Origin of the sequence: Comamonas sp. (genome assembly GCF_036643215.1) — a bacterium.
GTDB lineage: Bacteria > Pseudomonadota > Gammaproteobacteria > Burkholderiales > Burkholderiaceae_C > Comamonas.
On the sequence record NZ_JAVXSJ010000005.1, the window covers coordinates 57,672 to 114,491 of the forward strand.

Here is a 56,820-nt window from a genome sequence, read left to right on the forward strand (position 1 = left end):
GCGCGTGGTGGTGTTCCAGGGTGATATCGCCATCTTCAGCGCGGGCAACGATATTGCAGACTTTCTCAAGCAAACATCGACCCCCGGCACCATGGGAGCTGATGCCCCGGTGTGGCGTTTTCTGCAGGAAGTCTCGGCCTTCCCCAAGCCACTGGTTGCCGCAGTTTGTGGCCCGGCAGTAGGCATTGGTACAACGCTGCTGCTGCATTGCGACCTGGTTTATGCGGGCGACAACGCAGCCTTCTCGCTGCCCTTCATCAATTTGGGTGTCTGCCCCGAAGCCGCCTCCAGCCTGCTGCTGCCACAAATGCTGGGCTACCACCGAGCGGCCGAGGCGCTGCTGCTGGGCGAGCCCTTCATGGCTGAAGCCGCACTGGAAGTGGGTCTGGTCAACCGCGTGGTGCCCCCTAACGAATGCAATGGCGTGGCGCAGGCTCAGGCCAAGAAGCTGGCGCGCAAGCCCTTGTCTTCGCTGATCGAAACCAAGCGCCTCATGAAGGGCGGCCAGGCCAAGGCTGTGAGCGAGCGCATTGCGGAAGAAGGCGCAGTCTTCGCCCGCATGCTGCGTGAGCCTGCCGCCAAAGAAGCGCTGACATCTTTTATGGAAAAACGCCACCCGGATTTCAGCAACTGCTGAAATCCACGCCAGCGAAGCGATGGGGAATGCTTTCAACAAAAGCGTCACCCTGACTTCAGCAAGTGCTGATCTGAAAATCGCCCGTTGCTGGGCGATTCTTTCTTCTTTTGTCTGAAAGCGAATCCATGACAACTCAGGTCTCACCCGCCCCCAAGACTCGCAAGAATACTCAGCCAGATCTCGTTCAGTTCGAGCCTGAATTTCTCGCCGGTCTGCACGAGATTTTTGAAAAGCGCGTGGCATTCAATCAGACCATCGGCCTCAAGATCGGCGAGATCTCGCCAGCCTTGGTGCATGGCCATATCGCCATGCGGCCTGAGTTGATAGGGCACGAGGCCTATGAGCGCATTCATGGCGGCGTCATCAGCGCGGGGCTGGATTCGATGGGCGGTCTGGCGGTAATGGCCGCTATTGCCGCCCGCCACATGGATGACACCCCTATGCAGCGGCTGCAGCGCTTTTCCCGGCTGGGCACGATTGATTTGCGTGTCGACTATCTGCGCCCCGGTATTGGTAAGGAATTCTTGCTTACCGCCAAGGTGATTCGCCTGGGTTCACGCGTTGCCAATACCCAGATGGAGTTTCTGTCTGCTGATGGTGAATTGTTGTCCACTGGTACCGCGGCCTATATCGTTTCTTGAGTTTTCTCCTGAAAAGAGAGCGCCTTGCGCTCTCCAGTCTTGGGCTTGAGGTCTGAATTGCCTTAAAAACAGGCAAGTGAACGCTTGCCCGGATGCAGCCAAATATTGCATGGTGTGAGATGAAGCAATGCATGCAAGTAACTGAAACTTGTGAAAGCTTTGCTTACTGTTCTTGCGAGATGACGGCAAATATAGCCATTGATGCTGCGTAGGATCGGCGTTTTCTGACAAGGAGGCTCCTGCCATGGCTGTGCAAAACCCGTTCTTCGGTAAACGCGATAACGATACTTTTTCTTCCCGCAATTCCGCGACTGGGATGCCTTCGGCAGGCACTTTGAATAGCTCTGGACTGGGTGTTCCGCCCTCCAGCAATATGCGCCCGGCAACGCCGCCTGCCGCTCCGGTGACTGAGGAAACGGGTGGCAGTCAGCTCACCGTGGGCCCCAATATCAAGCTCAAGGGCGTGGAAATTACCGACTGCGACACGTTGGTGGTCGAAGGCACGGTTGAGGCGACCATGAACTCCCGCGTCATCAAGATTGCCGCGAACGGCGCCTTTCACGGCACGGCAGAAATTGATATTGCCGAAATTCATGGTCGCTTTGATGGCTCGTTGACTGTGCGTGAGAAGCTGGTGATCTATGGCTCCGGCAAGGTCAGCGGCAAGATTCGTTATGGCAAGGTCGTGATTGAAGAGGGTGGTGAGCTGACGGGCCAGATCGAAGCCGGTACAGGCTTTTCAGCCGCAGTCAGCAGCGCAAGCGCTGCAAGCAGCCGGGGTAAATCCATTAGCACGCTCAGCACCAGCCCCCTGAGCGCGGTCGCCAGCACGGTTGAGACAACAGGCATCGCCGCTGTTGCTTGAGCCTCAGAGCGCACAGCCCATGAAAAAAGCGACTCATTGAGTCGCTTTTTTTGTGCCATGAAGAGAGGGGTCAGCTTTTCTGAGGCGCGCTCTGCTCCTGCGACTGAATAGCTTCGCGCCATGCACGGGTCTGTTCGGTATCGGGCAGGGCCTGTGGTTTGCCGGTGGCATCAATGGCCACATAGGTCAGGCGGGCCTCGGTCACTTTGACGAACTTGCCCTGATCCGAGAAACGCTCGGCAAACACTTCCACATTCACCGTGACCGAAGTACGGCCCACATGCAGCACACCGGCGTAGAAGGACAGAATGTCACCTACGCGCACGGGTTGCTTGAAGATGAATTCGTTGACCGCCACGGTCACCATGCGGGTGTGGCTGATGCGCTGGGGCAGCACCGAACCAGCCAAGTCCACCTGAGCCATGACCCAGCCACCAAAGATGTCGCCATTGGCATTGACATCGGCAGGCATGGGGACGACTTTGAGAACCAGCTCCTTGTCTTCGGGCAAAGGCTGAGGGGGGAGGTTGGGACGAGGTGGCATGGATATCGCGGGCACAGAGGTAAAGGTGGAATTGTGCTTCAACTTCGGGTTTCTACTATGTTGTTGAAAAATACCAATGACGCCGGTTCAGGAAAGTGAGTAGGTGGTAACTATGAATCTGCTTTCGTGGTCGTTGTATGGGGTGTTGTGCCTAGTGCTGGCAGGCTGCGGCATTTCTCCCGTTGTATCCGATCAGAAAAACGATTCTGACTCGCAGCCGTTGCAAGGCTTGAGTGGCACAGCCGAGCAGTCATCCTGCCATCCCGATCGATCGATTGACGGACGCTGAGGCCCAGGCGGGGCCGTTTTCGGCAATCATTCCCATGCAGGCACTGGCTGTCAGCGCAAAGGGGCAGCGCGTTTGCTGGGGAGGTGGTCTGCGCACGATCGAGGCCGTTGAAGGAGGACGTGACTGCGTGGTCATGCTGTATGCAGAACTCAGTCCCAAGGTCTTCTGGGGCTGGCCGCGCGATACATCGTTCTTCATGGCCTGCGGGCCGGGTCACTATGACCGCAAGCTGTTGCAGCCGTTTACCTTAGGCTTGATTGGCGGAAAAGTGACGGGGCAGGCAGAATTCGGAGGCTTTCCCATTCCCGTCATAGAAATTGAAGCCTTTTACCGCGCTTCAGACTGCCTGCAAGGCGATACCTCCCCACAATGCGTTCACGGCCACATACAACCCCAGAAGAAGCCGCAGTAGCGGTGCCCAACCCCGACTCGGCCACGCTGCGCCGCCTCCTCCCCTACATCCTGCAATACAAGTGGCGCGTGCTGGCGGCGCTGCTATTCATGCTGGGCGCCAAACTGGCCAACGTGGGCGTGCCAGTCCTGCTCAAGCATCTGGTCGATGCGCTGGACATAAAGCCCGGTCAAGCGCAGGCAGTGCTGGTCGTGCCCGTGGGGCTGCTGCTGGCCTATGGTCTGCTGCGTTTTTCCACCACCATGTTTACCGAGCTGCGCGACCTGGTCTTTGCCAAGGCTACGCAAGGCACGTCACGTTCGATTGCTCTTTCGACTTTTCAGCATCTCCATGCGTTAAGCCTGCGCTTTCACCTGGAGCGTCAGACCGGCGGCATGACGCGAGATATCGAGCGCGGCGTGCGCAGCACGGAATCGCTGATCTCGTACTCGCTGTACTCCATCCTGCCCACGCTGATTGAAATGGGGCTGGTGCTGGGCATTCTGGCTGTGCGTTTTGATGCCTGGTTTGCCATCATTACGCTGGCAGCGCTGGTGTTCTACATCACCTTCACCGTCACGGTGACCGAGTGGCGCACGCGCTTTCGCAAGGAGGCCAATGCGCAGGAGTCTGCCGCCCATACCAAAGCCATTGATTCGCTGCTGAACTACGAGACCGTCAAGTACTTCAACAACGAAGAGTTTGAAGCTGCCCGCTACGATGAAAACCTGGAAAAGCTGCGCCGCGTGCGCCTGAAGAGCCAGACCACGCTGTCCATGCTCAATGCAGGTCAGCAACTCATCATTGGTACTGCGCTGGTCGCCATTTTGTGGCGCGCCACGCAAGGTGTGGTTGATGGCCGCCTGACCTTGGGTGATCTGGTCATGATCAATGCCTTCATGATTCAGCTCTATATTCCGCTCAATTTCCTGGGCGTTATCTACCGCGAAATCAAGCAGAGTCTGACCGATCTGAACCGCATGTTCACGCTGATGGATCAAGATCGCGAAGTGGCTGATGCCCCCAATGCACAGCCGCTGCCGCTGAATGATCAACCGCCTGAAGTGCGATTTGAAAACGTGCAGTTTGCGTACGACCCGGCGCGTCCCATCCTGCACGATCTGAGCTTCACGATTCCGGCAGGAAAAACGGTGGCCGTGGTGGGTCCCTCTGGTTCGGGCAAGAGCACGCTGGCGCGCCTGCTGTTCCGCTTCTATGACGTGCAGGCTGGTCATGTGCGTATTGCTGGCCAAGATATTCGTGATGTGACCCAAACCAGCGTACGCCGTGCGGTAGGCATCGTGCCGCAAGACACTGTGCTGTTCAACGATACGGTGGAATACAACATTGCCTACGGCCAGCCCGGTGCCTCGCACGAGCAGGTCGCCGCCGCTGCCAAAGCCGCGCGTATTCACGACTTTATTGCGGCCACGCCGCAGGGTTATGAAACACGCGTGGGTGAACGCGGCCTCAAACTCTCTGGCGGTGAAAAGCAGCGCGTGGCCATTGCTCGCACGTTGCTGAAAAATCCGCCCATCCTGATTTTTGATGAAGCTACATCGGCCTTGGACAGCGCCAATGAACGCGCCATTCAAAATGAGCTGCGCAGCGCTGCGCAAGGCAAGACATCGCTGGTCATTGCGCACCGTTTATCCACCGTGGTTGAAGCGCATGAAATTTTGGTCATGGACAGCGGCCGCATCATTGAGCGGGGCACGCATGACGAGTTGCTGGCTGCAGGCGGGCGCTACGCCAGCATGTGGAATATGCAGAACGCTGGTGAGGTGACGGACGCCTGAAGGCGTTGCATAAAGTTCAATAAAGAGAGGGAGATGCAGGTATGAACATCAAGGCCATGCAGAAAAGGCTGCGCGACTTTGCTGCTGCCAGAGAATGGCAGTCTTTTCATTCGCCCAAGAATCTGGCGATGGCCTTGATGGTGGAATCTGCCGAGCTGCTGGAGCTTTTTCAGTGGCTGACGACAGAGCAATCTCATACGCTGACCCAAGAGCCTGCAGACCGGGAGAAGGTCTCTGATGAAATTGCGGACGTGTTTCTATACCTGCTGCAAATTGCTGATCGAACAGGAATTGATCTTGAAGAGGCGGTAGAGAAAAAGCTCATCAAGAATGCGCTGAAGCACCCGGCCAAGTTGCCTGAAGTGCTGCCTTCCGGCCCCAAAGTTCACTTACTGGTGGATTGCGAGAATGTGAACCCGGATGCCGAGGCGCTAAGGCAACTGGTGCCTGACGGAACAGATGTCTGGCTGTTTCACGCACCGGCGCAGCGGGTGGATGCGGAAAAGCACAAGCGAGCCTATGGCGCGAATAGCGTGACGCTGGTAGAGCGCACAGGCGCAGGCAAGAATGCGCTGGATTTTCAGCTGAGCTATTACGCGGGCTATTTGATGGCAAGGCAGCCTGATGCGCGCTTTGTGGTGGTGTCCAACGACAAGGGCTACGAGCCCATGCTGGAGCATGCGCGCAAGCTGGAGTTTCAGGCCACGCGTAGCGAGTACCGAAAACCACCCACGCTGGCTGCTCCTGCAGCGCCTGCCGTGCAAGTGGTGAAGCCTGCTTCGGCTCAGAAAAAACCGGCTCCGGTAGATAAAAAATTACTTCCAACGCTTTCCAGGCCCAAGCTTGTGCCGCTTGCGAAACCGTTGGTTGCTGAACCCACTTCTGCACGCATTGCATTCCGTGCCAAAGATGCATTGAGCCTGCTGGTGGCGAATCAGCGCCCTGCGAGCAGGGAGGCATTGCTGACGCTGACGGAGGGGCTGATTACAGAGCCTGTAGCAGACAGGCAAGACTTGGCGCGCAAGGCTTGCCGGGTGCTGCAGCTTTACGGAACGGTGATGCTTGATGTGGATGGCGGTAACCTGCGTTACCGTTGTCCTGATCCCGTGCAACGGGCAGCTTCTGCAGAGCTTGTTGTCAATGCGGTGCAAGCACCAGTACTGCCAGTGGTTGCCGTAGAAAAGGCGGCAATCCAGCCCAAGGCGGTGACCAAACCCAAGGTGGTGAAGCCGCTGGCCGCGAAGCCTAAACAAGGCGTTAGTCATGTTGCCAAGCGGGTCGAGCTGTCGTTGAAAAAAATGACCAGCAATCGCCCCGTTCGCCGCGATGGGCTGATGAAGGTCATCGCCACTCATATTGGGACAGTACTTTCTCCTGTAATGACGCCGGAGCAGGTGTGCATTGTGTTGCAGTCACGGCAGGTGGTGCGGATTTCGCCGAAGGGCGAAGTGGCTTATTTCAGCAAAGCAAAGACCGTCAAGCCGCCTGAAACCAAAGTTCAGCAGCAGACTTCGGGGTGAATGCTGGTGTGAACGATATGGCTTGCTTAGGCGCTCCACAATGCAGCTTCTACCGTTCTTCGGATTGCGAATGCTTGGCGCTTCGCAATCGCTTTGCCTGCCATGAAGCCAGTCCTGCTCGTTCTGAATTTGCAAGTCCCTGCCCATCTTGAACAGATGGTGCAGACCTTCCCCGACTTTGACGTGATCTACGCGCCCGAGGCCGATCAGGCCGAAGCAGCGATTGCCGCCCATGGCGCGCGCGTGCAATGCGTGTGCACCATTGGAGCAACAGGCCTGTCGGCTGCGCAGATGCAGCGCATGCCCAAGCTTTCGCTGGTCTGCGCCATGGGCGCGGGCTACGAGAACATCGACGTGGCCTATGCCAAGGCGCATGGCATTGCCGTGGGCAACGGCGTGGGCACGAATGACGAGTGCGTGGCCGATCACGCCATGGGCCTGCTGATTGCGGCTGTGCGCGGCATCGTCAAGCTGGACAAGGCCACGCGCGCAGGCATCTGGCGCTCGGCCATGCCGCTGCCGGCCAATGTCTCTGGCAAGCGCCTGGGGATCGTGGGTCTGGGCACCATTGGCGCAAAAATCGCCAAGCGTGCGGCCGCGTTTGACATGCCCATCGGCTATCACAACCGCCAGTCACGCGAAGGTGTCAGCCATCAGTACTTCGGCGATCTGCTGGCGCTGGCTGCCTGGGCTGATGTGCTGCTGGTGGCCACGCCCGGCGGTGCCGGTACCAAGCACTTGATCAATGCCGAGGTGTTGAGTGCGTTGGGCGAAAAGGGTGTTTTGGTGAACATTGCACGCGGCTCGGTCGTCGATACCCTAGCGCTGGCTGAAGCCGTGCGCATGGGCCGTGTGGCCGGTGCCGGCCTTGATGTGTACGAAAGCGAGCCGTTGCCGCCGCAGGAGCTGATCGAGCTGGACTCCGTGGTGCTGACGCCCCATGTGGGAGGCTGGTCGCCCGAGGCGGTGCAGAACTCTGTGGACCGATTTATCGCCAATATGCGCAGCCATCTGGATGGCAAGCCGCTGGTGTCGCCCATTTAAGTGCTATTGAATTGAAAGCTGCTTGCGCATGATAAATAAAGAGATTGAAGTGTTTTAATTTTGAAATCTTTTCATATCAAGCGCTGACAGCTTTGATATTCATAGCAATAAAAATCCCCGCGCAGATCGCTCTGGCGGGGATTTTGACTATCTGCGGCGGGATGAAACTGGCGCGGACCAAACCAGTGACACCAAGCAAAGGCCGCCCCGCAGCAATGGTGTCGCCCCCCCTCAGGGGGAAGCCGCGCAGCGGCTCAGGGGGATTTATTTCTGGCTGGCGGCAATGGCTTTTTCAGCCTTTTCCACCAGAGGTGCTCCGATCTGGCTCTTCCACTTGTCGAACACGGGGCGGGTGGCCTTGACAAAGGCTTCGCGCTCGGCGGCGTTAGGCGTGGTCACGGTCACGCCCAGACCGGCCAGGTCTTTGAGCAAGGGCTTGTCGGCTTCAACCAGACCCTTGCGGGCGATGGCGATTTCTTCCTTGGCTGCGTCCAGCGCGGCTTGCTTGACGATGGCCTGGTCAGCAGGCGTCCAGCTGGCCCATACATCTTTGTTGACGACGAAGATCAGCGGGTCGTTCATGTAGCCCCACATGGTCAGGTGCTTCTGGCCCACGGACTGCAGCTTGGCGGCCATATACACGCCGATGGGGTTCTCCTGACCATCCACAGCGCCGCTGGCCATGGCGGGCTGGGCATCGGCCCAGCTCATTTGCGTGGGGTTGGCGCCCAGTGCGGTGAAAGTGTCCAGGAACAGGGGCGAGCCGACGACGCGGATCTTCATGCCCTTCAAGTCAGCAGGCGTCTTGATGGCGTGTTTGGAGTTGGAGATTTCACGGTAGCCGTTCTCACCCCATGCCAGTGGCACGACGCCGCTTTTTTCCAGCGTCTTGAAGATTTCCTGGCCGACTTCACCTTGCACCACGGCATCAACCGCCTTGAAGTTGGGGAAGAGGAAGGGCATGGAGAACAGGTTCAGCGACTTGACCTGGGGCGACCAGTTGATGGTGGAGCCCACTGCCATGTCGATCACGCCCTGGCGCAGCGCGGAGAACTCACGCGTCTGATCGCCTTGTACCAGCGAGGTGCCGGGGTAGAGCTTGATGTTGATACGGCCCTGAGTGCGCTCGCGCACCTTGTCGGCCCACAGCTCGCCGCCCTTGCCCCATGGGAAGGCGGTGCCCAGTACCAGCGACATGCGGTATTCGCTCTTGTACTTGGTCTGTGCCATGGCCATGGGCGATGCGAAAGCCAGAGCTGCAGCCGTAGCCACGGCGGAAGCGAGGAATGTACGCAGTTTCATTGGTTTGTCTCCCTAAAGAAAAAGATTCAGTGCTTGGTGCACTGATGTTTTAAACAATCACGGCCTGTTTCTGCAGACACCGCGCAAGGGCCGCCCCGCCGCGCTGGTGTCGTCCCCTTCCCGCGATGCGAGAGAGGGGAGGCGGCAGGTCAATAGCCAAGTCTTGCGGGCAACCACAAGGCAAGCTGCGGGAAGGCGATGACCAGAATCATCACCATGAACATGGACAGCAGCATCCAGCCCACCCAGCGCACGGTGGATTCCATGCGCACGCCAGCAATACGGCAGCTGACCATCAGATTCACTGCCAACGGGGGGGTGAACTGGCCCAGTGCGACCTTGAGCGTCAGAATCACGCCGAACCAGACGGGGTCCCACTGGTAGTGATTCATGATGGGCAGCAGCAGCGGCACAAAGATCAGGAAGATCGAGATGCCGTCCAGGAACATGCCCACGGTGATCAGCAGCAGGATCAGCAGACCCAGCACGCCGTACTCACCCAGGCCAGAGTTGACGATGGCGTTTGCCACCGGGTCAATCACGCCCAGTGTGGATAGCGAGAAGGCAAAAATTCCGGCCAGCGAGACCACCAGCAAGATGATGGCGGACAGCTCGCCTGCCTCACGCAAGATGGGGAACAGGTCGCGCACGCCGATGGTGCGGTGAATCACCATGCCGACAAACAGACCGTAGAACACGGCGACTACAGCGGCTTCTGTGGGTGTGAACCAGCCCATGCGCATGCCGCCCAGAATCAGCACCGGTGCTGCCAGACCCCAGGCTGCTTCGCGCAGACTTTTCCAGAATTCTGGGCGGGGCATGGACGCTTCGAGTGCGCCCATCTTGTGCTTGCGCGCCATCCACACGGCGGGGATGATGAGTGCCACGCCCGCCAGAATGCCGGGAATCATTCCCGCTGCAAACAGCGCAGGCACCGAGGCACCAGGCACCAGCACGGAGTAGATGATGAAGGCGACCGAGGGCGGAATCAGAATGTCGGTGGCTGCTGCTGCTCCGACCACGCTGGCCGAGAAGCTCTTGGGGTAGCCCGCACGGCTCATGGCCGCAATCATCACGCCGCCCACGGCAGCTGCATTGGCCGGGCCAGAGCCCGAGATACCGCCCAGAAACATGGCCACGGCAATGGCGACCAAGGGCAACATGCCGGGGCCGCGCCCCACGATGGCGACGGCGAAATTCACCAGCCGCAGGGCCACACCGGAGCGGTCAAAGATGGAGCCAACCAGCACAAACATGGGAATGGCCAGCAGCGGATATTTGCCCAGACCGGCATAGAAGTTCTGCGGCACGGCCAGCAGGCCGAACCATTGGGTATCGGCATTGGCCAGAGCAATAGCGGTGGCTCCGGCCAAGCCCAGCGCGGCGCCAATGGGAACGCCAATAAACATCAGGCCAAGGAAGGCCACAAACAGCAAGGTAGCAATCATGCGATCTCCTTGCTGTGGTCTTTTTCAACGGGCTCTTCGCTGAAAGCGCCGGGCTTGCCCTGGCGAATGAACAGACCCAGAGCGCGCAGAGTAATCAGCGCAGAGACGATGGGCAGCCAGATGGAGTACCACCACTGCGGCAAGCCAATGCCGGGCGAGGTTTCTTCGTAGCGGAAGTCGTCCCAGACCACGCGCACGCTGAGCACGGCGATCAGGGCAAACAGCAGCGCCATCATCAGCGAGCCAAAGCGCGCCAGTGCTTTGCGGCGGGCCAGCGAGCCACCTTCGGCAAAGAATTCGATGCGAATGTGCAGGTTGCGCGCCACGGCGGCAGAACCTGCAACCAGAGCCAGCAAGATCATCAGAAAGACGGAGATCTCTTCGGTCCAGGCAAAGGAGGAGTTGGTGAAATAACGCACCAGAACATTGCCAAAGGTGATCAAGGCGAGGGCCGCCATGATGATCACCGTCAGCCAGTCTTCGATGCAAAGGGAGCGAGGCTCATCCGGGCGAGTGCCGGTATCGGCCGCACCATCGGTCTCGGGAGGAGTGGAGGACATGAACGCGGGAAGTCAGAAAAACACACATGGATCAGGGCAGCTCGTATGGATGGCGCGATCTGCGCGCACTCAAACAAGTGCTCTTATGTTGTCCTTGACCTTCGCGGTGTTGTGCACCGGGATGGTATGGAGCGAGTCAACACATCGGATAGATGTGTCTAAATATTATCAAGCTAACTATGTCGCAGGGCTTACATCGGATAGCAGGCATTACCCCTAGATTTTGTTTGAATAACCGGGGCTAGAGGCGCAATTCAGGTCAAAGCGATATTGCTCAGGCGGCTGAACTGCGCTGACTAGCCCATAAGGATTACTTCAGTTGCACGGCCTTGGTGCGGGGCAGCGGATAATGGTGGTCTATGGAAACCAAATGGCTTGAAGATTTTGTCAGCCTTGCTGAAACTCGCAGTTTCAGCCGCTCGGCCCAGTTGCGCCACGTGACGCAGCCCGCTTTCTCGCGCCGCATTCAGGCGCTGGAGGCCTGGGCTGGAACTGATCTGGTCGACCGAAGCTCGTACCCGACGCGTCTGACGCCCGCAGGCAAGACCATGTATGAGCAGGCGCTGGAAATACTGCAGTCCCTGCAAAGCACCCGCACCATGCTGCGCGCCCACGTCAGTGCGGGCAAGGGCATGGTGGGCTTTGCCGTACCGCACACATTGGCGTTCACTTTCTTCCCGAACTGGGTCTCGGCAGTGCACGAGAAGTTTGGTCCGTTCCGCAGTCGCCTGTTCGCACTCAATGTGCACGATGCGGTGATGCGACTGGTGGAGGGTGGTTGCGATCTGCTGATCGCCTACTATCACTCCTCCCAGCCTTTCCAGTTGGACCCTGCACGCTATGAAATGGTGAGCTTGGGACATGAGGTGCTGGCTGCTTATTCCAAGCCTGATGCGGATGGCAATCCCATCTTCATGCTGCCCGGTCAACAAGGGCAGCCGCTGCCCTATCTGGGTTATGCCGCAGGCGCTTATCTGGGCCGTGTGACGGAGCTGATCCTCAAGGAATCCTCCGAAGCCGTGCACCTTGAGCGCGTCTATGAAACCGATATGGCCGAAGGCCTCAAGGCCATGGCGCTGGAAGGCCATGGCGTCGCTTTCCTGCCCTACAGTGCCGTGCGCGGCGATCTGGAGGCGGGCCGCCTGGTGCGCGCTGTGCCAGAAGGCATGAACGGTTTCCAGATGGACATGGAAGTGCGCGCCTATCGTGAAAAACCGCAGGGTGATGCCCCGCAGGGCGGCGCTGCTGCGCTCTGGGCCTTCCTCAAGGAACAAGGCGAAACCGCCAACGGCGAAATCAAGGCTGTGTAGCCTGAGCACGCTGTTGCTTTTCTCCAAAAGGGCCATCTGGCCCTTTTTTGCTTTTCAGATGGGCAAGTAGTGGTTTTAGTGATTTTCTCGGTAAAAACCCTTGGGTTATGTCTCGGGTAAATACCAAGTATGCAAGTAGGACATAAGGATTTTTGCTATCGGCATTGGATTCTGAAATAAGCCTGGCATTAGAGTTTGCACCTTGCACAAAAACGGTACTTCTTTGCAGCAATGGATTTGTGTTGAAAGTGCGTGCTCGCACTTGAAATCTTCCTACGGGAAAAGTCCTAGAAATGTTTGCATTGCAGTGCCCTGCATGGCTGCACAATGAGTGCATAACGTTAATAAATTTCGCTTGTCTACCCCCATAAGGGGCAGAGCGTTAATGAACGGCAAGCATTTTTGGTCCTTACCAATAGGAGATCCATATGAAGAAGCAATTGTTGGCCATCGCCGTAACCGCGCTGGCTGCAGGCACCGTGTTTGCACAAGCCAATGACACATTGGCCAAGATCAAGTCCTCTGGCAGCGTCACACTGGGCGTGCGTGAGTCGTCCGGTCTGGGCTACACGCTGGGCAACGGCAAGTACGTGGGTTTCCATACTGAAATGGGCGAGCGCATTCTGAAAGATATTCAGAAGCAACTGGGTCTGACGGCTCTGGAAGTGAAGTACCAGCCCCTGACTTCTCAAAACCGTATTCCTCTGGTGCAAAACGGCACGGTGGACATCGAGTGCGGCTCGACCACCAACAACACCGCTCGTCAGAAGGATGCAGCCTTCGCTTTCACCACTTACGTGGAAGAAGTGCGCATTGCCACTCGTGGCAACTCCGGCATCCAGAGCATCAAGGATCTGAATGGCAAGACCATCGTGACCACCACGGGCACGACCTCGGTGCAGACCCTGCGCAAGAACAAGCGCGCTGATGGCCTGACCTTCAAGGAAGTCATGGGCAAAGACCATGCGGACAGCTTCCTGATGCTGGAAACCGGCCGTGCCGACGCTTTCATCATGGATGGCTCCATCCTGGCCGCCAACATCTCCAAGTCCAAGACTCCTAACGATTACAAGATCGTTGGCGAAGTGCTGTCGGTGGAACCCATCGCCTGCATGATGCGCAAGGACGACCCCGCCTTCAAGAAGGCTGTGGATGACTCCATTGTTCGCCAGATCAAGGATGGCTCTTTGACCAAGCTGTACGACAAGTGGTTCATGCAACCTATCCCACCTAACAACGTGAAGGTGGGCCTGCCTCTGTCGGCTGCTACCAAGGATGCATGGGCTCACCCCAATGACAAGCCCATGGAAGCTTACGACGCCAAGTAATCTCACCTGACTGGTGTACCGCCCCTTCTGCCACGCGGTTTGAAGGGGCTTTTTTGTTAAGAGGGCCGGTGTGAGTGTTTGCCCTTGTAAACCAAGAATGAAAGAGGTGCTCGTATGAGTTGGGATTGGCAGGTGTTCTGTCAGGACACCATTACCCAAGAGGTCGGGCAGAGCTGTTTTGGCAAAAACGGCGACATCACCTATCTGGACTGGATGCTGTCCGCCTGGGGCTGGACAGTCTCGGTGGCGTTGCTGTCGCTGGTGATTGCATTGGTGCTGGGTGCCGTGATTGGCACTTTGCGTACCTTGCCCGATCGACCGTGGATCGTGCGCCTGGGCAATGCCTGGGTAGAGTTGTTTCGCAATATTCCGCTGCTGGTTCAGGTGTTCATCTGGTATCACGTGATTCCAGCCATGATTCCTGCGATGAAATCGCTGGATAGCTATGTGCTGGTGGTGTTTGCGATTGGCTTTTTTACCTCCGCGCGTATTGCCGAGCAGGTGCGCTCCGGCATTCAGGCTTTGCCACGCGGTCAGCGCTATGCGGGTATGGCGGTGGGCTTCACTACCTTCCAGACCTATCGCTATGTGCTGCTGCCCATGGCGTTTCGTATCATCATTCCGCCGCTGACCAGCGAAGCCATGAACGTGTTCAAGAACTCGTCCGTGGCGTTTGCCGTGTCTGTGGCCGAGTTGACCATGTTCGCCATGCAGGCACAGGAAGAAACCGCACGTGGCGTCGAGATTTATCTGGCTGTCACGGGTCTGTATGTGATTTCCGCCTTCGTCATCAACCGCATCATGGCTTTCATTGAGAAGCGCTCACGCGTTCCCGGCCTGATTGCAGCCAGCGGTGGAGGCCACTGATATGAATCTCAACCTCGACTGGTCGTTTTTCTCCTGGGATCTGTACACCAACTTCGTGGCCAAGGGCCTGGTGTTCAGCTTGACCCTGACGGTGATCGCCACGCTGGGCGGCATCATCTTTGGCACGCTGCTGGCTCTGATGCGTCTGTCTGGCAAGAAGTGGCTGGAAGTTCCGGCCGTTATCTATGTCAACGGCATGCGCTCCATTCCACTGGTGATGGTGATTCTGTGGTTCTTCCTGCTGATGCCCATGATCATCGGCAAGCCTATTGGAGCGGAAACCTCGGCCATCATTACCTTTGTGGCGTTTGAGGCTGCGTACTTCTCTGAAATCATGCGCGCTGGTATCCAGTCCATTCCGCGTGGTCAGGTCCATGCGGGCCAGGCAGTGGGTATGACCTATAGCCAGAACATGCGTCTGGTGGTGCTGCCTCAAGCCTTCCGCAACATGCTGCCAGTGCTGCTGACGCAGACCATCATCTTGTTCCAAGATACTTCGCTGGTCTACGCCATCGGCGCCTATGACATGCTCAAGGGCTTCGAGATTGCGGGCAAGAACTTTGGTCGCCCCATCGAGTCCTATCTGGCTGCCGCCGCGACGTATTTCGTGATCTGCTTTGCACTGTCCTGGGCCGTCAAGCAGTTGCATAAAAAAATCGCGATTATTCGATGATCCCTCCTGAGTCGCTTCGCGTCTTCCCCCGGAGGGGGATGACGGCCATCTCGCACGATGGCTCCGCTGCTTGCGGGCGTTGTGATGGATAACTGACACGAGTCGGAGTTAAAAATGATTGAACTCAAGAACGTTTCCAAGTGGTACGGCAGCTTTCAGGTGCTGTCCGATTGCTCCACCAATATCGACAAAGGTGAAGTGGTGGTCGTGTGCGGGCCTTCGGGCTCGGGCAAGTCCACGCTGATCAAGACCATCAATGCGCTGGAGCCCTTCCAGAAGGGTGAGATCTTTGTGGACGGCACTGCGGTGCACGACCCAAAGACCAATCTGCCAAAGCTGCGCAGCCGCGTGGGCATGGTGTTTCAGCACTTTGAGCTGTTCCCTCACCTGTCCGTGACAGAGAACCTGACCATCGCGCAGATGAAGGTGCTGGGCCGCAGTGCAGACGATGCCAAGACCCGTGGCCTGAAGATGCTGGACCGCGTGGGCCTGACTGCTCACAAGGACAAGTTCCCCGGTCAGCTCTCGGGTGGTCAGCAGCAGCGCGTGGCCATTGCGCGTGCGCTGTCCATGGACCCCATCGTCATGCTGTTTGATGAGCCTACCTCAGCGCTGGACCCTGAAATGGTCGGCGAAGTACTGGACGTGATGATGGGACTGGCCCACGAAGGCATGACCATGATGTGCGTGACCCACGAAATGGGCTTTGCCCGCAAGGTGGCTAGCCGCGTGATCTTTATGGATGTGGGTGGCAAGATTCTGGAAGACTGCAGCAAGGAAGAATTCTTCGGCCACCCCGAAAACCGCCAGCCGCGTACCAAGGAATTCCTCAACAAGATCCTGCAGCACTGATGCAGTAGATCACCCAGAAGGCGCTCGAAAGAGCGCCTTTTTTACGCCCCAAAAATGACGCACTTCAAGTCAGAGATGCCGAGCAAGAGCCGCCTTGTGGCGAAGCGCCTCAGGGAGAGCGTATGAGTACGCTTTGGCCAAACAAGCTTTGCACCAAATCAACGACCAGCTCCGCCGTCTGATTGCGCAAGTCCAGCGCGGGGTTCAACTCCACGATATCCAGCGATGCGAGGCGGCCTGTGTCTGCAATCATCTCCATGCACAGCTGGGCTTCACGGTAGGTGGGGCCACCGCGCACCGGCGTGCCAGTGCCGGGTGCAATATCGGGGTCGAGAAAATCCACATCAAAGCTCAGGTGCAGGTGAGTGTCTTCGCCTTCGGTGCCCAGCAGCCCGTCCAGCGCGCGGCGCATGACTTCACGCATGCCCAGCTCATCGATGGCGCGCATGTCGTAAACCTCCAGTCCCAGCTCGCGAATCATCAGCTTCTCGCTGCTATCCACGCTGCGCAGCCCAATCTGGCAAAAGGCCGAAGCGGGCAGGGCGGGTGTCGTGCCAGACAGCGATGCCAGCTCCGCAGGCCCCAGCCCGCACAGGCTGGAGACCGGCATGCCGTGCAGATTGCCACTGGGCGAGCTTTCGGGGGTGTTGCAGTCTGAATGCGCATCAAGCCATAGCACACGCAGGCGCTTGCCCGTGGCACGGCAATGCCGGGCGATGGCGCTGATGGTGCCGGTTGCTAGCGTGTGGTCGCCTCCCAGCATGATGGGCAGGCGGCTTTGTTGCAGCACCTGGAGCACGGCGTCATGCGTGATTTGGTTCCAGCGCAGGCATTCGACCAGATTGCGCAGCCCCTGCGCATCGCGCCCGCTGCGTGGGTTGGCGGGGCCCGCTAGATTGCCCATGTCATTCACTGCAACGCCAAGCCGCTCAAGTGCCGGGGCCAGTTGCGCAACCCGCAGCGCATCAGGCCCCATGGCCGCTCCCAACCGCGACGCGCCCACATCGGTGGGAATTCCAATCAAGGTGGCTTGCATGGCATGACTTTCGGATATGGGTGAAGGCATGTGTTTCATGGCTACGCCGTTTTGCGTTCAACAAGGCTCATGGCTTGCGCGCTCGTTGCTTGCCGAACCATGGCGAACAGATCTTTGGGATCGGTCAGCGCAGGCACTAGCTCGATCTGGGACAGTAGGCTGAACTGGCGTGCAAGGCTGTGCATGGTGCGCAGGGCTGAGTAGTCTTCCAGTGCAAAGCCCACCGAGTCGAACAGGGTGATCTGCTCTGGGGTGGTGCGACCAGGAGCCTGCGTCTGCAGCACACGCCATAGCTCGGTGACGGCAAAGTCGGATGGCATTTGCTGCAGCTCGCCTTCGATGCGCGTCTGTGGCTCGTATTCGACAAAGACCTGCGCACGCTGCAAGGCCGGGGCATCGAACTCGGTCTTACCCGGGCAGTCTCCGCCCACGGCGTTGATATGCATGCCGGGCTCCAGCAGGTGGCCTGCAATGATGACGGCGCGGGTCTTGTCGGCAGTGACCGTGGTCACGATGTCTGTACCTGCCACGGCATCCGGCACGCTGGTGCAAATGATGGCTGTGGCTGCAAATTGAGGCAAAAACGGCTGCAGATTGCGCAGCAGTTTTTGCGATGCGGCTGGGTCGATGTCAAACAGGCGCAGCTCGCTCACGCCAAGCAGCTCCATGAAGGCCAAGGCCTGAAATTCGCTTTGGGAGCCATTGCCGATCAGTGCCATGCTGCGGCTGTTTCGTCGGGCCAGATGGCGCGCAGCCATGGCGGATGTAGCGGCGGTACGCAGTGCGGTGGTCAGCGTCAGTTCGCTGACAACGCGGGGCATGCCGGTGGCCACATCGGCCAGCGCGCCGAAGGCCATCACCGTAGGCAGGCCGTGGCTAGGGTTCAGCGGGTGGCCGTTGACGTATTTGAAGGCGTAGTCCTGCGCATCGGCCACGGGCATCAGCTCAATCACGCCGCTGGGGGAATGCGCCGCAGTGCGTGCACTTTTGTCAAAGTCTTGCCAGCGACCAAAGTCGGCTTCTATGGCTTCGGTGATGAGGCGCAGCACCTTGGTAATGCCCACGCGAGCGACCACGCGCGCCGCATCGCTGGCGCTGAGAAAGTCGGTCTGAACTTGCCCTGCAGACTGGCGTTGAGGGATAGACATGATGTGTCCTCCTTTGCTCCATTCTTGAGGATTTCTGCCCTGAAAGCCAGAGGCTGTTAACCGAAGTGCCTGTGCAAGGGAAAGGCCGCGGCGGCGGGCAGGGATGATGGGACAATATCGGCATGACTCAGACTCTCACGATCACCCGCCCCGATGACTGGCACCTGCACGTGCGCGATGGCGATGCCATGCGCTGCGTGGTGCCGCACACCGCCCGACAGATGGGCCGCGCCATCATCATGCCTAACCTCAAGCCGCCTGTGACGACGGCTGAGCTGGCTATTGCTTACCGCGATCGCATTCTGTCGGCCGTGCCCGCAGGCAGCAAGTTCCAGCCTTTGATGACGCTGTACCTGACGGATAACCTGGGCCCCGATGAAATCGTGCGTGCCAAGGCTGCGGGTGTGGTGGCCTGCAAGCTCTACCCTGCTGGCGCGACCACCAACAGCGATCACGGCGTGACCGATCTGCGCAAGATTTACCCCACGCTCGAAGCCATGCAGCGCGAAGGCCTGGTGCTGTTGGTGCATGGTGAAGTCACCGATCAGAGCGTTGACCTGTTTGACCGCGAAGCCATGTTTATCGAGCAGCAGCTCAAGCCTCTGCGCAAGGACTTCCCCGAGCTGAAGATCGTCATGGAGCACGTGACGACCAAGGAAGCCGCCGAATATGTGGCCGCTGCCGATGACTTTCTGGCAGCCACCATCACGCCCCAGCATTTGCTGTTTAACCGCAACGCCATCTTCCTGGGCGGCGTGCGCCCGCACTTCTACTGCCTGCCAGTACTGAAGCGCGAAACCCACCGTCTGGCACTGGTGCAGGCTGCTACCAGCGGCAGCAAGAAGTTCTTCCTGGGCACAGATAGCGCTCCCCACGCAGCTCACCTGAAGGAAGCCGCCTCAGGCTGCGCAGGCTGCTACAGCGCCCATGCCGCGATTGAGATGTATGCCGAAGTGTTTGACGGCGTTGGCGCGCTGGACAAGCTCGAAGGCTTTGCCTCCTTCAACGGTGCAGACTTCTACGGCCAGCCCCGCAACACCGACACCATCACGCTGGTCAAGGAAAGCTGGACGCCGCCCGTGAGCTTTGAGTACGGCGAAGGCGCCCAGCTCAAGCCACTGCGCTTTGGCGATGCCTTGCCCTGGAAGATGCTTGATTAAAAAGTGAGCTGCCAGCGCTTGCATTTGCTTGGTTTGCAGATTTATTGAGCTTGAAAGCAAGAAAGGAGTGGCGCAAGCTGCTCCTTTTTTATTGGGTGTTTATTTGGTGTTGTCGAGTGGCTCGGTTAGTCTTGGCTCACAAGATCACTCAGGAGATTGCATGCCTACCGATGTTCAGCCCCGGATTGCCTTGTTGATTGATGCGGACAACGCGCCCGCCGAGATGATTGATGAAATCCTGACCGAGTTGTCCACTTTCGGCCTCATCAACATTCGCCGTGCCTATGGCAACTGGACCAAACCCGGCCTGCATGGCTGGCAGAGCAAGCTGCTGGAAAATGCCGTGCGGCCCATGCAGCAGTTTGATTACTCCAAAGGCAAGAACGCTACCGACATGGCGATGACAGTCGATGCCATGGAGCTGCTCTACACAGAAAAGCCCGACGCCTTTGGCATTGTCTCGTCGGATGCCGACTTCACTCCGCTGGTCATGCACCTGCGCGCCAAGGGCGCTGCGGTCTATGGCTTTGGCGCAGCGCAGACGCCGCGCGCCTTCGTCAACGCCTGCTCGCGCTTTCTGTACTTTGAGGCCCTGCTGGAGCTGGGCGACGGCATCACCAGCCGCAGCGATCGCCGTGAATTGCAGGAAGCCGATGCCGCAGCGCGCCAGCCAGCAGAGCAAGCCACACAGGCTCAACCCACCAGCAATGCGAAGGCTGCTGGCGGTACAGGCATGGCTGCACCGGCCTGTGCCAATTTGCGCGTGCCATCGCATCTGCTGCGTGAAGACAGACCGCTGATCGCCATGCTGCGTGATGCCGTCAAAGCCATGCAGGATGAAACCGGCTGGGCACGCGTCAGCGCCGTGGGCACGCATATCGGCAACAAACTCTCTTTTGATGCGCGCAACTACGGCTATGCCTCGCTGACCAAACTCATGGCTGCGACTCAGGCCTTTGAGCTGCGGGATGAAGGCACGGCCCGCGTGGCGGTGCGCGACAAACGGTCGGCGGGTGATGGGGTGACGCATTGACAGCTGTGGATAATTTACCCGCAGAGCTGGCGACGGATTGGGCTATTGACTGGCAAGCCCCGTGGCTTGCGCAACTGCGAGAGCTGGGCCAGCAGGCGCATGCACTGGTGCAGGGCGGGGCAACGGTGGCCAGTGCGCTGCAGCAGGTGGCGGCGGCACATGGTTTGCTGCAGGGCTGGCAGTTTGTGGATCAGCAGCAGCTGCCCGCCGGGCAGGCGTATGAGGCCTTTATTCGCAACCAGCGCTGTATTCCCACCCGGGATAATTTGCATGACTTCTTCAACGGTCTGATCTGGCTGCACTGGCCCCGGCTTAAGCAGCAGCTCAATGTGCTGCAGGCGGGCGAGATTGAGCGACAAGGCGTGGGTGCGCAGCGTGGACGGTTACGTGATTCAGTCACGGTTCTTGATGAAAACGGTGGCTTGCTGCTGGCACCGCAGGCCTTGTGCGAAGCATTGCGAGAAAAGCGCTGGCAAGACTTGTTTGTGCGCCAGCGTGATCTGTGGGCGCAGGCCCAGTTTTTTCCCATAGGCCACGCCTTGCTGGAAAAGCTGGTGCAGCCGCGCAAGGCGATTACGGCGCATGTGATCTGCGTGCCGCTGGAGCAAGGCTCGTCACCCATCACCTCCATGACGGCAGCCGATGGCTGGTTGAGCGAGCAGTTGCTGAGTGCAGCTTGCAATCTGGCAAACAAACCCTATCTACCTATTCCCATACTAGGAATCCCGGGCTGGTGCCATCAAAACCAGAACTTTTCCTTCTATGATGACTCTCTCGTTTTCCGAGCCCCACGTACCGTACAAACACCACAACAACCGGTACTGCCAGAAAGAGATCTGGCTTGATGAGCATTCGCCGCACACAGGCGGTGCATGAGGGGTTTTGGCCATTTTGTCCCCTGTGTGGAGTACACCCTCGATGAAACGTATTGCCTTATTTTTATTGACCAACATCGCCGTGGTGGCGGTGCTGGGCATTGTCGCCAGCTTGCTGGGCGTTAACCGCTACCTCACCGCCAACGGCCTCAATCTGGGCTCCCTGCTGGGCTTCGCCTTTATCATGGGTTTTGGCGGCGCGATCATTTCGCTGCTGATCTCCAAGCCCATGGCCAAGTGGACCTCGGGCGTGCAGGTCATCAACGAGCCGCGCAACGCTGACGAGGCCTGGATCGTCAACACCGTGCGCGGCTTTGCGGACAAGGCCGGCATTGGCATGCCCGAAGTCGGCATCTACGAAGGCGAGCCCAATGCGTTTGCCACCGGTGCTTTCAAGAATTCTGCCCTGGTCGCCGTGTCCACAGGTCTGCTTGAAGGCATGACCCGCGAAGAAGTCGAAGCCGTGATCGGTCACGAGGTGGCCCACATTGCCAATGGCGACATGGTCACCATGACGCTGATTCAGGGTGTGATGAACACTTTCGTGGTCTTCCTGTCGCGTGTCATCGGCTATGCGGTGGACAGCTTCCTGCGCAAAAACGACGAAAACAGCTCTGGCCCCGGCATTGGTTACTACGTGACCACCATCGTGCTCGATATCTTGCTGGGCTTTGTCGCCGCCATGATCGTCGCCTGGTTCTCGCGTCAGCGTGAATTCCGCGCCGACGCCGGTGCCGCACAGCTCATGGGTAACCGTCAGCCCATGATGAACGCGCTGGCCCGTCTGGGCGGTATGCACCCGGGCGAGCTGCCCAAGAGCGTGGCTGCCATGGGTATTGCCGGTGGTATCGGCAAGCTGTTCTCGACACACCCCCCTATCGAAGAACGCATTGCAGCCCTGCAAAACGCACGCTGAAAGCCTTAAGATGTAAGCGGCAGTAGCCTGTCTTTACCCCCGCTTCACAAGCCCCTGTCAACAACTGGCAGGGGCTTTTGCGTTGTAGAGGCAAGACTTTCAGGAGTAATGATGTCCTTCATCTCTCAAATTTTTGCCCGACGCTTTTTGCCGGCCTTGCTGCTGGGCGGGGCTGGTGCTCTGCTTACGGGCTGCGTGGTGGCACCGGCCTATCCGACCTACCCTGCCTATGGTTCCGACGTGATCGTGGGCGATGTCTATGCCCCCATGGCACCGCCGCCTTTGCGCAATGAAGTGATTCCTGTGGCACCTGCTCCAGGCTATGTCTGGATTGGTGGCAGCTGGGGCTGGGGTGGCGGGCGTTACAACTGGAACCCCGGTCGCTGGTCCATGCCGCCGCGCCCTGGTTATGGCTGGCATGAGGGGGGCTGGAACCATGGCCCAGGCGGCTGGCGTGGACATGGTGGCCACTGGGGGCCGCGCCGTTGATCGCCCTTGAGCGGTCCGGCAGGTGACAGCTGGCCGCGCTATCCCGCTAGGCGGGCTGGGCGGCTGTCGCTAGAGTGGGGTGCAGGAGGTCTGCTATGAATTCTGCACTTGTCACCCGGCGCGAAGGCGCTGTTCTTATCCTCTCTAACAACAACCCGGCAGCGCGCAATGCGCTGTCGCCCGAGTACTACCACGCCGTCATGGATGGCCTGCGTGCTGCGGGTACCGATGCCTCTGTGGCCGCTGTGATCCTGACAGGTGAAGGCGGCCATTTCTGCGCTGGCGGTGATCTGAACCAGCTGGCCACGCGCCGTACCATGCCGCTGGCTGAGCGGCGCATCAAGCTCGAAGACCTCAACCATCTCATTCGCGCCATATGCGACTGCCCCAAGCCGGTGATTGCAGCGGTTGAAGGCGCAGCAGCGGGTGCGGGCCTGTCTCTGGCCATGGCCTGCGATCTGATGGTGGCAGCCAAGTCCGCCGTGTTTTCTGTGGCCTATGTGAAGGTAGGGCTGACGCCGGATGGCGGTGCCACTTCGTTTCTGGCCGAGTTTGTCTCGCGCCAGGTACTGACCGAGCTTTGCCTGACGGGCGAACGCATCAGCGGCGAGCGCATGCATGCTCTGGGTTGTATCAACCGTTTGACGGAAACCGGTGCAGCCTTGCCCGCCGCACTGGCGCTGGCCCAGCAACTGGCGCAGGGGCCGGAAGTGGCTACCGCCCGCATCAAGATGCTGTGCCGCGTGGCGCATCACCACAGTCTGGAAGAGCATCTGGCGCTGGAGGCCGACTATATGGTCGAGGCCCAGGGCAGCGAAGAATCCCGCGAGGGCATTGGCGCATTTCTGGAAAAGCGTGCGCCTGACTTTGCCAGGCTGCGCAGTGCTGAATAAAGCGGCTTAGCGCACCGTGTAATTGAGCTGGAACATCACGCCGGCATTGCCCAGCACATTGACCTGCGCGCCCCAGTTTTGGTTGAAGTCATAGCCCAGGGCCGGAATGGCCGTGATGCCCCAGCCATGCTTGTTGTTGAGCGGGATTTTCTTGTTGAACGGAAATTTGTAGCCGTGAATGATGCCGCCCGTGAGCTTGATGAACAGGCCAGGGGCGCTGTCGAGCGGCCTGAAGCGCCAGCCGTAGTAAGCGTACTGGCTGGGCTGGCCGAATGAGTTCTTGAAATAGGCAAAGCCTGCGATATGGCGTTCGTCCAGTTCTTTCTCGGCCTGAATCAGCCAGACATAGGCATGTTTCTGCTCGTCGGGCTCAAAGTCGTTTTCCTTCCTGGCGTCGGAGAAATGCCAGTCGAAGGGGGCGTAGCCAAACATCCAGCCTGACAGCACCGAGGACTTGCCAGCTTTTTCTGTCGCTGGTGCTGGATCACTGGTTTGTGCGCTGACGGTGGCGCAGGCCATGAGGCTGCTGAGACCAAGGGCGAAGACGGACGGATGAGCGCTGCGCAGATTTTTCATGATGACGCCTAGCGTGCAATGAAGCCTTCAGCGTAACCATGCGTGGGTTTTGGCCTTGTCAGTCAGAGACCACAAAAATGTCAAAACGATGGCGATTGGTATTTCCGACCCATCAAAAGTCGAAATGGCAGCAACAGAAAAATACCCAAAGTCAGTTTGATACCCAGATCACCCAGCGCCCAGGTCACCCAGGGCAGGTCCTCACCGGCAAAGCCAATGCTCCAGAAGACCGCCGTATCCAGACAGGCGGCCAGCACCGTGGCAATCAGCGGCGCACGCCACCAGTGGCTGTGGCGCAGTTTGTCGAACACCGAAATATCCAGCATCTGCGAGCAGGCAAACGCCAGCCCTGAAGCCGCCGCAATGCGCGGCGGAGCCAGCAGGGCCGAAGCGACGACTGCCACTGCAAAACCGACCCATGCCACGCGTTGCGCTTGCGCCGGGCCAAAGCGCCGGTTAACCAGCTCGCTGACCAGAAAGGCAAATGGGTAGGTAATGGCACCCCAGGTCAGCCAGTCGTTGATGGCGTACTGAACGAGGATATTGGAGGCGAGCACCACCACGCCCATGGCCGATACCGCCAGCAGCAGGGCTGGCGTACCGGGGCGTGGATAGGACGCAGCGAAGCTCATGGCTGCGATTTACAGCGCACCGCCAGAACCACGTGAACCGGACGAAGGCACAGGCAGGTTCAAGATAGCGCAGGCCACGGCTTCGCCGACCTTGATGCCATCCACACCGGCCGACAGAATGCCGCCTGCGTAGCTGGCACCTTCACCTGCGGGGTACAGACCGCGCGTGTTGTCGCTCTGAAAATCAGTGCCACGGCCAATTTTGACGGGCGATGAGGTGCGTGTTTCCACCCCAGTCAGCACGGCATCATTCATGTCGTAGCCGCGAATCTTCTTGCCAAAGGCGGGCAGGGCCTCGCGCATTGCTTCAATCGCGTAGGCGGGCAGGGCCTGGTGCAGGTCGCCCAGATGAATGCCTGGCTTGTAGGAGGGCTGAACCGCGCCAAATTCTGACGAAGGCGTGCCCGCCACAAAATCGCCCACCAGCTGGCCGGGCGCGCTGTAGTTCTGGCCGCCCAGCTCATAGGCCTTGGATTCCAGTTGGCGCTGCAGCACAACGCCTGAAAGCGGGTGATGCTCCCCTTTTTGCAGCTTTTCCACGCCCAAGGTCTTGCCGTCAAACGCCCAGGAAAAACTCTCAGCATCTTGCGGATAGTCTTCGGGGCTGATGGCGCAGACCATGCCTGCATTGGCATTGCGCTCGGCGCGCGAGTACTGGCTCATGCCGTTGGTGACGACGCGGCCGGGCTCGCTGGTCGCAGCCACCACGGTGCCGCCGGGGCACATGCAAAAGCTGTAAACGGCGCGGCCGTTCTTGGCGTGGTGCACCAGCTTGTAATCCGCAGCGCCCAGCAGCGGGTGACCCGCATCTTTGCCCCAGCGGGCGCGGTCAATCACGCTTTGCGGGTGCTCGATACGGAAGCCGATGGAGAAGGGCTTGGCCTCCATGGCCACGCCGCGCTCGTAGAAGTTGACAAAGGTATCGCGTGCGCTATGGCCCAGTGCCATCACCGCGTGGTGGGTGGGCAGGTGGTAGCTCTCGCCGGTGACCTGATCGAGTACTTGCAGGCCAGTCAGCTGGCGCTGCTCGCCTTCACCCTCAATCTGTACATCGGTGACGCGCTGCTCAAAACGCACTTCGCCGCCCAGACGCACGATTTCCTCGCGAATGCCTTCAACCAGCTTGACCAGCTTGAAGGTGCCGATGTGGGGGTGGGCGGTATAGAGAATCTCTGGCGGCGCGCCGTAAGTCACAAACTCGGTCAGTACCTTGCGGCCCAGATGGCGTGGGTCTTTGATCTGGCTGTAGAGCTTGCCGTCAGAGAACGTGCCCGCACCGCCTTCGCCGTACTGCACGTTGGATTCGGGCGTCAGCTCGCGCTTGCGCCACAGGCGCCAGGTGTCCTTGGTGCGCTGGCGCACGGTCTTGCCGCGCTCCAGCACGATGGGCTTGAAACCCATCTGGGCCAGCACCAGTCCTGCAAACATGCCGCAGGGGCCAAAGCCCACGACCACGGGGCGCTCATCCATCTCGGCGGGCGCCTGGCCCACCGGCGTCCAGCGCATGTCTGGCGTGGGGTTGACGTGGGAGTGGTCCGCAAAGTGCGCCAGCAGCGCGGCTTCCTGGCTTTCATCGGCCAGTGTGATGTCGACGATATACACCGCCAGCAGCTCGGACTTGCGCGCATCAAAGCTGCGCTTGTGCACCTGCAGGGCGGCAATGGCCTTGGCGGGCAAGCCCAGACGCTCGGCGGCTAAAGCCGTGAGCTTTTCGACGGGCTGAAATTCGGTGTGGTTTTCGGGGTGGTATTCCACCGCCGACAAAGGGAGTTTGAGTTCTGCGATCCGGATCATGGCTTGTACCTATCAAGCAAGGGCTTGGATGGTAAGGCAAAGCCAGCAGGACTGCGCAGCAAGGCAGCGGTGACCTGCGTTTGTGTTGTGCTTATGGCCTTTAAAAAGTGAGCAGCTTGCGCTTGATGAAATTCATTTATTGAGCAATTCCATGTCAAAACGAATACACATCAAGCGCTACCAGCTACTGATTTGATAGTTGCCAGCTTTATTTGTAGAGCAGCTGCGGCAGCCACAGGCCGATCTGAGGCCAGAGGTAAAGCAGCACGATGGCCAGAATCTGTATGCCCATGAAGGGCAGCATGCCCACAAAGATCTGGTTTAACGTGACTGAAGGTGGAGCCACTCCCTTGAGGTAGAAGGCGGACATGGCCACGGGCGGGGAGAGGAAGGCTGTCTGCAGATTCAGCGCCACGAGCAGGCCGAAAAACAGCGGGTCCACGCCAAAGTGGTTGAGCAGCGGGATGAAGATGGGCATGAAGATGACGATGATCTCCGTCCATTCCAGCGGCCAGCCCAGCAGAAAGATCACGACCTGCGACAGGATCATGAATTCGATCTTGCTGAGGTTCATGGACAGCACCCAGCGCTCAATCAGCTCTTGTCCGCCCAGCAGCGCAAAGGCCGCCGAAAAAATGGCGGAGCCCACAAAAAGCCAGCACACCATGGCGGATGTTTTTGCGGTCAGATAGACCGATTCCTTGACCACGTCGAGGTTCAGGCGCTTGTAGGCTGCGGCCAGCAAAAATCCGCCCAATGCGCCCATGGCGGCAGCTTCTGTGGGGGTCGCCAGGCCAAAGACAATGGAGCCCAGCACGGTCAGGATCAGCACCACCAACGGGAAGAAGGAGCTCAGCAGCATCTTGAAGATTTCAAGCCGGGCAAAGCTCAAGAACAGGTAGAACAACGCGATGCATGCCCCCAGCAGCGCAAAGCCAACCCACCACCAGGTGGGCGCGGGTTGCCGGGCTTGAGTGGTTGATGCTTCCGTCTTGGCGGTGGCTGGCTCTTGCAGGGCGTTGGAGGCAGCAGCTGTAGCTGTAGCTGTAGCTGCGTTTGTCGCTGAAGGCTCGGCACCGGGGGGCTCCTGTAGGCCACCCTCGACGGGGGGCTCTTGCAAGCCGCCTTCCATCGGAGGCTCGGCCAGGCCTGAGCTGGAGGAGCTGCTGCTTTCCATACCAATCGGCTGAATGTCATAGTGCTCTTGCACTATGGGTGCGGTGACTGATTGCCAGCTGCTGGCTGCCAGCAGCAAGAACAGCAGGCCGGGCAGGATCACGATGGCCAGCTGGCGCAGTATGTAGCCGGTGGCGACCTGTGCATTGCGCTGGCCTTTGAGTGCTTTCAGCAGGCGTGCGGGGGCGTATTGCTCTGTATTGGCGGGGAGGTCGCGGGTCTGCACAGGCAGACTGACCTGGCGCTCGGCGGCCGACAGCGGCGGCGCCCAGGCCGGCTTGAGCTTGGCCATGATGATCACATAGGCGATATAGAGCCCGGCCAGCATCAGGCCGGGAAATAAGGCGCCGGCATACAGCTGCACCACCGATACCCCGGCCGTTGCTCCATAAAGAATCAGCAGCACCGAGGGCGGGATCAAGATGCCAAGGCAGCCACCCGCCGTGATGGCACCAGCGGCCATGGGTGTGCTGTAGCCGGCACGCATCATGGTGGGCAGGGCCAGCAGGCCCATCAGCGTGACCACGGCACCCACAATGCCAGTGGCTGTGGCAAACACGGCGCAGGTCACCAGCGTGGCAACGGCCAGCGACCCCGGCACACGGGCCATGGCCAGGTGCATGCTTTTGAACAGCTTTTCGATCAGGTTGGCGCGCTCGACCAGATAGCCCATGAAGACGAACAAGGGGATGGCGATCAGCACATCATTGGTCATGCTTTTGTAGGCGGCCTGCACCATCAGATCCAGCGTGCGGGTGGTGTCGCGCTCATAGGCCAGCCAAGTGAAGATCATGCCCATGCCCATCAGCGTGAAGGCGGTAGGAAAGCCCAGCATGATGGCCACCACCACCAGGGACAGCATCAGCAGACCCAGGTGGCCGTTGGTCACGGTTTCTACACTCAGCAGCAAGGCAATGGCCGAGAGTACGACCAGGGCCATGATGGAAAAGCCGAACCACAGTTCCTTGCGCATCTTCATGCTTTGCCCTCCTGAACCATTTCCTTGAGCTTTTCTACGTCCACCTCTTCCACATCACTGCCGCGCTGGGGCCAGTAGCCCTGGTGCAGGCACATCACGCAGCGCGCAATCTCGGCCAGTCCCTGCAGCAGTAGCACGGCACCGGCCAGCGGAATCATGAATTTGAACGGGTACAGCGGCAGTGGATGGGCTGAAAACGTCTGTTCTCGAATCCCCAGGGACTCGTTGGCGTAAGTCCAGCCCGCCCAGGTCAGGGCCAGCACACCGGGCAGAAAGAACAGGATGTACAGACACAGGTCCACGCTGGCCTGCGCGCGCGGGCTGAAGAAGCCATACAGCACATCACCGCGCACATGCCCGTTCTTGGACAGGGTGTAGGCACCGGCCAGCATGAACATGGTGCCGTAGAGCATGATCTGCGCATCCAGCACCCAGGCATGAGGTTTGTTGAGGGCGTAGCGGGAAAAGACCTCCCAGCTGATCAGCGCGGTGAGCAGCACCACGGCCCAGGCCGCCACTTTTCCGATAAAGGTCGAAAAGCCATCGACAGCAAGCAGAATTTTTTGCATGACAGTCTCCGCTGCGGCGCGCAGCGAGGTACGGATGGGGAAGCGGGCCGCCAGCAAGCGGCGGCCCATGAGTCACAAAAAAGCGCAGCTACTGGGGCTGCGCTGTTGGGGCGTTAACCTCGCTTTTGTGCGAAGTAGTGATTCCAGGCCATCTTGAAGTCGAGGTCGGTATCGTTTTTCCAGCGTCCGCTGCGCTGGGCAAAAGTGCGCATCGAATCCATGACCTTTTTGAACATCGGGTTCTCTGCGGACTTCGCGGTTGTGACCTTGTCCCAGGCGGCGAGCTGGGCACGCAAGATGGCATCCGGCGTCTTGTAGAACTTCACTCCCTGCTTGGACTGCATTTCCGCATAGTCCTTGGCATAGCGGTCAGCGGCTTTCCAGCTCATATCGGAGCTGGCCGCCTGCGTGGCGTACTCGATGATGGACTTGATCTCGGCGGGCAGGGCGTTGAACTTGGTCTTGTTGAACAGCACCTCAAACTGCTCGCTGGACTGGTGAAAGCTCTGCAGCATGCAGTTCTTGGCCACATCCGGAAAGCCCAGTACTCGGTCGCTGGAGGCGTTGTTGAACTCAGCCGCATCGAGCAGGCCGCGGTCCAGCGCGGGTACGATTTCTCCCGCAGGCAGAGGGTTCACTGCAACCCCCATCTCGGTGAACACATCCACCGCAAGACCGACGGTGCGGAACTTCAGTCCCTTCAAATCTTCTACCTTGGCTACCGGTTTCTTGAACCAGCCCAGTGGCTGGGTGGGCATGGGTCCATAGAGTTTGGAGACCACATCCATCTTCAGGCCGCTGTAGATTTCGTCGAGCAGCTCCTTGCCGCCGCCATAGTTGTGCCAGGCCAGCACCATATTGGCATCCATGCCGAAGGCCGGGCCAGAACCCCACAGCGCCACGGCCTGGCTCTTGCCATACCAGTACGCAATCACGCCGTGCCCCCCATCAAGCGTGCCTTTTGATACCGCATCCAGCAGCTGGAATGCCGGGACGACGGCGCCTGCGGGCAGCACCTCGATCTTGAGACGGTTGCCCGTCATGTCGTTAACTTTTTTGGCGAAGTCCTGTGCAAATTCGTGAAAGATATCTTTGGCGGGCCAGGTGCTCTGAAAGCGCCACGATGTCGTCTGGGCCGTACTGATCATGGGCACAGACATTGCGGAAGCAGCCACTGCGGCACCTTTGAGTAGGTTGCGGCGGCCGGTTTTCTGGGTCTCCTGTGTCATCTACGTCATCTCCTCTAAGTGGTTGCCTGGCCCTCCGCCAGTGTCTGCATCTTTGAAGCGTCAGGCAGGCGGGTGCAGAGGGTTAACACCAGACGGCATCATGAATTTGTAGTCTGATACCGAATTTTTCTTAAGGAAAATCAAGCGCTTGCCTCCTGTTTGATAAGGAGGGCTGCTATGAATTGATGAGTGTTTGATAGCCGCCTGAATCTGTGAGATTCGGGTAATCAGGGGTGTTGGTGCGAGGCCTGATTGGCATTGCTACGGGTATGCGTGGCTGCAGCAAAGAGGGCGGCGCATTAGATCGAATGCCGCCGCCCTATGCATCACGGTCACATCACGTGGCGCTAGATCACCAGCCTGGAGTAACCAATCCCCGCTGCCTTCTCGACCTTGATCTGCGCCGGAATGCGCTCTTTGAGCGCCTCTACATGGCTGATGACGCCAATCATTTTGCCGCTGGCGTTCAGTGCATCCAGCGCGGAAAGCGCCACTTCCAGCGTGTCGCCGTCGAGCGTGCCAAAGCCTTCGTCGAGGAACAGCGAATCGATAGAGGTCTTGCTGCTGACCAGATCGGACAGTGCAAGCGCCAGTGCCAGGCTGACGAGGAATGCCTCGCCGCCCGACAGCGTGCGCGTGTCGCGCGCCACATCGCCTTGCCAGCTGTCCACAATGTCCAGCTCCAGCTCGCCCGTGGGCTTGCGGCGCAGCAGGTAACGGCCATGCAGCCGCAGCAGGTGCTGGTTGGCCAGATGCAGCAGATGGTCCAGCGTCAGTCCCTGCGCAAACTTGCGGAATTTGTCCCCCTTGGCGGAGCCAATCAGGCCATCCAGCCGCTGCCACAGATCACTGTCTTTTTCTTGCTCGGCAATTTGCTCCAGCAGCGCTTGCTGGCCTGCGCGGCGCTGGTCGTCGTCTGCTAAGCGGGCGCGGTGTGCGCCCAGCTGCTCAGCCTGCTGGGCGCGTTCGGCTTCCAGCTGGGTGATTTGCTGGGTGATGGCCTCTGGCATCTCATCGCTCAAGGCCTGCTCTTGCAGCGCAGCCAGCCGCTGGGTTGCATCGGCCAGCAAGGTGCTGGCGCGCTGCGCTGCGGCGTGCAATTGATCGCTCAGCGCCTGCAAGCGGCCGTGCTCGGCATCGGGCAGCAGGGCTGCGGCGTACTGCACTTCATCGGGAAATGGACTGGTTTGCAGCGCTTGCTGCCATACGGCATGAGCCTTGTCTGCCGATTGCTGCAACTGCGCCAGCGTGCCCTGGGCGTGAGTGATCTGGCCTTGCAGCGATGCTAGTGTCTGCGCAGTGCGCTCTATCTGCGCGATGCAGTCGGTCAGCGTGGCGGCGGGTGTCACGGAATAGGTTGGCGCATCGGCGGGCAGTGCGGGCAAGGCGCTGCTACGCTGCTGCCAGAGCTCGGCATCTTGCGCGGCCTGGGCGTATTGGCCTTGCTGCACTTCGCTCTGGTGCGCCACCTCTTGCAGCAGCGTTTTCTGGCGCTGCCATTGCTGCCATTCTTGCTGGCGGGTGGTCAGCCAAGTGGCGGTGTCCGCCGCCGCAGGCAGTGCATAGCCAGCGGCTTGCATGGTGGCTTGCAAGCTGTTTTGCAGGGCGGTGGATTGCTGCTGCACCGCTTGCAGCATTTGGCTGGTTTGCAGATGTTGCTGCGTGTTGCTTTGCAGTGCTTGCTGGGTGCTGTCCTGTGCGTGGTCTGCCTGCTGCTGGTGGTGCAGCGCGGCCTGACAGGCGTCTTTGGCGGCTTGCAAATCGCGCTCGCCAGCATCGGCTGAGGCTAAGGTTTTCTCCAGCTCGGTGATTTGCTGCTGCGCCTTGTCGCAGGCGGCGCTCAAAGCGTCGGGCTGCTGCCATGCGGTGTCAGTCACGGGCTCAGTTGCTTGCTCACGTAAGGAGTTCCAGCGTGCTTGCCACTGTGCAATTTGTTCGGCGGTGGCATCGCGTTGCGCTTGCTGGTGTTGTTGCTGGCTCTGGGTGGTGGCAAGGGCGGTGTTCAGCTGCTCGCCCTGCTGCTGCAATGCATCGCGCTCTTGTTGCGCCTGCTTGAGGGCCGCTTCAGTGGCCGAAACATCGAGCGCCGCGTATTCGGTGATAGCAGGGTGCTCATGCGATCCGCACAAGGGGCAGGCTTCATCGGGCTGCAGTGCGGCGCGGTGGGCTTGCAGGCTTTGAATGCGCTGCTCCTGGGTCAGAAGGGCTTGCTTGTCGGCGACCTTTTCTTTGATGGCCCGGTATTGCGCGCGCAAAACATCGCGCTGGCTCGTCTGTTGCTGAACACGGGCTTCGCTGGCCGTCAGCGCTTGCGAATTGCCTTGCTGCTGCAGTTCCAGCGGCTGGCGCAGCGCAGCGTGGGTTTGCAGTTGCTGCCCGTGGTGCAGCTGCTGTTGTGCGGTTTGCCAGTTGGCGCGCAGCTGCGGCAGGCTGGCACCATGGGCGGCTAGGCGTTGCTGCTGGGCCTGTTCTGCGGCTTGTTGTTGCTGCAGGGCGTGAGTCACTTGCTCGGCAGCTTGCACGCTGTGCTGGGCTTGGGTGCTGGCTTGTTGCTGCAGTTGCGCGGCAGTGCGTTGCAGCTGCAGCAGCTGGTTTTCAGCCTGCTCAGTTTGCTGCTGCAGTTGCTGGCGTTGCTGCAATTGCTCGCGCCAGCCACTGAGGCTTTCGCCCAGCTGGGCGTGGCTGGCGTGGGTCTGGCTCCAGGCCGTCAAATCAGCCTGCTGCGCTCTTGTGGTTTGCAGTTGCAGCTGTGATTTTTGTAGCGCGTTGGCGCTTAGTTGCTGGGCTTGCTGGTGTTGATGCCACTGGGCCGTTTGAGCTTGCAGCTGGCTGGCGTGCAGGCCTTGCAACTGACGGTCTTCAGCGGCCAGTTGCTGGCTGGATTGCTGCCACTGCATGTGCAATGGGCGAATCGCCAGGGCGGGCGCATGGGCTTGCAGGCGCTGCAAGTCCGGCGCGGCGTCTGCTGCCGTTTGCCGGGCTGTGGCTTCTGCGCTGCGGGCTTGCTCCACCTCGGCGCTGGTGCGGGCCGTTTGCGTTTGCCATTGCTGCACGGCATGTAACTGCGCATGGCGCGTTTGTAGATCGGCCAGCGCGACGCTCAGTTGTTCAGTCTGCGTTTGCAGATCGCTGCGCGTGGCTTCATCCAGTAACTGCATGCCGTTGGCATGAGCTTGCTGCTTTTCCAGCGCCTGTCTGGCGTCGCGGGCGCGTTCGAACACGGTTTGCGAGATCTGGCTGTAGATGTCGGTGCCCGTCAGCTCTTCCAGCAGCTCGGCGCGCTCGTTGGCAGTGGCTTGCAGAAAGGCCGCAAAGCCGCCCTGGGCCAGTAGCATGGATTTGGTAAAGCGCGCAAAGTCCAGCCCGGTGATGTCGGCGATGCGCTTGGTTTTGTCTTTGACATGGGTGGTGAGGATGCTGCCGTCTGCGACCAGTGCCAGTTCCACTCTGGGGGCTTGCAGGGCGGCATCTGGCTTGTTGCGGGCGCGGCGCTGGCTCCAGAAGGAACGGTAGGCCACGCCTTTGACTTCAAACTCCACCTCGGCTTCGCACTCGCCGGTGTGGCGGGTCATGATGTCGTTTTGGCCGCTGATGGTCTCCAGCCGCGGCGTCTGGTGGTACAGCGCCAGGCAAATGGCATCCAGCAGTGTGGACTTGCCCGCGCCCGTGGGGCCGGTGATGGCGAACAAGCCACTGTCGGCAAAGGGTGCGGTGGTGAAGTCGATGTTCCACTCGCCCTTGAGCGAGTTCAGATTTTTGAGGCGCAGTTTCAGAATTCTCATGCGGCACCTCCTGCTGCATCTCCTGCAGTGTCGTTCAGGCTGTGCAGCACTTGCTGGTAGCGCTCGGTCAGGGCCGATTGCAGGGGCGGCTCCAGACTTTCTTGCGCCAGGCGGCGCTCAAATACATCGAGCGGGCTCAGTTCGTCGAGCGACTCGCGCGCATCGCCCGTCAGCTGCGCAGCCGCTGTGCCGCGCTGGCGTTTGATGCGCAGAATGTTCAGTTGCAGGCCTTCGGCCATGGTCTGCACGCGGCTGGCCATGTCAGCCAGGTAGTCGTCTTCCTGCACCGTCACTTCTACCCAGACCGTGGTGTCGCCACTGGCTTTGGCTGCCACTTCTTGCAGCAAGGCGGGCAACTGGGCCAGGCTGCCGCTGAGGGCTAGCATGGGCTGGAACACCGGCACAGGCAATGCGGTAACGGCTTGCAGGCCGCCCGTATCTACATCGACCAGCAGCACTTGCTTGGTTTGCTTGGCTTCGTCAAAACCCAGTGCGATGGGCGAGCCGCTGTAGCGGATATGCTCCAGGCCGCCCACGGTTTGCGGCTTGTGGATATGACCCAGCGCGATATAGCTGGCGGGCGGGAAGGCATTGGTGGGAAAGGCTTCAAGCGCACCCACATAAATCTCGCGCACCGATTCATTGCTGCTGGCGCCCACGGTGGTCAGGTGGCCGGTGGCGATGATGGGCAGTTGCTGGCTCGTGCTGGCCAGCAAATCTGCCTGCTTTTGCTGGGCGGCGGCATACACGCGCTGGTAGGTGGCAGCGATGGCGTTCTGCAGCGCCTGCTGCTTGTCCTGTGCGCTTTGCCCGGCCTGGCTTTGCTGCACATCGCGCGGGCGGATAAAGGGCAGGGCGCAGACGATGCAGCCGGGTGTTTTGTCGGTATTTTTCAGCGGCAGCGTGACGACATGCCGGGCATCGTCGCCGGTGGAGCTGACGACCTGTGTGCCAAGGTGTGAGAGCAGATCGCGGCTTTCATCGAGCACGCTGACCGAGTCATGGTTGCCGGCCAGCAGCAGCAAGGCCACGCCTGTTTCATGCAGGCGAACAATGAGCTGGTTGTACAGCTCGCGCGCATAGCTGGGCGGCGCGCCGGTATCAAAAATATCGCCAGCGATGAGCACGGCATCCACCGCTTGAGTCTGGACCTGCGTGAGAAGCCAGTCGATCAGGGCCTGATGCTCGGCCTGGCGGCTGTAGCCCATGAAATGCTGGCCCAGATGCCAGTCGGAGGTGTGGAGGATGCGCATGTGCCGATGTTACGAGGGGATGCCGGGCAAAGACTCGTAGATCAGAACAAAACAGCCTGACAGGTGGTGTCAGGCTGTTGATAACGCTTTGAAGCTGCTTTTATTTGCGGCCGGGGCGCTTGGCCGTCCAGTAGCTGAACTCTTCCTTGCCCACTTCATAGTCCAGCTCTTGCAGGCGGGCCTGAATGTTCTCCTGAACATCGGCGACAGCCTTGTTGTAGATGGTCGGGCCAATCTCGGCGAGAAAGAAATTGAGCAGCGCGCCGGACTGCATATTGCCGATGGGCTCGTCCATGTTCTCGCGGAAATAGCGCTCGATGGATGTGATGGCCTGTTGCTGTGCGTGCTTGGGGAGTTCGATGCTCATGGTGACCTGTGTTACTGGGTTGTCTGCATTTTTGCAAACCTGCGGCGAGGCCGCTTGGTGCGAGTGGACTAGGTGCAGGCAGGCCACTTGCATCAAACGGCTTTTTGCTCTGATAAAGAGAGCTGCTAGCGCTTATCAATAAAGCACTGCAGCTGTTTTTTCTTGAAATTTCTGCTGATTGATATCAAAGAGCCGAGTTGTCAGCCTCGGCCAGAAAACCGCCGCTCTGGTGGGCCCACAGCTTGGCGTAGATGCCGCCCTTGGCCAGCAGTTGCTGGTGGGTGCCTTCTTCTTCGATATGGCCGTCGTTCATCACAATCAAACGGTCCATGGCGGCGATGGTGGACAGACGGTGGGCAATGGCAATCACGGTCTTGCCCTGCATCAGTCCGTCCAGACTCTGCTGGATGGCGGCTTCGACCTCGCTGTCCAGCGCGCTGGTGGCTTCGTCCAGCAGCAAAATGGGCGCGTCTTTCAGCATCACGCGGGCGATGGCCACGCGCTGGCGCTGGCCGCCAGAAAGCTTGACGCCGCGTTCGCCCACCTGGGCGTCGTAGCCGCTGCGGCCTTTCAGGTCGGTCAGCGTGGCGATGAAGTCGGATGCCTCGGCCTTGTCGGCGGCGGCCAGCATCTGCGCTTCCGTTGCATCGGGGCGGCCGTAGAGGATGTTGTCGCGCATGGACCGGTGCAGCAGCGAGGTGTCTTGCGTCACCATGCCAATCGCGCCGCGCAGGCTGTCCTGGGTGACATGGCGAATGTCCTGGCCGTCAATGGTGATGCGCCCGCCTTGCACTTCATGAAAGCGCAGCAACAGGTTGACCAGCGTGGATTTGCCCGCGCCCGATCGGCCAATCAGGCCGATGCGCTCGCCGGGGCGAATGTGCAGGTTCAGGTGGTTCATCACCTTTTTTCCATCGGCCTTGTAGCCAAAGCTCACGTCCTCAAAGGCAATGCCGCCCTGGGCCACTTGCAGGGGCTTGGCGTCAGCGTCATCCACAATCGTGCGGGGTTTGGTCAGTGTGGTGATGCCATCCTGGATGGTGCCCACGTTCTCAAACAGGCCCGTCATCTGCCACATCACCCAGTGCGAATAGCCCATCAGGCGCAGCGCCATGGCAATGACGGCGGCGACCACACCGGCCGATGCCTGGCCTTGCGTCCACAAATACAGTGCGGTACCGCCGCTGCCCAGCAGCAGCAGAGCAATCATCAGGTGGTTGGTGATCTCGAACAGGCTGACCAGACGCATCTGCGAATAACCGGTGGACTTGAACGACTCCATCGCATTGCGTGCGTATTCGGCTTCGCGGCGTGTGTGGGCGAACAGTTTGACGGTGGCGATGTTGGTGTAAGCATCGGTCACGCGGCCCGTCATCATCGAGCGGGCGTCGGCCTGCTCTTTGCCGATCTTGCCCAGACGCGGCACAAAGTAAAAGCAGGCGGCGGTGTACGCCACAAACCACAGCGCAAATGGAATCATCAGCCGCCACTCAAAGCTGGCCGCCAGAATCAAAATGCCGATCATGTAGACGCCTACGCCCACAAACACATCGACCACCATGAAGACCACTTCGCGCACGGACAGCGCCGTCTGCATGATCTTGGTGGTAATTCGGCCAGCAAATTCGTCCGCATAGAACGACATGCTCTGGCCCAGCATCAGCTTATGGAACACCCAGCGCAGGCGCATGGGAAAGTTGATGGCCAGCACCTGGTGCATGACGGTGGTGTGCAAGGCCAGCAGCGCCACACTGCCCAGCAAGATGGCGGCAATACCGATCAGCGTGCCGCGCTGCTCTGCCAGGAAATCGGCGGGTGCGGCAGCGCCTAGCCAGTCCACCACGCGGCTCATGATGGCGAACAGCACCGCTTCATAGGCGGCCAGCAGGGCAGACGTCAGCGTCATCAACCCAATCCAGCCGCGCATGCCCTGTGTGCAGGCCCAGACAAAGGCAAAGAAGCCCACGGGCGGAACCTTGGGCTCCTGCGCGGGGTAGGGGGGAACCTGTTTTTCAAAAAATCGGAACACGATAGCAATACTCCCGGTGCCAGCTATTGGCACTTTTGTTCGTCATGGTAGGGGAGTGGGCGGCGGCGGTGTGATGATGCGGTCAAGCCCGCCCAGACCATGGGCTCATACCTCTGTCGACCTCAAAGCCATGAAATTTTCTGCTGCATCTTCTTTGATTGGTAACGATTTTGCATCTCGCAGATGGCACTGGCCCGCTGCTATTGCGATGAGTCTGGCCGCGTTGACTGTGGCTATCAGCGGCTGTGTGATTTCTCAGCCGATGACGGGTTTGGCACACACAGCAATCCCTGATCTGCATGCATCGCCAGAGCGGCTGCGTGACCATGTGCGTGTGCTGAGCGAGGATTTTCTGGGGCGAGGTTTTGAGCAGCCGCAGACATTGCAACGCGCTGCTGATTACATCGTGGCGGAGCTGGCCAAGTCAGGTGTGATGGCAGAGCGCCAGCGCTTTGAGGTGGACGGCCAAGGCTATGAAAATTTGATAGCGCGCTTTGGGCTTGCGGAAGGCACTAAGCCGCTGCTGGTGATGGGAGCACATTACGACAGTGCACTCACGCATGAGGGCGTGCCTACCCCCGGTGCAGACGATAACGCCAGCGGCGTGGCAGGTCTGCTGGAATTGGCCCGCTTGCTGAAGCAAACCACGCCCGGCCAGCCGGTGGAGCTGGTGTTCTACACACTGGAGGAACCACCCAACTTTCGCACCAACGATATGGGCAGCTACCGCCATGCGCTTTCGCTGCAGCAGCGCAACCAGCCTGTGCGGCTGATGCTGTCTGTGGAGATGATTGGTTACTACAGCGACGATTCGGGCAGCCAGAGTTATCCACTGGCACCACTGGGCTGGATTTACCCGGACAAGGGCAACTTCATCGCCCTGATCGGCGAGATGAAAAACTTCAGTGAAATGCGCCGCACCAAGGCTGTCATGCGCGCCTCAGGCGGTGGGCCGAATCCATTGGGCGTGCATTCGCTCAATGCACCGCGCTTTGTGCATGGGGTGGATTTTTCGGATCACCTGAATTACTGGCGGCTGGGCTATCCGGCCATCATGGTGACGGACACCTCGTTTATGCGTAACCCGCACTACCACCAGCGCACCGACACATGGGATCGGCTGGACTACAGCCGCATGGCGCAGGTGGTGCGCATGCTGGCTGCGGTGGCTTTAGATACTCCTTGATTGAGAGCTGCTAGCGCTTTTATTCATTAGGGTTAAATCCTATTTAATATAAAGTCGCTGAGCGCTATTTACGCCTCTGTTTTTCCCAGAAACTGGCGGAGGTGGTGCGCCGCGCTGATAGCGCCGGAATCAAAAAAGGCCTGCAATGCAGGCCTTTTTTGGGGCGTCTGAAATCAGGCGTTGGGCAGGAAGCCTTCAACCGACAGGTAACGCTCGCCCGTGTCGTAGGCAAAGCCCAGCACCTTGGCGCCAGCGGGCAGCTCAGGCAGCTTTTGTGCAATGGCGGCCAGTGTGGCCCCGGAGGAAATACCCACCAGCAGGCCTTCTTCAGAAGCCATGCGGCGGGCGAATTCGCGGGCAGGCTCGGCTTCGACCAGAAGCACGCCGTCCAGCAGACTGGTGTCCAGATTCTTGGGGATAAAGCCTGCGCCAATGCCCTGAATGGGGTGGGGTGCAGGCTGGCCGCCAGAGATCACGGGCGATGCAGAAGGCTCCACCGCATAGACCTTGAGGTTGGGCCACTTGGCTTTGAGCACCTTGGCCACGCCAGACAGGTGGCCGCCCGTGCCCACGCCGGTGATAAAGGCATCCAGACCATCGGGGAAGTCACGCAGAATTTCTTGCGCGGTGGTGGTTTCATGCACGGCCACGTTGGCGGGGTTTTCGAACTGCTGGGGAATCCAGGAGCCGGGCGTTTGCGCGGCCAGTTCCTGCGCGCGGGCGATGGCGCCCTTCATGCCTTTTTCCTTGGGGGTCAGATCAAATGCTGCGCCGTAGGCCAGCATCAGGCGGCGGCGCTCGATGCTCATGCTCTCGGGCATGACCAGAATCAGCTTGTAGCCCTTAACGGCGGCTACCAGAGCCAGACCCACGCCGGTGTTGCCGCTGGTGGGCTCAATGATGGTGCCGCCTGGCTTCAAGGCGCCGGATTTTTCCGCATCTTCCACCATGGCCAGTGCAATGCGGTCCTTGATGGAGCCGCCAGGGTTGCCGCGCTCGGACTTGATCCACACGTTGGTGTTGTCACCAAACAGGCGGTTGATGTGAATGACGGGCGTGTTGCCAATGGTTTGCAGAACGTTGTCGAACTTCATGAAGCCTCCGGGTGTGGATAAGAGTGCAGAGGGGCGTGCAAGGCCCGATGCATGCATTGTGGCGCAGTTGTTCTGCCGTACAGGAATATGAATATGCTTGCCGCAGATCAAGCCTAGGCCAGACAGATCACCGCGCTGCCGGATGCATGGCAAGAATGGGATTGAGTTGTTTCTCGGAGGATGCACCCATGCTTTCTTTCAACGCAATCTTGATGGCGCTGGCAGCCAGTTGCACCACGCTGCTAGTGGGCTTTTCATGGCGCGAGCAGCGCTGGGCACCCTGGCTGATGCTGGTGGCCTTGGTGACGCTGCTCTCGCTGATGAGTCACTCTATCGTCAAATTGCTGAGCTAGGCGTGGCCTGATCCGCAGGTTTGCGGGCGCGCAGCGGCGTTTTCCATAGCTCGGCCAGCAGCAGTCCGGCAACCGTCATGACACCGCCCACGGCGTGGTACAGCGCCATTGGTTCATGGAGCGTGGCAAACGCCACGATGGCGGTGAACACCGGAATCAGGTTGAAGAACATGCTGGAGCGGCTGGGGCCCAGCGCGTTGATCGCCTTCATCCACAACAGCGGCGCGGCGATGGAGGCCATGATGCCGGCAAAGGCGACCAGCCCCAAATTGCTGGCGTTTAGCCCCGTTTTGGGTGAAAACAGGTACAGCGGAAACTGCACCACCACCGCCACCAGAATTTGCAGATACAGCAACTGCACCGTTTTGAGCGCAGGCATGGGCCAGCGCTTGAGCAAAATGTTGTAGATGGCATAGGCCAGCATGGCCAGCAGCATCATTGCGTCGCCCAGATTCAGGCCTTCAGATGCCAGATGCGCAAGATTGCCTGACGACACCACCAGCGCGACTCCAAAAATAGCCAGCAGCGAACCCCAGACCCCGCCGCGCGTCAGCGGCTGGCCCAGCAGAAACACGGCCAGAGCCAGCACCAGCATGGGCGTGAGCGAGCCGATGATGCCCATATGCGTGGCGGTGGTGTAGTGGGCCGCGTAGTACGCCAGACTTTGATAAATCACCATGCCCAGCACGCCCAGCACCGTGATGCGGGGCAGCAGCGGCTTGATGACGGCGCGCAGGCGCCAGATGCCTGGCAGCACAAACGGGGTGAAAAGCAGGGCGGCCACCACCCAGCGGAAAAAACCAATCTCAGACGCGCTGATGCTGCCCGCCGCCATTTTGCTGACCACGGTGTTGACCGACCAGATCAGCACCGCACCCAGCGGTAATAGGTATGCACCCATGAAGACTCCTTGAAGGGTCTATCATGCGACTGACGTATTTAAAGTGCATTGCTGATTTCAGACAAAGCATAGCGCAAGCTGGACGAAGCTGATGAAGACCAATCAAGCCGCAGCCCAGCGCCATTCCGTCGCCATTCTGGACACGGATCAGGTGCAGGGCAGTTACTACTTTCGCTACGATGAGTTTGGCGCGCACAGCGAGGCACCGCCGCATTCGCACCGCTGGGGGCATTTGAACTATGCCTCGCATGGCAGCCTGAGCATGGAGGTGCCTGCGGGCCGCATTCTCTGTCCGCCGCAGCATGGGGTGTGGATTCCGCCTGGCGTGGTGCACAGTTGCTATCTGCAGCATGCGGTGCAATACCGCTCCGTCTACCTGGCCCCTGCGCTGTGCGAAGCCTTGCCGCAGGTGGCGGGCTGCATGCGGATGGGCCCCATTGTCAAAGCCATCCTGCTGGACTTTGGCCTGCGCGGTGTGCAGACGCCAGCCGCCGCAGCAGATCTCAGGCTGGCGCAGGTGGTGCATGACCAGTTATGCGCCACGCCGCTGGAGCTGAGTTTTCTGCCCATGGCCCGGCACCCCGCGCTGGTGCAGGTGCTGGACGCGATGCAGGCCGGGCCGGGTGACCACCGCAGTCTGGCCGAGTGGGCCGAGAGCGTGCATATGACCGAGCGCACGCTGGCCCGCCACTGCCAGCGCGAGCTGGGTATGAGCTTGGGAGAGTGGCGCCAGCGCATGCGTTACCTGTGCGCGATTGATGCGCTGGAGGCTGGCCACACCGTGCAACGCATCGCCTACGACCTGGGTTACAGCACGCCTTCGGCCTTTATTGCCATGTTTCAGCGTGAATCAGGCCTGCCGCCCGAGCAGTTTAGACGCGAGTTCAGTGCAAGCTCTTTGTGAACGCGAGATAATGCGACCCGTGAAGTGCGCCAGACCGCCGCTGGTACTAGCCGAAAGGCCAACGCTTGCGTTGGGTCGAAAGATCGTACTGGAGGAACGTCCGGACTGCATAGGGCGGCGTAGCAGCTAACAGCTGTCCACCGTGAGGTGAGGATCAGAGCAACAGAGACGAGTCCCGGGGGCGTACCGCAAGGTAAACCACCGAGGGTGAAACGGGCAATCTCTACGCGCAGCAATACCAAGTAGGCACACGTTGACGGGGCCCCCGGAGTGTGCGGGTAGGTAGCACCGAGCTGTCAGGCGACTGGCAGCCAAGATTAATGGCGGTCACATGGCGGGCAACCGTTGTGCACAGAATCCGGCTTATCGGCGCACTTCACACTTATTCCAAATAAAAAGAGCTGCTAGCGCATATGTATAAAGCGCTAGCAGCTCTTTTTTTGATAGTGGGCTGACTTAGAAGCGTTCCCACGGCATCAGGTAGCGCCACTGGCCTTCAGGCACCTTGCCCAAAGACACGCGGCCAATCCGCAGGCGGCGCATGCTGGTCACGCGCAGGCCGATGGCGCCGCACATCTTTTCGATCTCTTCAGGCGCAATGCCCTTGAGTGCAAAGCGCAGATGGCCTTCGTTCTGCCAGCTCACATGGCAGGGGGGCATACGGCGGTGGCCGTTGCCGCCAGGGATAGGCAGGCCTTCGTAGAGAATTTCAAGACCATCTTCAATGATCTGGCCTTCCACGCCGACGATGATTTCCTGCTCCAGCCATTGGCCTTCTTCAGCCAGCTTGCGGATGATGCGCTTGTCTTGCGTATAGACGATCAGGCCGCTGGCGGGCAGGGGAATCGTCAAAAACGACTCCAGGTTCTTGAAGTGATGGTCTAGCACCAGCTGGGGCATGGGCGTGTCCAGCTGGGCCTTGGTGGCTTCGCTCAGCAGCGAATGCGCGCTGCGTGTGCGGCCATAAGCGGGGCCTTGCGTGTAGCCCGCTGGCTTGTTCATCAGAATGGTGACGGGGGGCAGTGCCTCGGGCTTGGCACCGGCGCGCACGGTCACAACCTGCTCGGGGCTGACCCGAGTTTCGGGCACTTGCACGACTTTGCCATCGACTTGGACATTGCCCGCTTCGATGTGCAACTCGGCCTCGCGGCGCGAGCATTGTTCTTGCTCTGCAACTCGCTTGGACAGGCGGATGCTTTCTTTTTGTTCGGGCTGTGATTCAGACATGGCGATAGCTTAATGCCACGGCCATGTCCTAGTTGTCCACAGGTCTAGCAGGGCAGTGGCTGGCTTATCTGCCCAGACAGAGCTTCTGAATCCGCTCCACATGGGCCAGCAGCGACTGCTGAGCCACGGGCCACAGCGCGGGCGGCGTGTCGGCATAGGCAATGGCCACCCAGTCCTGAATGCTGCCGTCGGGCTTGGTGCGCATGGCGTTGTGCACCTTGGACTCGCGCGCCAGTCGATGGGCCTTGAGCTTGGTGATCTGATGCCGCGCAAAGCCCAGTACATAGCCGTGGGCGGGCAGTATGTAGCGAATGCCCCGCTCAAGGCACAGCGCATGCAGCTTATCCAGCGAAGCCAGGTAATCGATCATGTTGCCGTCTGGCGGGCTGATCACGGTGGTGCTGCCGTTGAGGATGTGGTCGCCGCTGAACAGCAGCGCATCTTCTTCCAGCAAAAAACACAGGTGGTTGGCCGCATGGCCGGGCGTGAAGATGGCTTGCAGCGTATGCGTAATTTCGCCATCTGGCCCTTTCCCGGTCAGCGTTACGCGCTCTCCATCTTGTAGCGATACATCAGGTTTGAAGCGGCTATAGGCCCGAGCGGTGGGGGCTGAAGCCATGCCCATGACTGGGGGCTTGCCCTGACCTGATTGCTCCACCAGCGCCTGCAGCGGCGCGGCACCCGGCGAGTGGTCGGGGTGAGAGTGGGTGCAGACGATGAAGCGGATGTTGCCCCCCGTTGCTGCATGAATGCGCTGCAGGTGCACGGGCTCATTGGGGCCTGGGTCGATGACGATGTAGCCGCTGCTGTCATCACCCACCAGATAGGTGTTGGTGCCGGGGCCGCTCATCATGCCGGGGTTGGGGGCTGTCAGGCGCAGCAGGTTTTTGCGCAGCGGCACGGCCTTTTCGTTCTGCCAGTCCAGGTGATGAATACCGTGGCCGTCGGGCATCACCATTTCCAGCTCGCCATAGGCCATGTCGGTTTCGGTGTGGCGCGTGTCTTTGCCCAGCAGGTGGCCACCGCGCGGGCAGGCTTGCCACAGCGGTTTTTCGCTTTGCAGTGTGTTGATGAGCGTTTGCGTATCGGGCTGTGCAGAGATTCGCTCCAGCGTACGCAGAGTAGGGAAGAGGATGAACAGATTTTTTTCTTTAAAGCGCTCCACCGCATCTTGTGGGCGAATCCAGGTAGGCTCGAACTGCTCAGTTTCATCGGCCACCGGCGTTTGCCCTTCAGGCATGCGCGCTACAAAAAATGGGACGTTGAAGCGTTTGGGCAGGTCAAAAGGTGCGGTCCATTGAGCCAGATACCAGAGCTGATCGACCGCCAGCGTCCAGCCACGCGCGCGGCATTGCTCATACAGCGATGCATGGCGGTCCAGTTGCTGCACCTGTGCAGGGGCAACGGGCTGGCCCGCTTCGTCATAGGCCAGCAAGATGCCCAGTTCTTCAAACGTCTCGCGAATGCCGGCCAGCGCCTGTGTGATGCGTTCATTGCCTCCCACCTCAACCATGCTGGGGCGCATGCGGGCCAGCGCGTGGTTGGCCGGGTCGGCATCCTGATCTTCCAGTCCACCGCCAGGGAACACATAGGCATTGGCAAAAATTCCTTGGTCGGCGCGCCTTGTCATCAGTACTTCAAAGCCATCGGCGCCATCACGCAGCAGCAGGATGGTGGAGGCTTCGCGTGCGGGAACCGGATCGCGCTGAGGCTGAAGAAGCTGACTGGGGCGGGGCTGGCTGGGTGGGGTCATGGGTTAATTATGTGAAATGCGCTGTGCCATTGGATGTCATATCTGGACTAGTTGCGTCGTTGCTGCGCGTCAAATCGGGGAAAGCACTGAGAGCAAACCGTGCTCATTTGCTTGCATTTGATTATTGAAGATAACAATAATGAATCAAAGGAATGGTTATGAATCATAAAGAAATTGCAGTGGAATTTCGGGGTGAAGCCCAGCAGGTGGCGGTCATTCGCCTGATGCGCTCCGCCAAGCGCAATGCCTTGTCGGATGGACTGGTGCTGGGGCTGCGCGATGTATTCATGAACCTGCCCGCCAGCGTGCGCGCAGCGGTGGTGGATGGTGATGGCCCGCACTTTTGCGCCGGGCTGGACCTGAGCGAGCTGGGCGAGCGCGATGCCTCGCAGGGCGTTCTGCATTCGCGCATGTGGCATGAAGCCCTGCGTCAAGTGCAGTTTGGTTCTGTGCCCGTGGTGGCGGCCTTGCATGGAGCGGTGGTGGGCGGCGGGCTGGAGCTGGCCAGTGCCTGCCATATTCGCGTGGCAGACAGCAGCACGTTTTATGCGCTGCCCGAAGGCTCGCGCGGCATCTTTGTCGGCGGTGGTGGTTCGGTGCGCATTCCGCGTCTGATTGGCGCGGCGCGCATGGCCGACATGATGTTCACCGGCCGGGTTTACAAGGCTGAAGAGGGCGAGCGCATTGGCCTGTCGCAATACCTGGTGCCTGAAGGTCAGGCGCTGGATAAGGCGGTGGAGCTGGCGTTGCGCATTGCCGAAAACGCCCCCATGACCAATTACGCGCTGGTGCATGCGCTGCCCCGCATTGCCGAGCAGCCGTCGGATCAAGGTCTGATGACCGAAGCGCTGATGGCCGCTGTGGCGCAAAGCGCACCTGAAGCCAAATTCCGCCTGCAGGAGTTCCTGTCCGGGCGAGCCGCCAAGGTCAGCACAGACTGAAAACCTGGCGCATCACAATCAAGCGATGGAGACAAAAACCATGCAAGAGACAAGTACAGCCATGCAGACCAACAGCCGCATACAAGAGGTACAGAAAGAGGGCCAAAGCCCCAAGTACCGCGCGCTGGAGTTTGGCGTGTGCAGCCTCAAAGTCGATGAGAGGAGTGACGGTACGAGCTATGCCCAGGCCGATCAGGAACTGGCCCCGTATGCCAAGCGCATGACGGACCGGCTGGTGCACTGGGCACAGGCCACACCCGATCACACTTTTATCGCCCAGCGCGAGCGCCTGGCAGATGGCGGTACGGGTGACTGGAAGCACATTAGCTATGCGCAGACGCTGGCCGCTGCGCGCAGCATTGCTCAGGCGTTGATTGATCGAAAACTGTCGGCAGAGCGTCCGGTCATCATCCTCAGCGAAAACGATCTGGACCACGCCATGCTGGCCATGGGCTGCCTGTATGCGGGCGTGCCGTACTGCTCGGCTTCCACCGCGTACTCGCTGGTCAGCACTGATTACGCCAAGCTGCGCCATGTGGTGAACACGCTCACCCCCGGCCTGATCTTTGCCAGCGATGCCGCGCGCTATGAAAAAGCCGTGCAGGCCGTGCTGCCTGATGGCTGCGAAGTGGTCTATGGCAAGCCTGCTGTGGATGCCCAGACGCATACCTTGTTTGCCGAACTGCTGGCGACGCAGGCCACGCCTGCCGTCGATGCCGCCATGCAGGCCACGGGGCCAGAAACGATCACCAAATTCCTGTTCACCTCGGGCTCGACCAAGCTGCCCAAGGCGGTCATCAATACCCACGGCATGTGGTGCGCCAACCAGCAGCAAATTGCCCAGACCATGCCCGATATGGTCAAAGGCCCGCCCGTGCTGGTGGACTGGCTGCCGTGGAATCACACGTTTGGCGGCAACAAAAATATTGGCATGACGCTCTACCACGGCGGCACGCTTTATATCGACGAAGGCAAACCTACGGCGGCAGGCATTGGCGAGACGCTACGCAATCTGCGCGAAATATCGCCCACGGCCTACTTCAATGTCCCCACCGGTTTTGAATACATTGCCGGTGCGATGGAGGAAGACGCCGTGCTGCGCAGCAGCTTGCTCAAGCGCTTGAGCATGTTTTATTACGCCGGTGCATCGCTGGCGCAGCCCGTGTGGGACAGCCTGTACCGCACACAGGAAAAAGAACTGGGCCACCGTGTGGTGATGGGCACGGGGCTGGGCATGACGGAGTCATCGCCGTCGGCATTGTTTGTGAACCGGGCCGATGTGCGCTCTGGCGATCTGGGTGTGCCCGTGCCGGGGCTGGAGCTCAAGCTGGCTCCCATGGCGGGCAAGCTGGAGGTGCGCTACCGTGGTCCCAATGTCACGCCCGGCTACTGGCGTGCGCCAGAGGCTACGGCCGAGGCTTTTGATGAAGAAGGGTTCTTTTGCACCGGCGACGCCGTGCAGTGGCGCGACCCGCAAGACCACCATCAGGGCCTGCGCTTTGACGGCCGCATTGCCGAAGACTTCAAGCTGGCCACCGGCACCTTTGTGAACGTGGGTCCGCTGCGTGCCAAGGTCATTCATGCCGGGGCGCCCTATATCCAGGATGTGGTGGTGACCGGGCTTGACCGCAAAGAGGTGGGCGCCATCATCTTCGGCACCCCGGCCTGCGCGGCACTGAGCGGATTGGGTGCCGGTGCCACGCAAGAGCAAATCATGCACAGCGCACCCGTGCAGCAGCATCTGCAGACCGTGCTCAACCAGCTGGCACAAACCGCGACCGGCAGCGCTAGCCGCATTGCGCGTGCCGTGGCCGCTACGCGTGCGCCATCGTTGGACTTGGGTGAAGTTACAGACAAAGGCTCCATTAACCAGCGCGCCGTGCTCCAGCATCGTGCAGATGTGGTGGCGGGTTTGTATGACGAGACTCTGGCCTTGATCTTGAAGCCAAATAGTTGAGCCCAATCAGGCTTAAACCCAATAGCAGAAAGCGCGAGAAGCTTTTAAAAGGATAGTGAAATGCAAGTTCAAGATCAGATTGCCATCGTCACTGGCGCAGCCTCGGGGCTGGGTGAGGCCACCGCCCGTGCTCTGGCTGCGGCCGGGGCCAAAGTCGCAGTGCTGGACCGCCAGCTGGACAAAGCCAAGGCCGTGGCAGCCGAGGTTGGTGGCTTGGCGCTGGAGTGCGATATCTGCGATACGGCCAGCGTGATGGCTGCGCTTGACCAGATCAAGGCGCATTGGGGTGCAGATGCCCGAATTTTGATGAACGTGGCGGGCATTGGCACGGCCAAGCGTGTGATTGGTCGTGATGGAGAGCCTGCGCCGCTGGATGATTTTGAGCGCGTCATTCGCGTCAACCTGATTGGCAGCTACAACATGACGCGCCTGTTTGCTGCGCGCTGCGCCAAGCTGGCAGCACAGGAGGATGGTGCGCGCGGCGTGATTGTCTACACCGCATCTGTTGCGGCTTTTGATGGGCAGGTAGGCCAGCAGGCGTACAGCGCATCCAAGGGCGGGCTGGTCGGCATGACGCTGCCCATGGCGCGAGACTTGGCTCAGCACGGCATTCGCGTCTGCACCGTGGCCCCTGGTTTGTTTGCCACGCCTTTGATGCAAGAATTGCCCGAGGCTGTGCAGCAGTCTCTTGCGGCATCCATCCCCTTCCCATCGCGGCTGGGCAAACCGTCGGAGTTTGCCGAGCTGGCTTTGCATATCGTGCGCAATGACCACCTGAATGGCGAAGTGATTCGTCTGGATGGTGCTTTGCGCATGGCCCCTAGATAAGCATTCTTATAAAGACAGGCGTCAGCCTGCATTCACACATCTACCAGAGGAGACAAACCATGCAAGATCGTCGCAATTTCGTCAAAAGTCTGAGTGCTGGCGCTGCGCTGGCCGCGTTCGGCGGTATCGCCAGTCGCAGTGCTTATGCACAGGGCGGTGGCCCGCTGGAGCAAGTTCGTATTCTTTACGGCTTCCCGGCAGGCAGCGCCGGTGACTCGGTGGCGCGCCGCGTGGCTGAAAAGATTGGTGGCACCAGCTATTCAAAGAATATGGGCGTGGTGGAAAACAAGCCCGGCGCCGGTGGCCGCATTGCGCTGGAAAGCCTGCGTGGCTCTGTGGGCGATGGTTCGGTGATCGTGCTCTCGCAGGTCTCCGCCTTCTCCATCTATCCCCATATTTATAGCAAGCTCCCCTATCAGGCAAAGGACTTCGAGCCGATTTCTATTGGCGCCATCATGCACCACGGTCTGGCGGTCGGCCCGGCAGTGCCTGCCGAAGTCAAGACGCTGAAAGACTTTCTGGCATGGAGCAAGAACAACCCCGACAAGGCCAGCTTTGGCAGCCCCGGTGCCGGCACCCAGCCCCACCTGATTGGTGCGTTGCTCAGCCTGCGCTCCGGCGTCAAGCTCAGCCATGTGCCTTATCGCGGAACGGCCCCTGCGGTGTCTGACCTGGCGGGCGGCCAGATTGCGGCGGTCATGGGCCCCAGTGGCGATTTCTTGAGCTACTACAAGGCCGGAAAGCTGCGCGTGCTGGCCACCAGCGGTCAGCAGCGCAACCCCTATCTGCCCAATGTGCCTACGTTTGCAGAGCAGGGTTTTAGCGACCTGATCGCCGAAGAGTGGTTTGGCTTCTATGCGAACGCCAAGACGCCTGCCGATGTGCGCCAGCGAGCGCATGCCGCCATCACAGCTGCACTCAAGAGCGATGCGCTCAAGGACAGCGTGGGTGTGGTGGGGCTGATTGCGACCAGCTCTACGCCTGAGGAAATGGCCCGCTCGCAGCAGGCGGAGTTTGATCGCTGGGGGCCGCTGGTCAAGCAGATCGGCTTCACGGCGGACTCCTGATTTCACCCCCTGAGCCGCTTTGCGGCTTCCCCCTCTCTCGCTTCGCGAGAGGGGGGACGGCATCTCCTCAAGGCGGCGCTTGCCTGGCGTCCCTGATTCCCCGATGGCATGAGTCTGTGCTTATCCGGTTGACCTCCACTTTTCCTTTTCTTTGATTGCCGTCGCGGTCTTTTTGTATGTCCTATTTGCCCGCCAGCGCTGATAACGCGTTTCTTCTTTTTGATGTGCTCAAGGCTGATGAGCAGTTGCAGCGCCTGCCTGCCCATGCGGGTACGGATCAGGCTTTGATGCAGCAGGTGCTGGATGAGGCTGGCAAATGGGTGGGCGATGTGGTGGGCCCGTTGTCGCGCAGTGGTGATGAAACTGGCGCGCAGTTTGATGCGGGGCGTGTGACCACGCCGCCGGGCTTTTCCAGTGCGTATCAGGACTTCTGGCAGGCCGGCTGGCCTGCGCTGGCCTGTGCTGAAGAAGATGGTGGTCAGGGCCTGCCCTGGGTGCTGGAAGGCGTGCTTTATGAATGGCTGAGCGCCGCCAATCATGGCTGGACCATGGCGCCGGGTCTGCTGCATGGGGCGTATGAATGCCTCAAGCACCACGGCAGCGATGCGCTCAAGGCGGCTTATCTGTCAAAAATTGCCAGCGGTGAATGGCTGGCCACCATGTGCCTGACGGAAGCGCATGCGGGTAGCGATCTGGGGCTGGTGCGCACGCAGGCCGTACCTGCAGGTGATTCGCCGCTGGGTGAGAGTTTCGCCATCAGCGGCGGCAAGATTTTTATCTCGGGCGGCGAGCATGATCTGACCGACAACATTGTCCATCTGGTACTGGCACGCTTGCCCGGTGCGCCTGCCGGGCCCAAGGGGCTGTCGCTGTTTCTGGTGCCCAAGGTGCTGCCAGACGGTGCGCGCAATGCCGTGGTCTGCGAGCGTATTGAAGAGAAGATGGGCCTGCACGGCAGCCCCACCTGTGTAATGCGCTTTGACGCTGCCACCGGTTGGCTGATTGGTCAGCCCGGTGCAGGCCTGAACGCCATGTTTGTGATGATGAATGCCGCCCGCCTGCATGTGGCGCTGCAAGGCATGGGTCTGCTGGATGCGGCATGGCAAAAAGCCCATGCCTATGCGCTGGAACGCCGCCAGATGCGCGCGCCCGGCACGGTGCCTGCCTCGCGCGGCGTGGGCGATACGGCGGATTTGATTATTGAGCACCCGACCATTGCCCGCACGCTGGATGTGCAGCGCGCATGGGTGGATGGCGGGCGCGTGCTGGCCTACCAGACCGGCGTTTACCTCGATGTGGCACGCTATGCAGAAAGCGCCAAAGAGCGCGAGCAGGCCCAGCAGTGGTGCAGTCTGATGACGCCCGTGCTCAAAGCCGCATGGACGCAGCAGGCCTTTGAAGGTGCCAGCGCCTGCTTGCAGGTTTTTGGTGGCCACGGCTATATCCGTGAATGGGGTATTGAGCAGATCGTGCGCGACTCTCGCGTGGCCATGATTTATGAGGGCACGAACGAGATTCAGGCCATTGACCTGCTGGTGCGCAAGGTGCTGCCTGATGGTGGGCAGGCCATGGGTCAGTGGCTTCTGTTTTTACGCAAGTCAATGGATGCAGGCCGCCCGCTGGATGCTGAGGTTTTGCGCGGCCTTGCGCAGTTGCGCTACTTCACCACCGTGCTGGCGCAGGCCTGCAAGGAAGACGACACCCTGGCCTGGCGCGTGGCCGATGACTACCTGCGCTGCGTGGCTGTGCTGTTGCTGGGCTGGGCCTGGGCACGTATTGCAGCCACGGAAGGTACAGACGATGAGCGCTGGCAAGGCCCGCTCAAGCAGGTGCAGCAGCGAATCCTGCCTGAAATGGACTGGCGAATGAGTCTGATGAAATCGCAGTGGGCGCAGGCTTCTGTTGTGCACGGCAACCAGCTGTATGCAGCGACAAATTGACTAAATATGCCTGCAAGATGTCTGCAAAACCGGCAGAATTATGGACTTTTCATAGCTTTCTTTGGGCTGATGCGCCCTTGATTGCTTGCTCTCTTGCTACAGAATTTGACTCGTCCAATGCTCGCTCACAAGACTGCCGAAACCATCGTTAAAGAAACTGCCGCAAAGCCTGCACGTGTTGTGCGTAACGCTCGCAGCAAGCCTGAGGACTCTGGCGCTGCAAGCTCGGAGCAGGGGGGCAGTGAGGCGGTCGAAATGTTTGCCGTGGATCGTGTGGACGCCAGCTTTCTCGAGTCGCTGCTGGGCTACAACGCGCGCCGTGCATCGCTGTCGCTGGTGGGCGTCTTTGTCGAGAGCATGGAACGCTTTGATCTCAAGATTGTGGAGTTCTCCGTGCTGTCGCTGATCGGCAGCAATGCGGGCATCACTTCGCGCCAGCTCTGCCAGCAACTCGCGGTGCTGCCGCCCAATATGGTGGGCATGATTGACGCTCTGGGTAAACGCGGCTTTCTGGAGCGCCGCCCGCACCCGCGTGATGGCCGCGCCACTGGCTTGTATCTGAGTGCTGCGGGGCGTGAGCTGGTCGATGCCGCAGAGCCAGAACTCAAGAGTCGCGAGACGCAATCCATTGCTCACTTGAGCGAGATGGAGCAGAAGCAGCTCAGAGAGCTGTTGCAAAAGCTGTACCGCTAAAGTTGGCCGATGGCGCAGACCGCGTGCCCGGCGCGATAATGCCCAGCATCATGCAGATTCGCTTTACCAAGATGCAAGGCGCGGGCAACGACTTTGTCGTGCTCGACGAAACCCAGGCTCGCCTGGGCCTGAACGCAGCCCAATACCGTTATCTGGCCGATCGCCACTTTGGCGTGGGTGCCGATCAGATTCTGACCGTTCGCCCCGCCCCGGCAGAGGGCGTGGATTTTGAATACGTCATTCACAACGCCGACGGCGGCGAGGTCGAGCAGTGCGGCAATGGCGCGCGCTGCTTTGCCCGCTATGTGCATGACAAGGGGCTGACCGATAAAAGCGTGATTCGCGTGCAGACGCTGTCGGGCATCATCGCCCCCGAAATTCACAGCAACGGCCGCGTGACCGTGGACATGGGCGCGCCGCAGCTCGACCCCGCCAAGGTACCGTTCACGACCGAAGGCCTGCAGCCTGAGACACTGGGTTTTGCACAAAAATGGCCTCTGGCGCTTGATGTGCCTGCGCAAACAGCTACGGTTTGGATAGCGCCCGTCTCCATGGGCAACCCCCACGCCGTGCAACTGGTCGACGATGTGAACACTGCGCTGGTCGAGGTGCATGGCCCGCTGATCGAGCGCCATGCACGTTTTCCGCAGCGCGTGAATGCCGGCTTCATGCAGGTCATCAACCGCAGTGCCGTCAATCTGCGCGTCTATGAGCGCGGCTCAGGCGAGACGCTGGCCTGCGGCACCGGTGCCTGTGCAGCCGTCGTGGCAGGCATTGGCTGGGGGCTGCTGCACAGCCGCGTGGATGTGCATACCCGTGGTGGTCTGCTGACCATTGAGTGGGCGGGTGGCGCGCAGGACCGTGTGCGCATGACCGGCCCCGCCGAGTTTGTTTTTGAAGGCCAGATCGACATACCCGATACGTTATGAACAGCTTGACCGACATTGCAGTGACCGAAGATTCGATTACCGACTATCTTCAGCAAAACCCTGAATTCTTCGAGCGCCATGCTGAAATGCTGACTGGCGTGCGCCTGATCAGTGGCCATGGCCCGCGTGCCGTGAGCCTGCAAGAGCGCCAGGCTGAAATGCTGCGCGAAAAGATCAAGGGGCTGGAGCACCGCATCATGGACATGGTGCGCCACGGCAGCGAGAACGCGAGCATCGCCAACAAGATTCATCAGTGGACGCATGCCCTCGTCAAGGTGCAGGACCTGCGCGAGCTGCCCCATGCGCTCACCGCCAGCCTGCAGCATATTTTTGATGTGCCCCAGGTGGCGCTGCGCCTGTGGAATGTGGCTGGCGCGCACAGCGGCACCGTCTACACCATGGGTGTAAGCGATGATGCCAAGGCCTTTGCCGCATCGCTGACCATGCCGTTTTGCGGCCCCAATATGGGTTTTGAGCCCGTGAACTGGCTGCCCAACCCCAATGCCGTGCAGTCCGTGGCGCTGCTGACCTTGCACGATGGTGCGATGGACAGCACCTCCAACGCCTTCGGCATGCTGGTGCTGGGCTCGCCCGATCCGCTGCGTTTTGACGCGACCATGGGCCTTGAATTCCTCGCGCGGATTTCCGAGCTGACCAGTGCATCGCTTTCGCGCATGCGCCCGCCTGCTTTGACGCTGGCTCACGGTTAAATCAGAAAAAATGGGTTGCAGCCTTTGATGCAAGAGCGCGAGCAGCTCTCTTTTGAGGAGCAATATGCGCAGCTGCCGGACCTTGTTCACAGCTACCTTGAGCATGTGCGGGTGCAAAAGCGCCTGGCGGACCGCACGCACACGCTTTACGCGCTGGATTTGATCAAGCTGCAAGACTTTGCGCGGGTGGTCAACCAAGAGCTGCTGGCGTTGCAGCCCCTGCATATCCGCCGTTTTGCTGCGCAAATGCATAGCGCAGGCCGCAGCGCACGCGGCATTGCGCTGATTCTTTCGGGCTGGCGCAGCTTTTATCGCTGGGCGGCCCAGCAGGAACTGGTGCCCTTCAACCCCGTGGAAGGCGTGCGCGGCCCCAAGGCACCTAAACCCTTGCCCAAGGCCTTGGCTGTAGATGACGCAGTGCAGCTGGCCAGCTTTCAAAACCCCGAAGCCGACCCGTGGATTGAAGCGCGTGATGCCGCGATGACCGAGCTGCTCTACAGCTGCGGCCTGCGCGCGGGCGAGCTGGTTGGGCTGGATGTCAGGCCCGATCAGACCACGCAGCAGCAAGGCCGGGGCTGGATAGATCTGGACGCGGGCGACGCCCATGTGCAGGGCAAGGGCGGCAAGCGCCGCAGCGTGCCCGTGGGGCGTATGGCGCTGCAGGCGCTGACAAAGTGGCTGGAGGTGCGCAGCAGCGCTCTGGCAGGGGCTGCGCAGGCTAAAGCGCAGGGCGAGGCCGCCTTGTTCATCGGCCGCCAGGGTGAGCGGCTGACAGGCCAGTCCGTCTGGGCCAGGCTCAAGCAGCGCGGGCAGCAAGCAGGGCTGGCGTCTGGCGTACATCCGCATGTGCTGCGCCACTCTTTTGCCAGCCATATGCTGCAGTCCAGCGGTGATTTGCGGGCCGTGCAAGAGCTGCTGGGCCACTCCAGCATTGCCACCACGCAGATCTATACGCGGCTGGATTTTCAGCATCTGGCTCAGGCCTATGAAAACGCCCACCCGCGCGCGCAGCGCCAGAGCGGGGATGAAAAGCCCAAGCCGCGGCGCAAGATGCCAAATGCCAGCGGCGATGAGGCTGATGATTAATTAGTCCTGATTTGATAGCGGATATCGCAATTGGAATAAGCGTCAGAGGCTGATTTCCTTTGAATTTTTGCCCGGCCCTGCTGGCCGTGAGCGCTTGAAAGCGCCGCTACACTCCCCAGCTGTTTACCACCGGGGCGAGCTGTTCGAGCTGCGCCCGCGTGTTTTTTAGGCAGCGGCATGTAGCGGCTGCCTCAGCAAGAGGTTTCAACGCATGGCTCTCATTCCAGTCACTATCCTCACGGGCTTTCTGGGCTCTGGCAAAACCACGCTGCTCAAGCGCGTGCTGCACGAGTCGCACGGCATGAAGATTGCCGTGATCGAGAACGAATTCGGTGAGGAAAACATCGACACCGACATTCTCAAGACCGAATCCAAAGAGCAGATCCTGCAGATGAGCAATGGCTGCATCTGCTGCACCATCCGCGAAGACCTGCGCGAAGCCCTGCAATTGCTGGCCGCCAAGCGCCGCAAGGGTCTGGTGGACTTTGATCGCATCGTGATTGAGACCACTGGCCTGGCCGATCCCGGCCCTGTGGCTCAGACTTTCTTCATGGACGATGAGATTGCAGAGAGCTACTTGATCGACTCCATCATCACGCTGGTCGATGCCAAGCACGCCAACCAGCAGCTGGATCACCGCCAGGAAGCGCGCCGCCAGGTGGGCTTTGCGGACCAGATGTTCATGTCCAAGACCGATCTGGTGACAGAAGCGGAAAAGGAAGCGCTGACCCACCGCCTCAAGCACATGAACCCCCGCGCGCCTATTCGCGCCGTGCATTTTGGCGATGTGCCTCTGAGCGAAGTGTTCGACCTGCGCGGCTTCAATCTGAATGCCAAGCTGGACATCGACCCCGACTTCCTCAAGGAAGATGACCATGCACATGACCACAGCGCCTGCGACCATGGCCAATGCGAGCATGACGATCACGCCCATGAGCACAAGCAGGAACATGTGCATGATGAGCATTGCGGTCACGACCACCATGATCACGAGCATGGCGAGCACTGCAACCACCCACATCACCACCACTATGACGATGATGTGAAGAGCTTTGTCTACCGTGCTGATCGCCCGTTTGACCCCGCCAAGCTGGAAGATTTTCTGGGTGCCATTGTCAATATTTATGGCCCCAAGATGCTGCGCTACAAGGGCGTTCTGGACATGAAGGGCACCAGCCGCAAGGTGATCTTCCAGGGCGTGCACCAGCTCATGGGCAGCGATCTGGGCCCCGAGTGGGAAGAGGG

Annotated in this window: 52 protein-coding genes and 1 other RNA gene (2 of these 53 running past the window's edge); 32 read left to right on the plus strand and 21 right to left on the minus strand. The window is 59.9% G+C overall.

Annotated elements, in window-relative coordinates; genetic code table 11:
• The 3 genes from RSF91_RS05545 to RSF91_RS05555 form a co-directional block, all read left to right on the plus strand.
• On the plus strand, positions 1–637 hold the 3' portion of the coding sequence (locus RSF91_RS05545) for an enoyl-CoA hydratase (RefSeq protein ID WP_332567479.1). 158 nt of this gene lie to the left of the window's left edge; the window shows 637 of its 795 coding nt (coding positions 159–795); its start codon lies beyond the left edge, outside the window; the stop codon is at positions 635–637.
• 125 nt (positions 638–762) lie between these two features.
• On the plus strand, positions 763–1,278 hold the full coding sequence (locus RSF91_RS05550) for a thioesterase family protein (protein WP_332567480.1): 516 nt from the start codon (positions 763–765) through the stop codon (positions 1,276–1,278).
• 244 nt (positions 1,279–1,522) lie between these two features.
• Positions 1,523–2,143 (plus strand): bactofilin family protein, encoded by a 621-nt coding sequence (locus RSF91_RS05555; protein ID WP_332567481.1) that lies wholly within the window; start codon positions 1,523–1,525, stop codon positions 2,141–2,143.
• A 70-nt stretch (positions 2,144–2,213) separates the two neighbouring features.
• On the opposite strand, the gene RSF91_RS05560 is transcribed toward RSF91_RS05555, so the two are convergent.
• Positions 2,214–2,687, minus strand: coding sequence for an acyl-CoA thioesterase (locus tag RSF91_RS05560; RefSeq protein WP_099735660.1), 474 nt, complete (start codon positions 2,685–2,687; stop codon positions 2,214–2,216).
• A 275-nt stretch (positions 2,688–2,962) separates the two neighbouring features.
• Between RSF91_RS05560 and RSF91_RS05565 the strand changes: the two genes are divergently transcribed.
• The 4 genes from RSF91_RS05565 (at position 2,963) to RSF91_RS05580 (ending at position 7,730) form a co-directional block, all read left to right on the plus strand.
• Positions 2,963–3,388 carry a hypothetical protein gene (locus RSF91_RS05565; protein ID WP_332567482.1) on the plus strand — a complete coding sequence of 142 codons (426 nt, stop codon included), beginning with the start codon at positions 2,963–2,965 and terminating at the stop codon, positions 3,386–3,388.
• Positions 3,346–5,166 carry an ABCB family ABC transporter ATP-binding protein/permease gene (locus RSF91_RS05570; RefSeq protein WP_332567483.1) on the plus strand — a complete coding sequence of 607 codons (1,821 nt, stop codon included), beginning with the start codon at positions 3,346–3,348 and terminating at the stop codon, positions 5,164–5,166. Before RSF91_RS05565 ends, RSF91_RS05570 begins: the two co-directional genes overlap by 43 nt.
• Before the next feature lie 41 nt (positions 5,167–5,207).
• Positions 5,208–6,686 (plus strand): nucleotide pyrophosphohydrolase, encoded by a 1,479-nt coding sequence (locus RSF91_RS05575; protein ID WP_332567484.1) that lies wholly within the window; start codon positions 5,208–5,210, stop codon positions 6,684–6,686.
• A gap of 102 nt (positions 6,687–6,788) precedes the next feature.
• A complete protein-coding gene (locus RSF91_RS05580; protein ID WP_332567485.1) occupies positions 6,789–7,730 on the plus strand; it encodes a 2-hydroxyacid dehydrogenase in 942 nt (313 codons plus the stop codon).
• Positions 7,731–7,994: 264 nt separating this feature from the next.
• Here the strand turns inward: RSF91_RS05580 and RSF91_RS05585 are convergent, their stop codons facing one another.
• The 3 genes from RSF91_RS05585 to RSF91_RS05595 all read right to left on the minus strand — a co-directional run bounded on the left by RSF91_RS05585 (position 7,995) and on the right by RSF91_RS05595 (position 11,040).
• A complete protein-coding gene (locus RSF91_RS05585) occupies positions 7,995–9,032 on the minus strand; it encodes a DctP family TRAP transporter solute-binding subunit (RefSeq protein WP_332567486.1) in 1,038 nt (345 codons plus the stop codon).
• Positions 9,033–9,181: 149 nt separating this feature from the next.
• Positions 9,182–10,480: a TRAP transporter large permease gene (locus RSF91_RS05590; protein ID WP_169107442.1), complete on the minus strand. Its 1,299-nt coding sequence runs from the start codon at positions 10,478–10,480 to the stop codon at positions 9,182–9,184.
• Positions 10,477–11,040, minus strand: coding sequence for a TRAP transporter small permease (locus RSF91_RS05595; RefSeq protein ID WP_332567487.1), 564 nt, complete (start codon positions 11,038–11,040; stop codon positions 10,477–10,479). The genes RSF91_RS05590 and RSF91_RS05595 overlap by 4 nt, the downstream gene beginning before the upstream one ends.
• Before the next feature lie 359 nt (positions 11,041–11,399).
• Between RSF91_RS05595 and RSF91_RS05600 the strand changes: the two genes are divergently transcribed.
• Positions 11,400–12,350, plus strand: coding sequence for a LysR family transcriptional regulator (locus RSF91_RS05600; RefSeq protein ID WP_099735666.1), 951 nt, complete (start codon positions 11,400–11,402; stop codon positions 12,348–12,350).
• On the opposite strand, the gene RSF91_RS05605 is transcribed toward RSF91_RS05600, so the two are convergent.
• Positions 12,337–12,612 carry a hypothetical protein gene (locus tag RSF91_RS05605; protein ID WP_332567488.1) on the minus strand — a complete coding sequence of 92 codons (276 nt, stop codon included), beginning with the start codon at positions 12,610–12,612 and terminating at the stop codon, positions 12,337–12,339. The two genes, RSF91_RS05600 and RSF91_RS05605, sit on opposite strands and share 14 nt — an antisense overlap.
• Positions 12,613–12,778: 166 nt before the next feature.
• Here RSF91_RS05605 and RSF91_RS05610 point away from each other — a divergent pair, with 166 nt between their 5' ends.
• The 4 genes from RSF91_RS05610 to RSF91_RS05625 all read left to right on the plus strand — a co-directional run bounded on the left by RSF91_RS05610 (position 12,779) and on the right by RSF91_RS05625 (position 16,070).
• A complete protein-coding gene (locus RSF91_RS05610) occupies positions 12,779–13,678 on the plus strand; it encodes a transporter substrate-binding domain-containing protein (protein WP_332567489.1) in 900 nt (299 codons plus the stop codon).
• A 114-nt stretch (positions 13,679–13,792) separates the two neighbouring features.
• Entirely contained in the window at positions 13,793–14,545 is a 753-nt protein-coding gene (locus RSF91_RS05615; RefSeq protein WP_099735668.1) for an amino acid ABC transporter permease, read from the plus strand.
• A gap of 1 nt (position 14,546) precedes the next feature.
• Complete coding sequence (locus RSF91_RS05620) at positions 14,547–15,218, plus strand: amino acid ABC transporter permease (protein ID WP_332567490.1); 672 nt, start codon at positions 14,547–14,549, stop codon at positions 15,216–15,218.
• A gap of 114 nt (positions 15,219–15,332) precedes the next feature.
• On the plus strand, positions 15,333–16,070 hold the full coding sequence (locus tag RSF91_RS05625; RefSeq protein WP_332567491.1) for an amino acid ABC transporter ATP-binding protein: 738 nt from the start codon (positions 15,333–15,335) through the stop codon (positions 16,068–16,070).
• A gap of 109 nt (positions 16,071–16,179) precedes the next feature.
• Here RSF91_RS05625 and rocF read toward each other — a convergent pair whose 3' ends face one another.
• Complete coding sequence (gene rocF, locus RSF91_RS05630; RefSeq protein WP_332567492.1) at positions 16,180–17,106, minus strand: arginase; 927 nt, start codon at positions 17,104–17,106, stop codon at positions 16,180–16,182.
• Between the two features lie 41 nt (positions 17,107–17,147).
• Positions 17,148–18,254, minus strand: a complete 1,107-nt coding sequence (locus RSF91_RS05635; protein WP_332567493.1) for an ornithine cyclodeaminase — start codon at positions 18,252–18,254, stop codon at positions 17,148–17,150.
• A gap of 122 nt (positions 18,255–18,376) precedes the next feature.
• Between RSF91_RS05635 and pyrC the strand changes: the two genes are divergently transcribed.
• The 6 genes from pyrC (at position 18,377) to RSF91_RS05665 (ending at position 23,620) form a co-directional block, all read left to right on the plus strand.
• A complete protein-coding gene (gene pyrC / locus RSF91_RS05640; protein WP_332567494.1) occupies positions 18,377–19,414 on the plus strand; it encodes a dihydroorotase in 1,038 nt (345 codons plus the stop codon).
• A gap of 160 nt (positions 19,415–19,574) precedes the next feature.
• The gene (locus RSF91_RS05645) at positions 19,575–20,447 is read left to right on the plus strand and encodes an NYN domain-containing protein (RefSeq protein ID WP_332567495.1); all 873 of its coding nucleotides are present in this window, start codon (positions 19,575–19,577) and stop codon (positions 20,445–20,447) included.
• Between the two features lie 5 nt (positions 20,448–20,452).
• Positions 20,453–21,292 (plus strand): DUF3025 domain-containing protein, encoded by an 840-nt coding sequence (locus RSF91_RS05650; protein ID WP_332567496.1) that lies wholly within the window; start codon positions 20,453–20,455, stop codon positions 21,290–21,292.
• Between the two features lie 73 nt (positions 21,293–21,365).
• Entirely contained in the window at positions 21,366–22,238 is an 873-nt protein-coding gene (gene htpX / locus RSF91_RS05655) for a protease HtpX (protein ID WP_332567497.1), read from the plus strand.
• A 111-nt stretch (positions 22,239–22,349) separates the two neighbouring features.
• On the plus strand, positions 22,350–22,727 hold the full coding sequence (locus RSF91_RS05660; protein WP_332567498.1) for a hypothetical protein: 378 nt from the start codon (positions 22,350–22,352) through the stop codon (positions 22,725–22,727).
• A 95-nt stretch (positions 22,728–22,822) separates the two neighbouring features.
• Positions 22,823–23,620, plus strand: coding sequence for an oxepin-CoA hydrolase, alternative type (locus RSF91_RS05665; RefSeq protein ID WP_332567499.1), 798 nt, complete (start codon positions 22,823–22,825; stop codon positions 23,618–23,620).
• A 6-nt stretch (positions 23,621–23,626) separates the two neighbouring features.
• Here the strand turns inward: RSF91_RS05665 and RSF91_RS05670 are convergent, their stop codons facing one another.
• From RSF91_RS05670 to RSF91_RS05715, 10 genes are all read right to left on the minus strand, one after another.
• Complete coding sequence (locus RSF91_RS05670) at positions 23,627–24,196, minus strand: hypothetical protein (RefSeq protein ID WP_332567500.1); 570 nt, start codon at positions 24,194–24,196, stop codon at positions 23,627–23,629.
• Positions 24,197–24,276: 80 nt separating this feature from the next.
• Positions 24,277–24,828, minus strand: coding sequence for a VUT family protein (locus RSF91_RS05675; protein WP_332567501.1), 552 nt, complete (start codon positions 24,826–24,828; stop codon positions 24,277–24,279).
• Between the two features lie 9 nt (positions 24,829–24,837).
• Positions 24,838–26,622 carry an NAD(P)/FAD-dependent oxidoreductase gene (locus RSF91_RS05680; RefSeq protein WP_332567502.1) on the minus strand — a complete coding sequence of 595 codons (1,785 nt, stop codon included), beginning with the start codon at positions 26,620–26,622 and terminating at the stop codon, positions 24,838–24,840.
• 208 nt (positions 26,623–26,830) lie between these two features.
• Positions 26,831–28,777, minus strand: a complete 1,947-nt coding sequence (locus RSF91_RS05685) for a TRAP transporter large permease (RefSeq protein WP_332567503.1) — start codon at positions 28,775–28,777, stop codon at positions 26,831–26,833.
• A complete protein-coding gene (locus tag RSF91_RS05690; protein WP_332567504.1) occupies positions 28,774–29,346 on the minus strand; it encodes a TRAP transporter small permease subunit in 573 nt (190 codons plus the stop codon). Before RSF91_RS05690 ends, RSF91_RS05685 begins: the two co-directional genes overlap by 4 nt.
• Before the next feature lie 113 nt (positions 29,347–29,459).
• Complete coding sequence (locus tag RSF91_RS05695) at positions 29,460–30,575, minus strand: TRAP transporter substrate-binding protein (RefSeq protein ID WP_332567505.1); 1,116 nt, start codon at positions 30,573–30,575, stop codon at positions 29,460–29,462.
• Between the two features lie 347 nt (positions 30,576–30,922).
• Positions 30,923–34,357, minus strand: a complete 3,435-nt coding sequence (locus RSF91_RS05700) for an AAA family ATPase (RefSeq protein WP_332567506.1) — start codon at positions 34,355–34,357, stop codon at positions 30,923–30,925.
• Positions 34,354–35,610: an exonuclease subunit SbcD gene (gene sbcD, locus RSF91_RS05705; protein ID WP_332567507.1), complete on the minus strand. Its 1,257-nt coding sequence runs from the start codon at positions 35,608–35,610 to the stop codon at positions 34,354–34,356. The genes RSF91_RS05700 and sbcD overlap by 4 nt, the downstream gene beginning before the upstream one ends.
• Before the next feature lie 100 nt (positions 35,611–35,710).
• On the minus strand, positions 35,711–35,977 hold the full coding sequence (locus RSF91_RS05710; RefSeq protein WP_332567508.1) for a DUF2164 domain-containing protein: 267 nt from the start codon (positions 35,975–35,977) through the stop codon (positions 35,711–35,713).
• Positions 35,978–36,161: 184 nt separating this feature from the next.
• The gene (locus RSF91_RS05715) at positions 36,162–38,006 is read right to left on the minus strand and encodes an ABC transporter ATP-binding protein (protein WP_332567509.1); all 1,845 of its coding nucleotides are present in this window, start codon (positions 38,004–38,006) and stop codon (positions 36,162–36,164) included.
• Between the two features lie 208 nt (positions 38,007–38,214).
• Here RSF91_RS05715 and RSF91_RS05720 point away from each other — a divergent pair, with 208 nt between their 5' ends.
• The gene (locus RSF91_RS05720) at positions 38,215–39,192 is read left to right on the plus strand and encodes a M28 family peptidase (RefSeq protein WP_332567510.1); all 978 of its coding nucleotides are present in this window, start codon (positions 38,215–38,217) and stop codon (positions 39,190–39,192) included.
• 173 nt (positions 39,193–39,365) lie between these two features.
• On the opposite strand, the gene cysK is transcribed toward RSF91_RS05720, so the two are convergent.
• Positions 39,366–40,286 (minus strand): cysteine synthase A, encoded by a 921-nt coding sequence (cysK, locus tag RSF91_RS05725; protein ID WP_332567511.1) that lies wholly within the window; start codon positions 40,284–40,286, stop codon positions 39,366–39,368.
• A gap of 188 nt (positions 40,287–40,474) precedes the next feature.
• Here cysK and RSF91_RS05730 point away from each other — a divergent pair, with 188 nt between their 5' ends.
• A complete protein-coding gene (locus tag RSF91_RS05730; protein WP_332567512.1) occupies positions 40,475–40,639 on the plus strand; it encodes a hypothetical protein in 165 nt (54 codons plus the stop codon).
• On the opposite strand, the gene RSF91_RS05735 is transcribed toward RSF91_RS05730, so the two are convergent.
• Positions 40,623–41,540 (minus strand): DMT family transporter, encoded by a 918-nt coding sequence (locus RSF91_RS05735; RefSeq protein ID WP_332567513.1) that lies wholly within the window; start codon positions 41,538–41,540, stop codon positions 40,623–40,625. The genes RSF91_RS05730 and RSF91_RS05735 overlap by 17 nt on opposite strands.
• Positions 41,541–41,631: 91 nt before the next feature.
• On the opposite strand from RSF91_RS05735, the gene RSF91_RS05740 reads away from it, so the two are divergent.
• Positions 41,632–42,444, plus strand: a complete 813-nt coding sequence (locus tag RSF91_RS05740) for an AraC family transcriptional regulator (RefSeq protein ID WP_332567514.1) — start codon at positions 41,632–41,634, stop codon at positions 42,442–42,444.
• 21 nt (positions 42,445–42,465) lie between these two features.
• Positions 42,466–42,826: RNase P RNA component class A (rnpB, locus tag RSF91_RS05745), an RNA gene on the plus strand.
• Between the two features lie 74 nt (positions 42,827–42,900).
• On the opposite strand, the gene RSF91_RS05750 is transcribed toward rnpB, so the two are convergent.
• Together RSF91_RS05750 and RSF91_RS05755 are read right to left on the minus strand one after the other, a co-directional pair.
• The gene (locus tag RSF91_RS05750) at positions 42,901–43,671 is read right to left on the minus strand and encodes a pseudouridine synthase (RefSeq protein WP_332567515.1); all 771 of its coding nucleotides are present in this window, start codon (positions 43,669–43,671) and stop codon (positions 42,901–42,903) included.
• A 64-nt stretch (positions 43,672–43,735) separates the two neighbouring features.
• A complete protein-coding gene (locus RSF91_RS05755; RefSeq protein WP_332567516.1) occupies positions 43,736–45,424 on the minus strand; it encodes an MBL fold metallo-hydrolase in 1,689 nt (562 codons plus the stop codon).
• A gap of 158 nt (positions 45,425–45,582) precedes the next feature.
• Between RSF91_RS05755 and RSF91_RS05760 the strand changes: the two genes are divergently transcribed.
• From RSF91_RS05760 to RSF91_RS05805, 10 genes are all read left to right on the plus strand, one after another.
• Entirely contained in the window at positions 45,583–46,365 is a 783-nt protein-coding gene (locus RSF91_RS05760) for a crotonase/enoyl-CoA hydratase family protein (protein WP_332567517.1), read from the plus strand.
• Positions 46,366–46,405: 40 nt separating this feature from the next.
• Positions 46,406–48,322, plus strand: coding sequence for a feruloyl-CoA synthase (locus RSF91_RS05765; RefSeq protein WP_332567518.1), 1,917 nt, complete (start codon positions 46,406–46,408; stop codon positions 48,320–48,322).
• 60 nt (positions 48,323–48,382) lie between these two features.
• The gene (locus RSF91_RS05770; RefSeq protein WP_332567519.1) at positions 48,383–49,150 is read left to right on the plus strand and encodes an SDR family NAD(P)-dependent oxidoreductase; all 768 of its coding nucleotides are present in this window, start codon (positions 48,383–48,385) and stop codon (positions 49,148–49,150) included.
• 59 nt (positions 49,151–49,209) lie between these two features.
• Positions 49,210–50,217 carry a Bug family tripartite tricarboxylate transporter substrate binding protein gene (locus RSF91_RS05775; RefSeq protein WP_099735698.1) on the plus strand — a complete coding sequence of 336 codons (1,008 nt, stop codon included), beginning with the start codon at positions 49,210–49,212 and terminating at the stop codon, positions 50,215–50,217.
• Positions 50,218–50,393: 176 nt separating this feature from the next.
• The gene (locus tag RSF91_RS05780) at positions 50,394–52,157 is read left to right on the plus strand and encodes an acyl-CoA dehydrogenase family protein (protein WP_332567520.1); all 1,764 of its coding nucleotides are present in this window, start codon (positions 50,394–50,396) and stop codon (positions 52,155–52,157) included.
• A gap of 117 nt (positions 52,158–52,274) precedes the next feature.
• On the plus strand, positions 52,275–52,850 hold the full coding sequence (locus RSF91_RS05785) for a MarR family winged helix-turn-helix transcriptional regulator (RefSeq protein WP_332577401.1): 576 nt from the start codon (positions 52,275–52,277) through the stop codon (positions 52,848–52,850).
• Positions 52,851–52,900: 50 nt separating this feature from the next.
• Positions 52,901–53,779 (plus strand): diaminopimelate epimerase, encoded by an 879-nt coding sequence (dapF, locus tag RSF91_RS05790; RefSeq protein WP_332567522.1) that lies wholly within the window; start codon positions 52,901–52,903, stop codon positions 53,777–53,779.
• Positions 53,776–54,489, plus strand: coding sequence for a DUF484 family protein (locus RSF91_RS05795; protein WP_332567523.1), 714 nt, complete (start codon positions 53,776–53,778; stop codon positions 54,487–54,489). Before dapF ends, RSF91_RS05795 begins: the two co-directional genes overlap by 4 nt.
• 27 nt (positions 54,490–54,516) lie before the next feature.
• Positions 54,517–55,575, plus strand: coding sequence for a tyrosine recombinase XerC (locus RSF91_RS05800; protein ID WP_332567524.1), 1,059 nt, complete (start codon positions 54,517–54,519; stop codon positions 55,573–55,575).
• A 211-nt stretch (positions 55,576–55,786) separates the two neighbouring features.
• Positions 55,787–56,820, plus strand: partial view of a CobW family GTP-binding protein gene (locus RSF91_RS05805; protein WP_332567525.1) — the 5' portion only. 88 nt of this gene lie beyond the right edge of the window; 1,034 of the gene's 1,122 nt are visible here — the first part of the coding sequence; its start codon is at positions 55,787–55,789; the stop codon falls past the right edge of the window.

Bases quoted from the DNA above. Each gene is read 5' to 3' on its own strand.
- dapF (WP_332567522.1), top strand. From the start codon at position 52,901: ATGCAGATTCGCTTTACCAAGATGCAAGGCGCGGGCAACGACTTTGTC.
- RSF91_RS05680 (WP_332567502.1), bottom strand. From the start codon at position 26,622: ATGATCCGGATCGCAGAACTCAAACTCCCTTTGTCGGCGGTGGAATAC.
- RSF91_RS05560 (WP_099735660.1), bottom strand. From the start codon at position 2,687: ATGCCACCTCGTCCCAACCTCCCCCCTCAGCCTTTGCCCGAAGACAAG.
- RSF91_RS05595 (WP_332567487.1), bottom strand. From the start codon at position 11,040: ATGTCCTCCACTCCTCCCGAGACCGATGGTGCGGCCGATACCGGCACT.
- rocF (WP_332567492.1), bottom strand. From the start codon at position 17,106: ATGCAAGCCACCTTGATTGGAATTCCCACCGATGTGGGCGCGTCGCGG.
- RSF91_RS05590 (WP_169107442.1), bottom strand. From the start codon at position 10,480: ATGATTGCTACCTTGCTGTTTGTGGCCTTCCTTGGCCTGATGTTTATT.
- RSF91_RS05695 (WP_332567505.1), bottom strand. From the start codon at position 30,575: ATGACACAGGAGACCCAGAAAACCGGCCGCCGCAACCTACTCAAAGGT.
- RSF91_RS05710 (WP_332567508.1), bottom strand. From the start codon at position 35,977: ATGAGCATCGAACTCCCCAAGCACGCACAGCAACAGGCCATCACATCC.
- RSF91_RS05760 (WP_332567517.1), top strand. From the start codon at position 45,583: ATGAATCATAAAGAAATTGCAGTGGAATTTCGGGGTGAAGCCCAGCAG.
- RSF91_RS05740 (WP_332567514.1), top strand. From the start codon at position 41,632: ATGAAGACCAATCAAGCCGCAGCCCAGCGCCATTCCGTCGCCATTCTG.
- RSF91_RS05580 (WP_332567485.1), top strand. From the start codon at position 6,789: ATGAAGCCAGTCCTGCTCGTTCTGAATTTGCAAGTCCCTGCCCATCTT.
- RSF91_RS05575 (WP_332567484.1), top strand. From the start codon at position 5,208: ATGAACATCAAGGCCATGCAGAAAAGGCTGCGCGACTTTGCTGCTGCC.
- RSF91_RS05600 (WP_099735666.1), top strand. From the start codon at position 11,400: ATGGAAACCAAATGGCTTGAAGATTTTGTCAGCCTTGCTGAAACTCGC.
- RSF91_RS05800 (WP_332567524.1), top strand. From the start codon at position 54,517: ATGCAAGAGCGCGAGCAGCTCTCTTTTGAGGAGCAATATGCGCAGCTG.
- RSF91_RS05735 (WP_332567513.1), bottom strand. From the start codon at position 41,540: ATGGGTGCATACCTATTACCGCTGGGTGCGGTGCTGATCTGGTCGGTC.
- RSF91_RS05635 (WP_332567493.1), bottom strand. From the start codon at position 18,254: ATGTCTATCCCTCAACGCCAGTCTGCAGGGCAAGTTCAGACCGACTTT.
- RSF91_RS05785 (WP_332577401.1), top strand. From the start codon at position 52,275: ATGCTCGCTCACAAGACTGCCGAAACCATCGTTAAAGAAACTGCCGCA.
- RSF91_RS05555 (WP_332567481.1), top strand. From the start codon at position 1,523: ATGGCTGTGCAAAACCCGTTCTTCGGTAAACGCGATAACGATACTTTT.
- RSF91_RS05765 (WP_332567518.1), top strand. From the start codon at position 46,406: ATGCAAGAGACAAGTACAGCCATGCAGACCAACAGCCGCATACAAGAG.
- RSF91_RS05700 (WP_332567506.1), bottom strand. From the start codon at position 34,357: ATGAGAATTCTGAAACTGCGCCTCAAAAATCTGAACTCGCTCAAGGGC.
- htpX (WP_332567497.1), top strand. From the start codon at position 21,366: ATGAAACGTATTGCCTTATTTTTATTGACCAACATCGCCGTGGTGGCG.
- RSF91_RS05645 (WP_332567495.1), top strand. From the start codon at position 19,575: ATGCCTACCGATGTTCAGCCCCGGATTGCCTTGTTGATTGATGCGGAC.
- RSF91_RS05795 (WP_332567523.1), top strand. From the start codon at position 53,776: ATGAACAGCTTGACCGACATTGCAGTGACCGAAGATTCGATTACCGAC.
- RSF91_RS05660 (WP_332567498.1), top strand. From the start codon at position 22,350: ATGTCCTTCATCTCTCAAATTTTTGCCCGACGCTTTTTGCCGGCCTTG.
- RSF91_RS05780 (WP_332567520.1), top strand. From the start codon at position 50,394: ATGTCCTATTTGCCCGCCAGCGCTGATAACGCGTTTCTTCTTTTTGAT.
- RSF91_RS05770 (WP_332567519.1), top strand. From the start codon at position 48,383: ATGCAAGTTCAAGATCAGATTGCCATCGTCACTGGCGCAGCCTCGGGG.
- RSF91_RS05610 (WP_332567489.1), top strand. From the start codon at position 12,779: ATGAAGAAGCAATTGTTGGCCATCGCCGTAACCGCGCTGGCTGCAGGC.
- RSF91_RS05675 (WP_332567501.1), bottom strand. From the start codon at position 24,828: ATGAGCTTCGCTGCGTCCTATCCACGCCCCGGTACGCCAGCCCTGCTG.
- RSF91_RS05690 (WP_332567504.1), bottom strand. From the start codon at position 29,346: ATGCAAAAAATTCTGCTTGCTGTCGATGGCTTTTCGACCTTTATCGGA.
- RSF91_RS05755 (WP_332567516.1), bottom strand. From the start codon at position 45,424: ATGACCCCACCCAGCCAGCCCCGCCCCAGTCAGCTTCTTCAGCCTCAG.
- RSF91_RS05665 (WP_332567499.1), top strand. From the start codon at position 22,823: ATGAATTCTGCACTTGTCACCCGGCGCGAAGGCGCTGTTCTTATCCTC.
- pyrC (WP_332567494.1), top strand. From the start codon at position 18,377: ATGACTCAGACTCTCACGATCACCCGCCCCGATGACTGGCACCTGCAC.
- RSF91_RS05570 (WP_332567483.1), top strand. From the start codon at position 3,346: ATGCGTTCACGGCCACATACAACCCCAGAAGAAGCCGCAGTAGCGGTG.
- RSF91_RS05720 (WP_332567510.1), top strand. From the start codon at position 38,215: ATGAGTCTGGCCGCGTTGACTGTGGCTATCAGCGGCTGTGTGATTTCT.
- RSF91_RS05750 (WP_332567515.1), bottom strand. From the start codon at position 43,671: ATGTCTGAATCACAGCCCGAACAAAAAGAAAGCATCCGCCTGTCCAAG.
- RSF91_RS05625 (WP_332567491.1), top strand. From the start codon at position 15,333: ATGATTGAACTCAAGAACGTTTCCAAGTGGTACGGCAGCTTTCAGGTG.
- RSF91_RS05550 (WP_332567480.1), top strand. From the start codon at position 763: ATGACAACTCAGGTCTCACCCGCCCCCAAGACTCGCAAGAATACTCAG.
- cysK (WP_332567511.1), bottom strand. From the start codon at position 40,286: ATGAAGTTCGACAACGTTCTGCAAACCATTGGCAACACGCCCGTCATT.
- sbcD (WP_332567507.1), bottom strand. From the start codon at position 35,610: ATGCGCATCCTCCACACCTCCGACTGGCATCTGGGCCAGCATTTCATG.
- RSF91_RS05670 (WP_332567500.1), bottom strand. From the start codon at position 24,196: ATGAAAAATCTGCGCAGCGCTCATCCGTCCGTCTTCGCCCTTGGTCTC.
- RSF91_RS05620 (WP_332567490.1), top strand. From the start codon at position 14,547: ATGAATCTCAACCTCGACTGGTCGTTTTTCTCCTGGGATCTGTACACC.
- RSF91_RS05730 (WP_332567512.1), top strand. From the start codon at position 40,475: ATGCTTTCTTTCAACGCAATCTTGATGGCGCTGGCAGCCAGTTGCACC.
- RSF91_RS05685 (WP_332567503.1), bottom strand. From the start codon at position 28,777: ATGAAGATGCGCAAGGAACTGTGGTTCGGCTTTTCCATCATGGCCCTG.
- RSF91_RS05585 (WP_332567486.1), bottom strand. From the start codon at position 9,032: ATGAAACTGCGTACATTCCTCGCTTCCGCCGTGGCTACGGCTGCAGCT.
- RSF91_RS05775 (WP_099735698.1), top strand. From the start codon at position 49,210: ATGCAAGATCGTCGCAATTTCGTCAAAAGTCTGAGTGCTGGCGCTGCG.
- RSF91_RS05615 (WP_099735668.1), top strand. From the start codon at position 13,793: ATGAGTTGGGATTGGCAGGTGTTCTGTCAGGACACCATTACCCAAGAG.